We start from the raw sequence: 57671 nt of genomic DNA, 5'->3' as shown, positions 1-57671 counted from the left end.
CGTAGATTCAAATTAAAGATCGGAGTCCATGAATGATCGGGTGTCGCTTCAAAATTCCCTCTTGCCCATTGTTTCAGTGATTGGACATCGATATCTAATAACCCGGTGCTTCCTGCGATATTAATCAATCCGTTGGCGGTCGACGTTCCGGCGATCGTTCCAGTTCGTTCTAGATTCACTTCTTGAGCATCAGAAAATTCAAAGGTTGAACCTGCAGAAGCGAAGTACATCAAATTTTGAGCGTTTGAAGTACTGTCACTTTTTATATTCAAGGTAGCATCTTTGCCGATGGATACCGTCGCATTCCCATTAACATGTACAATATTTGATGGTGAGGCAGCCATTTCAGTGGCAACAATATTCAATATACTCCCACTTTCTACTAGTAGATTGCTTCCTGCCGCCATCCAAATAATATTATATAGAGCCCCATTGGCATTCGCCTTTGTTCCTTTAGAATCGATGGTAAGAACACCTTTTTCTTTTATTCTGAGCGATGAGTTCGCAGTACGTAAAGAAATTGCTGATCTTAGATTTTGTGGTACTAAGTTCAGCTTTGCACCCTCATCTATTTCAACACTGCCTCTTCGAACGAGTAAACTTGTTCCATCAGCTTCGCCAGCATTTCCTTTTGATACAGCATTTAAAGATGAATTTTTTTCCATTCTAAAGTTGTTATTGGGGTGTACTACTCCTCCTAAATCTAAATTACCTGCGCTAATTGTTTCTAATTCAACCTCAGCATCTTCAACTATCGTTAAATTTTAAGCATAGATATTCGTTTGATCTAGTGCATTGATGCGCCACGTACCAAAAGAGGAAGTATACTCTGATACTTGTTTACTACTTGATTTACCTGAGATTTTAATACTACTGTAAGGTGAATGAATCAGTTGATTTCCGTAGTTCGTAATATTATGGTAAGTGATCTGACTAGCAGTTTGATTCGTAACGTTCAAATCATTGAAAGTCAACGGTCCATAATAGTTTCCGTGGTATATCTCTAAATCTTTTAACGCGATATTCCAAGGAGTTGAAGAATTAGCCGTAATATTGTTAAAACATAAAGTGATTGCGCGAAAATCAATTTGATGGCCATTTCCTTCGACCGTTAGATTTCTAGAGATATTAGCTACATTAAGATAAACAAATGCTGTTCCACCATTAGGGTTATTCGTTCCACCTGTCGTAATATCCGTTAGATTGAGTCGAGGATTATCTGGTGTTTGGAAATCAGAAATAACATTAATCGTTGTTATTGACGGATCTACAAATGCACGGATGAACTCTTCCCAATTCGCCACATCTTGGACACTTGCTTCTTTTGTTGACCGAGCGCTTTCTGTTACTTGTTCTGGATCATTTTGCGAAGTATCTGTGGGTGATGATTTTTCATCACTTGATACACTCGCTTCTTCTTCGACTGTTGATTCTTCGGTCTTCGCTATTTCTTTTTCTTCCGAGGAAGTGACTCCTTGTTCACTTGTTTCTTGGCTCTCCTCTGCTTGAATGTTAAGCGTTATTTTTGATTCTCCGACAGCTATCTCATATGCTCCTGCTTTTTCTACAACTAGTGGAATGGAAAAGGTCATTTGTGGAGAATTCGTCCGTACTTGCCACTGGTTTCCTTCTATATTAGTGAACTTACTATCAGCAGATTGCTTGTCTTCTACGATACTGACTCCCTCTGGGAGATTCAACACAAACTCGGAAACATCTTGACTGGAACGTACGACTAATTGAAACTGTTTATTTGCTATAGGTGGCTCTTGATTTTCTTCGAATGAAAAAATAGGCGCCTTTGTTTCTGTTGTACTGGTCAGTGGATTTATCAATTCTGATTCTCTCGATAGTTCCACAGAATTCTCAATGGCAGACACAGGAATACTCGTTGAAATCACTGGGAAAAAGAGCGAAGGAAAACAAAGAAGACTAACACTTGCCATGACCAAGACCTTTTTAATTTTCATCTCGCTGGTCCTCCTTATTTTTAGCTCTTTGCTTCTTAATAAGTAACCAAACAATAATCAACAACAAGAAAAGAATCAGGATGACCGCGGCAACGAGCCACCAATTGATACTCGTATCAATCGTGACATCTTGCTGATTCAATGCTCGGGCTTCATCTGCTTCAATAGTAAATTTCCGTTCCCATTGCCATTCCTCTTCTCCTGAACGTGCCGTCATTTTCAACAGATACTCGCCACTTCGAAAGCGATCGCCTTCTAAAGAGATTGGAAAGTTGAAATTAGAATTAGGTGCCATTTGCATCTGTTCTTGCTTGGCTCGATAGAGAATATCGTTCTCCCCCTCTTTTTGCACCGTTGCTTCTACTTCTAAGTGATTGACAAAGGTAGGTGTAAAGTTCTGTAAGTTCGCACTGATCACATTGCGATAGTTGAGTTGATCGGCAAAGACATCCAATAAATCTAAATCAGGCTTTACGGCAGAGCGGTCATTACTTGCCACCACTCCTACGACATAGGCAAATTCATTTTTAATCGCCACACCTTCTCCACTTGTTTCTGTTTCCTGTGGCTCTTCGCTCACCTCTGCGATTCTTAAGCCACCCGCTAAAAATCCTGAAAATGCTTCTTTAGGCATATTTAGCGTGACTTTGACAGTCTTCGTTTCGTTTCCGGCCAATTCAATAGGCGTCGGGGGTTCAATTAAGTCTGCTAAAGAATAGGGTAATGTTGGGTCTGCCTTTTCGGCATCTTTACCATATTCCACCACTCCTTGGACATTAGTAAATGCCGTATGAGCCGTGATTTCAATCGTCTTTGCTTGATCATTGGCATTTTGAATTTTCAGTGTCAATTCCTCTGTACTTCCAGGTTCACTGTTAAGGTCGAAGTAACGGCCACTTCCTTCTACTTGACTGTCTGGAAACTCTGGTGTGACATAAAAACTTAAATTTTCTTCTGCAGAAACAAGAATTGGAGAGTACAAAAACGATAACATAATAAGTAATCCCCCCCCCCCATTGAAACCTCCTCTTTATTTGATATGTCGTACTTTTTATCATCAAACACACTCCTTCGATGTTTCATTCAAAAAAGCAGCGCTACACATTATGTAACGCTACTTTAGTCATGTGCGACTTACGCCCTAATCCATCATTAGATACATAAATCTATTAGGCTCCTACATCGCTACCTGGTGTAGTCGTTAATTCCCATGTCAATGTTGAGGTATAAGTGGTCGCGTCTTTGGCTGACGCGCCAGGTACAGATAATTGAATGGCATTGTTTGTCACAGGCGCACTTGCATTTGCCTCAACTTGGGCATCTAAGTCTGCTTGATTTCCCCAAACAACAGATGAGCGTCCCGCTCCTTTGTTTGATTCAGCGGTCATAACTGAAACAGCACCACTATTAGGCACCAATTCCAAATTATTTGCATGTGCAGCTGGAGCTAACTCTTGATTATTCCCCGTGTATTGAATTTGTGGATCCTTTAAAGTAACTTTGGCTCCTCGCAAGATAGCATTTTGCGTATTTTCCGCTTGAAAGTCACTTAGACTGACTTTCAAATCCCAACCTGCATTGCTTCCTCTAGTATCAGAAACTTGTGCAAAACTGACATAAGGAACTTTATTCTCATCACCAGTCGTTCCGGTCTTCTGTTGTCTTTCTGCAATCATATTGTACGTTTGATCTTGATTTGAAATCACTTGTGAACCAAAATTCATTGTCGCAGCCTTTACAATTGACAAAGGACCCGTGGTTCCGGGTACTTCTGGTCCAATCTCTACATCTGGTTCTTCTACTGGTGGAACAACGATTTCTGGTTCGTCTGTACTAGGTGTAAACTCGATATTTCCGTTGGTCGTCACTTGACGAGTCTCGTCGGCAAACGCAGAAACCGCTCCTCCGGCGAAAATAGTAGTTGATAATGCTGCAATGGTTGCTAATCTAACGAATTTCATATATTTAAATCCTACTTTCTTTGATTGTTTTTTTCTTTTTGTTTTTTCCAAAACCAAAAGCCAAGTATGACTACGATGATCAGAATGCCCAATATTTTCCAAGCACTCATCTGACTCTCGTTCGTTTGAGGGAATTTTTTATGTTCACTCTTTCGCACTTCTGATGGTGATTGAACAATTTCTTTGGGAAAGCTTGGTTTTACCTCAACTTCTGGTGCTGGCTCTGGTATTCCTGGTGTTTCATATACCCCAGTAAAACCAATTGTTCCTTCAGTTTCCACCGAGTGTACTTCTGTCCCATGAACAACTAGTGGTGCATAAACTTGAATCAATACTATACCTATACTTACTATGCATCTTTTTAAGTGTTTCATACCCCTCCTCCTATATTCTTAGATGTCTCAAAAATCTTCGTTTTAAGGACAGCACAAAAAAAGACATCTGATACCATAAGATGTCTTGAAAAAGTGATTAGATTAGGTTTCCTATTTATAATGATAAATAACGAATTTAAATTACTAAAAACGAAGGTTTTTGAGAAATAAAAGTTAAGCCAATACCTATTATACATGGCTTATACTTACATCATACTATACCAGAAATATTTTTCAAAATAAAGTGATATATTTCTTTGGTCACTTAAAAAATACTGGGGCCATAAGAACTAACTCAATTCAGAAAGATTCCTCTCTAGTTTTAAATAGCGATAAAAAGTTGATTGTTTAATCCCAGTTTTTTTACAAACTTCTGAGACAGATAATCCTTTTGTAAGGTGTAATGAGAGTGATTCTTGAAGAACGTCTTGATCTACCTTTGGCCGGCCACCAACCTTACCTCTTGCACGTGCAGAGTTTAATCCTTCAAGGGTCCTTTCAACAATAATATCTCGTTCAAATTGACTAAAAGCTTGGAAAACAGTGATCATTAATTTTCCCTGAGGAGTTTGAGTATCAAAATTTTCTTTTATACTGATTATTTTAACTCCTTTTTTTTCAAAAAAATAAACAAGGTTAATTAAATCTTTTGTGCTACGACCAAACCGTGAGAAGCTCTCAATAACTATTTGATCACCGGAATTTACACGTTTTTTTAGTTTATTTAGTTCAGGACGACTTGCACGGACACCACTAATTTTTTCAGTATAGATTTTTTCACAGCGATAAGTTTCTAATAAATCTAATTGCCGCGAAAGATCTTGCTGTTTAGTTGAAACCCGGGCATAGCCGTAAATTTTTCTAGTCATATAATTCCTCCAATAAGTTTTCTAATAAAAAACTCATAATTACCAATAATATATTTATAGAATAGATATGAGTAGAGACTATTATACAATGACTGAACTATAAAAATTACTAATGTAATAAAAAAAGCATCCAACGAGTCGCTTATGATTACCATAACTTTCTAAATTCCCATGAATATTTTTCCTTGATCTAGGGCTTAGTTTGCCAAAATCAATTCAGAACAAAAAATAATCAATCGAAGTTTATTTCTGCTTCGATTGATTAATGGCGAAATTCTTTTAATTGAACTCACTAATATTTCTTGTGTTTTTTTGATTTTACTATCTTGCATTTTAGATTATATGTTCCTTTCATTCCTTAATTTAACGCGATTAGTAATGCACACCTATATTCATAGATTCCTTCACTTGTCCATATATTGAATTTCAGCATGACGTACTTTATCATAGTGAAATTTCTAATTTCCTACAGATATCTCTTAAATTAGATCTTTGCGTCTAACTTAAGAGACTCACTACATTTTTATTTATTATTTTTCACTGATTTTGATTGATTTTGTCTTCCAAATTCTAATTCCTTTATCAATTTCAGCAATCAGTAACACGCATATTCCTGCAAGAATTGTTCCCCCCCATTCTAAAGGCGTCAGTCCTTCTGTATAAAAAGCTACTTGCATGAACGGAACGTACGTAAGAACCACTTGGAACGCCAACATAATCCCAATAATAATAAACGCCATCGGATTTGAAAAAAAATCTTTTGAGAAAGCTGATTTGGCAGTTCTAATATTAAATAAATAGAAAATTTTACACATGACAATGATATTCACCATCATTGTACTGGCTGTTGCTTGATTAGCTCCTTCGCTAATTAGCCATTCATAAGAAAATAAACTAATTAACGCGATTATCACTGATACGTATGCCATCTGAAAAATATCATGGCGGTTTAGTAATGAACCACCTGTTTTTCTTGGTTTTCTATTCATAATTCCTGATTCTGCAGGTTCAAATATGAACGCAAATTGAATCGTAATAGCCGAAACCATATTTATCCATAATAACTGGGTTGGTTGTAAAGGTAGTTCTCTTTGCATCATAATAGTAAATGCAATAATTAAACCCTCTGCAAAAGATGTGGGTAATAAAAATAAAATACTCTTTTTGATATTGTCATAAATTCTACGACCCTCTAGAATAGCAACAGACATTGTTGAAAAATTATCATTTGTCAAAATCATATCTGCGGAGTCTTTCGCAACATCTGTTCCTTTAACACCCATTGCTACACCAATATCAGCTCTTTTTAAAGCAGACGCATCATTCACTCCGTCTCCTGTCATCGCAGTTACTTTTCCGTTTTTCTGAAGTGCCTCCACTATTTCTAATTTATTCTTTGGTGTAGTACGAGCAAAAACTTGATGATTTAAAACAATATTTTCCAATTGTTCAGGTGATAATTCATCGATTTCCGTACCTGTAATAACATTAATTTCTGATGCTAATCCTAATTTTTCAGCAATGGTTTTAGCTGTTAATGGATGATCACCAGTAATCATTTTTACATCAACACCTGCTTTTCTCATGTCTGCTAATGAACCAATGACTTCTTCACGAGGTGGATCTATAATTCCTGCTAAACCGATAAGATGAATTCCCTCAAGCAATAAATCATGTGTTACTTCATCTATACTAGATGGAACTTTCTTATACCCAACTGCGACTACTCGTTTGCCTTGTTCAGACAAGTCTTGGACAAGATGGTTCCATTTTTCTAATGGAAAATCCTCTTCTATCGATTGAGACATAGGAAATAATTTATCTGGAGAACCTTTGATGAAGAGAAGATGCTCTCCTTTTTTATTTTCTACTAATTTTGCTATATAACGGTAATCAGAATCAAAGGGCAACATGTCAAGTTCTTTGAAATCAGGATGTTGATTGTACGGGAATATTTTGTGATATAGGGTTAAAAACGCTCCGTCTGTTGGTTCTCCGTTAATCCCCCAAATACCATTATTATGAGTTAATACAGTATCGTTAGCCTCGAATCCGGCTTCCAAAAATAATTTCAAACGTGGTGTTAGTTCCGCTGGTGATCCATTCTCCATAATATTACCTTCAGGTTCATATCCATTTCCGGATACTTGAAAATAGCTCTCATCGATTAAAATATCTGTCACAGTCATTTCATTTTTAGTTAATGTTCCTGTTTTGTCGGTAGCAATTACATCTACAGATCCAAGTGTTTCTACTGCAGGCAAAGTCTTAACTATCGTATGTTTGTTTTTTGCCATATCACTAACACCATTCGCTAAAACTACAGATGTCGTAGCTGGTAAACCTTCTGGAATAGATCCTACGATCATTGTAACTACTGCTAAAGATAAAACTGATAATGAATATGTTTTAAAAAACAGGCTGAATACAAATAGAAAGATAGCTACGCCCATTATCACATAGGTAATTCCTTTGCCTAATCTATCAATTTCTTGCATCAAAGGAGTTTTTCTTTCACTTACATCATTCACTTCCCTTGAAATTTTACCTATCTCCGTATTGTCGCCAGTTGCAATCACCACACCTAAACCACTTCCATTGGTTACTAAGGTTGAAGCATATGCTATATTAAAACGCTCAGCTAATGGTGTTTTTCCATTCAATAAAGCTTCTGATATTTTTTCAACCGAATCTGCTTCACCAGTCAAGGCAGACTCTTGAATTCTTAGGTTGTCAGTATTAACAATTCTTAAATCTGCTGGTATGTTATCGCCAGCTTCTAAGAAAACAACATCTCCAATGACTAGTTCCTCAGCGGGGATATCTATTCTTTTCCCGCCTCTGTAAACTGTTGTGTCAGAAGACAGCATTTCCTTAATTCTTTCTAATGCATCTGATGCATTAGACTCTTGATAATATCCTATCAATGCATTAATAACAACAACTATCCCGATGATTACACCATCTGAATAGTGCCCCATAAAGAAAGTCAATAATGCTGAAAAAATTAATATATATATAATCATATTGTTAAACTGCCTGATTAATAACTTCCATTTAGGTGTTTTTTTATTTTTTAATTTATTTGGACCGTTTTCTTTTAATCTCTGGGAGGCATTTACTTTATCTAGTCCTTGTTCTAAATCATCTAGCCCATATTTTTTTTTAATTTCAGATATTGTTAATAGATAGTCAAAATTATACATTTAATACTCCTCATATTCATAGAATTTTTTATACACAAATAGGCACCTTACCATTTCAACATGGCAACGCGCTAATATAAAACTATTCTTTTAAATAATAAGGAACTATAAGAAATACCGTCGAATCGCTTTCGTCCGAACTATCTGACAATATTATCACACCTCCGAAATTCATTTTGAATAACAATGCTATCAAAGAGATTTCAAATTGTCAAATTTGCATGACATTCTAAATAAGAAGGTTGCTATTTTATCTCTGGAGTAATTTTTTTTTAAAAAGGCGGAATTATATAATAACGGCATAAAGGACAATATTATAATTTATAGAATTAACTGGACTTACTTAGATTTCCAAATAAAATAAACTAACTGTTATATACAATACATATAACTAAGAGGGAATCCATTTTTCTAAAGAATATTGAGCATTTTCTTGGCATTTTTATACCACATTTTGAACAAATTCGACTTGATGAAAACCATGTATCTATCTTGATAATTTTATATCCATATCAGTCAGTTTTATAATGTAATTTACTCACAAAACTATTTATGTTCTCGTAAAATATAGTTCTTAGTTTATAAGTATGTATCATAGCTTTTTCGATTTAGTTCTTCATTATAGATAGTAGTTATTGAGTATTCGCTTTCCTAAAAAAGAAAAAGAGCCGAAGCTCTTCTCCTAACTTATTAATTATCGGGTACAATACTTAATTCCCAGGTTAAAGTCGTTTGGTAAGTGGTCGCTTTCGGAGCAGCTATTGGTGGCACTTCAAGAACGACACTTTCCCCAGCATTTTTTCTATCCCCAAACCGATAGATCCAAGTTTCTGCACCTTGACCATCTTTGGCTGTCAATAATTTTGTCTTGACTCCAGGAAGTAATATGACTCTGTCAGTCTCATTTAATTCAGGTTCCCCTGTCTCTTGGATAGATGCCAACTGTTGATTGGTCAACTGTAAACTAGCTCCCTTTAATTTATGATCATTTGGATCTGAGAACTGTCCGTTTTGGGTCACTGACAATACCCAACCGTTACGTGTGTCTCCTGGCCGTCGATCACTTATTTGAACATAATTTGGTCGTTCTTCCTTCTCATCGATGATCCCGTCCTCATTCAATAATCGTTGTGGTTGAGCATAGTAGTTCTGCGTTCTTGTAGAAATACCTTGTTGGCCAAAGGTAAACCTAGAGACAAAATCTATACTTAATTTCCCCTGATTTTCAGAAAGAACTGGTGGATTTTCTGGTTCTACTTTTATTCCAGGGCTCAATGGATCAACAGGTGAGACTTTACTTGCTAGCTCAACAATATAAGTTTTAGCACTTGGAAAAACTGCATCATGATATTTATAATCCTCTATTTGAGGGTTTCTATTTCCATTATCATTATTAGTTTCTGGTCTTTTAAAAACACTAGTTATAGTACTATAACTATCGATTATGCCCCCCTGATTATCTTCCATCAAAACTTGCACTTTGTCACTTTCATTTAGTTTAGTGTTTAGTTCGAAAGAAAAACTACCATCATTTCCTACTTTCTGTGTCGCTATATGCTGATTATTAATATACAACAACGCATTATTTCCAGGAATGTTTATATGATTTGGAAATGCCTGAATGGAAGTGGTCTCAGTGGTTAACTCTATAAAGTGGCCAAAATCAACTAACTCTGGTGGAGTTACATTCATAACCGTTATTGGACGGATCTTTTCCAATTCTTCTTGTGATAGGGATATCCCTCCCTCTTTCATTCCTCTACTTATTGATACAAACTCAATAATCGTACCTTCTTTGAGGAGATTTCCAAATTCAAAAGATACTCTTCCAGCTTTTCCGGGAGTATTATTTTCTTTTTCTTCCCATGTTTGAATCGGTGATTCGTTCCCCACCGTAGAAGCCGTATAATTATTAGAATTATTGTCTGGATCCGTTACTTTTATTTCGACAGTAATTTCATCCGTACCAGCTTCCCTTATATCATCTAATCCTTCTTTATAAGAAAACTCAGCTATAAATGATTTATCTGCATTGGTTGGTTGCCTAACTCCGTCTAAAATAGGAGCTGAATTATTAGCAGATATTCTGGATACTCTTCCAGATAGTCCAGGTAAAGAGTCTGTTAGGTTCAGATTATTACTCGAAGATGCGGAAACAAAATCTCTTCCTTCATAAGCGACATCAATTTTTTCAAAGAAACCTATTTTGGGATTATCATCAAACTTACTTCCTGTGGCCCATGCGGAAAAAAAAGTATCTGTTATATTTAAGCTAGATCCATTTTTAGTTCCGAAAATATCACCTCCATCTTTCCTGACGTTTTTAAAATCAAAATAGTACGGGGAGTGTACATTGAATTCCATAGTGTCTTGGGCTACGAAAACCCCCCATTCACGAGTATTAATTGAAGAGCCTTCAGCATAAAAAATAGTATCCGCTTTTTGATTAAATTTTAGATTTCCACCGTCAGAATACAAAGCTGCTGCATAATCATTCGTTAAACGTAATTGTGACCTAGCTCTATCTGCGCTATTATTATCGATACTAAAATTATTCTCTCCATTCCCAAGATAAATAGTAGAATAATTTGATGAAACAGAGCCACTATTAGGACGATTGGTATAATGCCTATTATTTAAGTGGAGATTTCCACCACTTGTAATAATAATATTATTGTTAGAACCACTCATAGATAGTGCTCGAGTATTAGTACCAGGATTATCAAACTCTACGTGCTTGCTAGCAATAGATGAATTATTTCTTATATAAACATCATTTGACCCCGTAGTAATGTCAATCAAAGAATTGTTTCTTCTCGCAGAACTCTCAATATCTATTTTCGAAAAATTATCTACTGTAAGCTGCGCATTAGTCGTGCTCATTCCAATAGAAGTACCATATAAATTCTTACTGATAATTTCAGAATTATTCTCCACTTTTAAATCGGCAGACTCCCCATTCATAAAAATACTTCTAGGCCCACCCGATAAAACATCAATGGATATTTTAGAATTTTTTGAGACCTCTAATATTGGTGAGGCTCCAGCTATTCGGATGGAGTTATTATTGTCAATTGCTGCAGTGTTTGAGGTACTCTGTGCTCTAATCGATAGGTTTGAGTTATCAGTTACCTTTAATGATGGATTAGCATTCCCATTTCCGATTAAGATATTTTCATGTATGCCGTTTCCTCCATCTATAGACATTTGACTGTTATTAGTCAATTCTAAAAAAGAATTTTGCCCATTCAATGTTACTCCATTGGCTGACCTCATATTTTTGATGTTGATTTCACTATCAGATGAAAGGAATTTGGGTTTGTTACCCACGATTTCTACTCCATAACCAGTTGCCCCACTAAAATCTATAAGGCTAGATTGCGCATTAACTACAGCATTGTGTCCAGATAGAGATATACCTGCACCCTCTGTAGTATTAAGCTTTAGATTTGATTTATTAGCATTTAGCGTGCTACTTTCTCCATTGAGATTGAGTGCTCGACCGGATATTGTATTTATATCTAAGTGACTGTCATTTAAATTAATTTCCGCATTTGTACCGTTTAAATATAGCCCGCGGCGTGCATTAGAAGTTACGGAAACTTTGAGCTCTGACCCACTGGTAATATTTATTTTTGGTTCTACTCCTCTTAAATGAATAGCATTATTTAAAGTGTCTGTCGGAGATCGAGTAGCACTGGATGTTGTAACGGACAACTTTGAGCCACCTGTAACGGAAAGCTCTGGACGCGCATTATTGTCTCCTATTGCAATGTTTTCTAACGTCCCAGTTCCACCACCATTGATGGACATCTCACTTTTATTTCTCAAAGAAAGTAACGCATCTGTTCCTTGTAAAATCATTGCTTGAGAGGGATCAGTATCCGTCATTTCAATGCTACTCTCATTCATTAGTATCTGTGGAACTATTCCTTCTAGGTAGACACCTCGACCTGTAGTAGCTGTCAGAAAAAATTGTGCCTGATTTAATGACAACTGTGGATTATCGCCAATTAAGTTTAGTCGTTGCCCTGTAGTACTTGTAAAACTCCCGGTCCCACCCTCATAATCAACTTTAGGTGAGTCTCCAGCCAAGGCAAGTGTCGCTCCTGTTGTTGAGCGAATGTCACTATTACTTTTAGTGGCCGAAAACAATGGCTCACTACCTATCAGACTAATTGCTGCGTGTGTAGCAGAGGTCACAGATAATTCTGAATCAACAACTATTATTTTAGGATTATTTCCAGATAGATATAGGCCTCTTTTAGCAGCCGTGCTTGTAACCGTCAGCTTACTAGCTGAATTAATAGAAATTTTAGGATTTGCACCGCTGAGTATAATAGCATTATTTGTTGTATTGCTCGGAGTTGTTGGAGTCCCAAACGTACTTATAGATAACTTTCCATTTGTTTGTAAAGCTATTTCGGATTGTTCTCCTCTTAAATCGATCGTATTTGCCGTCCCACTAGTTGTCATAATCGTAATTGCTGAGCCAGCTTCTACTACAATTTTTGGCGTTGATACTAGGGCTGAAGAAAAGAAGATAGTCATATTACCTCGGCTAATTGTCACCTGTGCTTGATTTACAGCTTTGACTTCTTTTGCTTCAATAAAAGCCGCAGAAGAAATTATCCGCGTAAAATTGGAGTTCCCACCTGTAAAAATAATCGTTCCTTCTGGCATAGAAGAAAGTCGCATCGTATTTGCGTTGATTTCTGCTACATCTTCTATTTCTAATACCCAATTGCGACTAACTTGTGTTGTTGCATTGACTAAAGGAGTAGCGCCAGTCTTTGTAATTGTTGCGTCCTCTATCCGAAAGGTCGTTGGTTCACTCACTTCTGCTAATTGAAAATAAAAACTATTGTTACCAAAAGTCAGCGTATGACCGTTTCCTTGTATCTTGATTGGTCGACCGATCGTCATGATATTTGCTGTAGTTTCAGTTAAATTTGCTTGAACAGAGATAATACCGACTTCAGGATTTGCAACTGCTTCTCTAAATGCGACCATTGTTGCGACTTCTGCCGTATTTCCTTCAAAGACTTTCTTTTCGAATTTTTTGTTCTTAGAAGGAATTGATTCTTCATTCGATTCTTCGGTTGCTACAGGCGCTTCTTTTTCTTCTGATTGTTTCGTTGTATTCGTCTCTTCATTTGCTTCATCAGACGAATCCTGATTCATTTCTGATTGATCTTCAGCCTCCGGTTCTTCCTTTTTCGATATTTCAAGGGTCGCAGTTGCTTTTTCGACCGACACCTCATAGTTGCCTTCAGATTCAAATACCACAGGAAGTACAAACGTTTGTTGTGCACGCTCTGCTTGAATCACCCATGTACGTGATTGTTCTTCTTGTTCGACGATAACCCCAACTTGTAACTGGTCTTTTACCAGCTTGGCTTCCTTCGGTAGGGTAATCCTTGCCTCTGACACCTCTTGATCTGAATAAAAGATCACTTTCAATGGTGCTTCAACCGTTCCCTGCATGCGAGAACGAGGAAAGGAAAAGCGAGGTTCGCTTTTTTCTTCCGCTTCTAGATAGTTTTTCATGGCTGGAAGTTCCAACTGTTCTTCTTCCTGTACTTGCACTTCTTCTCTCTTCTCCGTAGTTTCTGCATAGACGATGCCTACTGGTAGGAGGAATGCATGCAGAACTAGAATCACCGCCCCTAAAATGAGCATCCCTTTTTTCATGAGCTTTTTCATGGAATCCTCCTCCCTACCCTTCTTTTTCGCTTTCGCGTGCTCTTTTCTTCTGTCTGATCAGGTAAAACACCAATCTAAGCATTAAAATAAGCAAAATAATCGCGCCGATTATCCACCAATTGATACTTGAATCAATCATTACGTCTTCTCGATTTAACTTGCGGGCTTCATCGGCTTCAATCGTAAACTCACGCGTCCATGACCATTCATTTTCTCCAGAAGCAGCTGTTAATACTAAGACATAGCTACCACTTCGAAAACGTTTCCCTTCTAAGGGGATTGGGAAGTTGAAATTAGAATTGGGTGCCATCTGCATCATTTTTTTCTCGCCCTTATACAGAACATCGTTCTCCCCTGCTCGTTTCACGGTGGCTTCCACCGCTAATTGATTGACAAAGGTGGGCGTGAAGTTTTGTAAGGTGGCACTGATCACATTGCGGTAATTCAATTGATCCGCAAACACGTCTAACAGTTCCAACTCCGGTTGCACCGAGTTTCTGTTATTACTGACGACCACACCAACCACATAGGCAAATTCATTCTCAATGGCCACGCCTTCCCCTGTGGTTTCATCGGCTTCTTCTGTTTCCTCTTTTAGTTCGGCAATGCGTAAGCCTCCGGCCAAAAAGCCGTCAAAGGCTTCTTCTGGCATCTGTAAGGGAAGCTCAACCATCTTCTTTTCATTTCCAGCTAATTCAATGACACCGGAAGGCGTTATCAGCTCATCTAAGGAATAGGTTAAGGTTGGATCCGCTTCTTTGGCATTTTTGCCGTATTCGACGTTTCCTAACACGTTGGTATACGCTGTGTGCGGGGTCACCTGAACCCTTATGGGTTCTGCACTCGTGTTCCCAATCTCCAAGCGCAAGGTTTCTTTTTGATTCGCGGCTAGATTCAAATCGTAATAGCCTTTGTCCTCATCTACTTGGCTATCTGGAAAAAGTGGTATGGCATAAATATTTAGCGCCGTTTCTTCTGCTTGAACTGACGTTGGAAAGAAAAAGAAGAGAATAGCGAGTACCCACAGGTGTCTATCGTTCTTTTTTGTAGGTTTCATTCTATGAATCCTTTCTTAAAAGGTAACGTTACAAGGTGCTGTGATGCTGTTGGTTTTTCATTTGTTAAACAAATTTTTTTTTTAGACTTCTATACTCTCAGGATCTGGATTATCTGGGGTTGTAGTTAATTCCCATGTCAGTGTGGAGCGATACGTCACGGCATCTTTCGCGGTTGAACCTGGAATAAATAGTTTAATCGCATCATTTTCTACTATGTCCGCCCCCGCTGTGACTTGTTGTGCAATGACAGCATGGTTCCCCCAAACAACGGAAGTTGATCCTGCACCTTTTTTAGCAGCCGCTGTCATCACTGGCACAGCCTTTTCCCCAGGTAAAAGCTCCAGGCCAGTAGCATGTACCTCAGGTTTTTGTTCAGGGTCTTCAACGCTATAAATTAGTTCTGGATTAAATAAGGTGATTTTCGCGCCTTTAAGTATGGAATTTTGTGTATCCTTTGGTCCCTCAAATTCAGATAAGCTAACTGTTAGTTTCCATCCTTTATTCGTACCACGTGTGTCTTGGACTTGTGCCAAGCTCACATAAGGCACTTTATTTTCTTCGCCCGTTGTTCCTGCCTTTTGTTGTCTTTCAGCAATCATGTTATAATTTTTATCAGTAGTTGAGATAATTTGTGAGCCAAAGTTCATCGTTGGAACTGTCGCGATTGTTAACGGTCCTTTGTTTTGACCACCCGGTCCTGTAATAGGTGGAATTTCTACATCTGGTCCTTCGGGTAGTTTATCCACTTCCGTATCATCATTCCCTGGAGTGAATGTGATTTGCCCATTGGTTGTCGTTTTACGGACTTCGCTTGTTTCTTCCGATTCTCCATCAGCAAAAGCTTGAACGCCCCCAACTAAAATGGTCGTAGATAATGCAGCAATACTTACTAATCGATTAAATTTCATATGTGATTTCCTCTTTCAATTTTTATTTTGGGTTTTCTTAGTTTTATTTTTACACCGATAATAACAACTAGAATAATGATTAACCAACCTATTAAAATCAGTGAGTGATTTTGCATAACAGTGTTTGTTTGTGGCAGCTTACCACCTGTTTGGGTGATTAAAACCGGTGGTGGATCTGGTGTACCAATGGGCTCGTAATTTCCTGAGAATTGAATTGATCCTTCAGACACAGTCGACTGAACCGAGGCGGCTTCTACACTATATGGCACGTATAGTAGTAACAATATACTGTTGTTAACAAGCTTTTTTTCATTTTTCATTTCCCTCCCCCTTTTACAAACCGATATATAACCCATCATATTTTGGTTGTATGTTTACAGAACGGTTTTTAGATATATCCTCTCTGCAACTGATACTTTATCTAAAATTTTCATTAATTAAAATCCATTATTTTCGTAATATAAGGAAGTTAAAAAAATATCTATAAAGATTTCTCTCACATCTGAGTATTTTAAAAATTGTAAATACGTTCAAATAAAATCGAGAAATAATTTTTTATTTATAATTGTCTTAGCACATCATAATAGTGATAAGTTTATTCACAAAGAGTACTACAATGTCTTCTTTTTAATCATAAGTTACTGCTAAATCAGCATATGTTAGACTTTTTTAGTAAACTATTGTGTAATTTATTTATAAAGCAAGTTTAGAAAATATTCTGCTCTTATAATTATGCTTTAAGTTTGAACTTCCAATTTTATAATTATCTTATTTAAAGGTTACTTCTTCTTTTAAAATTATTTCTATTTCTACGACTGGATTCATAATTTCCTGAGAATGCGGCATTCTCCTTATTTTCCATATTATTGAAATAATGTAGAAATATCTTTCTATTTTTCCAAAGAAAAAATTTAGTATAAATGCTGATTTAGTTGATTAGTTATACGTGTCCAATCATTCTCACTTGGAATCGTATTTACTAACAAATAATCTTTTTTAAATAAATACTCCCAGAGATAGGGACGATAATTCGTCACAACTAAATCAATTTCCTCAGCATCAATTCGATCTGACGTCAATTCTTGCAAGGGAAGTAATTGAATCCGATGAATGTGTCCTATACGTTGCTTGGCCTGTTGGTAAAGCGTTTGGACCACAATAGAATTACCTGCTAATAAAAATAAAACAGATTTTTTAGGATAATAAGTTCCAAGTAACAGATTAGTGAACAAAGTAAATTCGACAACGACATCATCAAAGAACTGATCACCTAATCCAAGCACCTTTTGATGCTGGCGTAAAAATTGACGGTTTGTTTGATAGGCTTCTGAGTGGTTCACAATAGCTTGATCTCTTTCTTCTGCTAATTGCTTATTCCAAATAGGATGAAGTGTGTAGGTGAGGCTTTTTGAAGCCAAAAATGAAGATAATAAATCGATGAGAAGCTTACGATCCCAGCCTTCAAACTGAGAATTCGAAAAATACTTCCATGCGACTGATTTTATTGAAGGCCATTGATTAAATAGGCTGTAAAAATGTCGTTCTTGTTCAATCTGATTAATCGTGCGCTGTGTCACAAGTATTAAATAAAGCCAGATAAACTCATCCTTAGGTATATTTACATTAAATGCGTTAGCTAATACATCTCGAAGAGAATACAGCAAGATAAAATCCTTTTCTTTTGTAATCCTTTGCTTTTTTTTTAAAATAAGGGTCACGAGTTTTCCTTGTTGGACTCGGTTTATCATAAGATATACCAAAAAATAAAATTCTGTAGCAGATACCCCAGTCCCAACTTCATAATCGCCTAAATAATCGGATAAATTTTCCAGAATTAACGAGTGTATAATTTTGGGTGGCTGTATCGTATGCGTTGTGTATTCGCCCAAGTAGTAAAAATCATAAAAAAATTTCCTGATATTCTCTTCATCTCCAACTAACGTGACAGGGTTCAAACTAAGTTTTAAATCATAGGCTTTTAGAGGCTTTTCAGCGCGAAGTAAAAAACGTCGGAATGAACTTTCCCCGTAGTTATATTCAAGAGCTAATTCTTGAAAAGGTTTTAATTCGCCTCTAAAAATCTGACCAATCACAGCAAAAAGTATCTCTGGTTTTACCAAATCTGCCTTTTGGTCCATATAGCAGTCATGGTTAACCTCTTCAAATCTATATCCCGTTTGTTTAGCAGATAAGATAATATGTTCTCCAAAATACTCTCTAATGCTGTTAATATCTTTTCCTAGCGTCCGTTGTGATACAGAAAGTCTTTCCGATAATGCAACAAGCGTAAAATTAGGTTCTTTTTCAATATTATTTAAAATTTGCATCCATCTAATACTCATAGAATTTACCATAAAATCTAATTGGAGTTGACGCATCGATTCCGTTCCTCCTTTTGTTAATTATATATCTTATCTTTGATTACAATATGCCATGATACTTATGCTAAGCATTGGGAGATTGCCTTCTGTATCTCTTCCTTTCTGGGGAACTGAGATAGTTGTAAGACTCTTTCCTTCTTATCTATTTCCGTGAGATTACTCACTTCAAGAAAATGTTGATAAGAAGTCTTATCAAATGCAGATATGTTCACGACTAACCAGCCAGCTTGTAGTAATTCTGATTCTACTTCCTTTTTTATCCATCTCTTTAGTGCATTGGATCCTGTCAATCGATAGGTAACGTAGAGAGATTTATAATAGAACTCTTTTTGATGAATAACCTTACTTTTATTACAGGGCAATAGTTGAAAAAAAAGATACATTAATGATAAGTAGGTGCTAAGGAACTGAGAAGCAAGTTCTTCATCTGTTCGTATGAACATATAAGAAGAGATATTTGACAGAGAAAATTCTCTCAGAAACCTCTTTTGTAGCATTGGATTAAGAAACTGTTCCTCCTTTAAAGATAAAAGAAATAATGCTGCTTTTTCTTGATTTGGCAACGAAATTGTTACTTGAGAATCGAATGCTCGTACCAGTATCTTTAGGAGCGGAGTTTCCTCGTTATTTTTTAGCTCGTATCGCTGTGTTATTCTTAATTGTGCAATAACTATCCATTGGTTCATTCGTTGTTCATCTATCTGCCATGCTCCTTTTTTTACTCTTGTTTGTATCTTACGTAACTGTTTATTATTTTCTATAGCTACCTCTGGATAGGTCGGCAACGAAAAATAAAAATCATAGAGTAGCTGACGAATCATCACTTCTTCCCCCACAAAAAAGTTATTCTTAGCATCTAACTTAACTTTGTACTGCTTAGTTAAAAAAGATTGGAGTTGGTGCTTCATCCGACCAAAACTGGAACTTGACACGTTTAGCTCTTTTACCCACTGGGCATTAGATAGTTTTTTTCCATTGGCTATGCAGTCAAAAAAGAAAAAAAATTGTTCTTCGGCTAATAAAGCACATTTTTTCTGTTCATAAGTTTTGGGATCTTGTAAAGAAAAATGATAACCAGTTTCATCTCCAATCCAAAGAATCGAGCAATCAAAATATGCTTTTAATTCTTGGACATCATTTAAAATTGTTCGCCGTGTATAATTGGTTTGATTTACAAGCGTATTCAGCGTTGTATGTTCATCTTGTTCTAATAGACTCAATAAATTAAACCATCTCCGAATCTTTTTTTTACTAATCAATTGCTCAAACAAAGTTTTCATTGATAGATATTCTCCTTTCGTAAAATAGGAAAAGGTCTCTTTTTACAGTTTTTATTGTTCGTTTACTTGTACTACACTGAGACACCGTGTGAAAGTCGTTTAATAATTTATAGATTTAGTTCCAAAAGCTTAAGATACTTCAAAAAATTGGCTTTTCCTGCAGTATTCTCAATATCAAAGAAATACTGACTCCTTACATATTCTTACTAGTAATAAGGTCCATCATTTCTTTAGAAATCAATGATATACTTTTAGTTTCTTCACTATCTATACGTAGTTTTTTTATTTGTACGTTCAACAATAATCGTTAATTTTTCCTGAAACTTTTGTTAAGCGTCGAGGCTGTGAATGATAAGTTTTATCTCTCACTGTAAATGACAGAATCCACCTCCAATTGTCAAAATAACTCGCAGCTTCAATAGGCACTTCACTTCGTTCAAAAACTGCTGTTCTCAGAACTTATAATAGAGCAGTTGAACTTACTCCCAGTTTTACTAACATTAGTATTTTTAGTATTAGCATTGTATGTTTAGTTACTGAACCAAGCGTGAAAATATTTGATTCGAAATTAATCTCGGATCTATTTCCTGTATAATTAAATCTCTGATAAGAGTTTTTATTGAAGAATATAATATAAAGTTGTTCTGCATACTTATTTCGTCTACTGAACTATTATTTAAATCATCAATAAACTTAACTGAATCTGTGACTTGATCTACATTCTTAAATATATCTATATCTATTTTAATTTATTCTGATATTTCTTTATTATGACCTTCATCAAATCCGCTATCGTCTAAAGTTAAAACCTTTTCTTTCGTGTTCTACTCGTTATTAATCGATTATTCTCAACTATTTGACTTGCCCTCTAGTTGTTAGGCAACTTATCCCATTCACTTTTGATTATTAAGCGGCAAAGCCATTTTTTCGATATACTCAGATCTAATTATTCAAGGTTTTAAGGTGATTTCGAAATTTTTATTTTACTATCTTTTTTTAGTTTGATTAGATAAACCTTCTTATAGAAAGACTGAAATACTGGATCATGAAGAAATTAATACTATAGTTTTAGCAAATGATAATCCAGAAGATAATTCCTCTTTCTAAGTATATTCATTGATCTTTTTAAAAAAATTTCCATTGAAATACCAAACTAGAAACTTCAAAGTATTGATAATCCCCTATTAAAATCGTTACTGCGACACTACGATATATTATTCTTAAATTTGTTTAATTTTTATTTATTATCATGTGTAACACCTATAAGTAAGCGCTTCCTATTTATTCAAGAATAAATAAAACGACAATAGTTTGTTTACAGTAAGACCTTGTAATATCAAATAATAGAAATTATCTAGATTGTTATAGAAAAAAGAATTGATTAATATGACTCTACTGGTTAAATTTAATAATAAAGATTCATGCATAATAATGCACATCGATAAGCAATCGTTATCTAAATTTCAAGACTCATTTCACTCCTTATCTTTTTAATATTCAAAAAAATATTTTTTAAAGATGTTTTTATTTATATTATCCGAAATATACTTCAAATAAAAATCATTATTTGCACCTTCTATTGAACCTGTGAAAATTATTTCATTATTTAAAATTTGTAAACTGGTATCATACTATCTATTTAACATAATATAATTTAAAAAATATCTACTATTCTGTGTTTATGTTAATTCTATATAAAGATTAAAAAACACTTGTTTTCTATACTCTTTGCCTCGATATTTACATACTAACTGAAAAGATACTGAATTACTGTCACTTAGATATATAATCTATACTACCTATCAATAGCTGGAAATTTTTTGCAAAATTAGAAATAAATCAAATAAATTTGTGAACTATTACCCTTAATTAGTGCAATAATTTTTTATTTGAAACCTTAAATATTCTTAAAATAGCGATAGCCTATTAATCAAAAAAATTCTACTAAACAGCACATCACTACAGACTAAATAACGATTTGTGTGTCATCCAATTTAAGTACAATACAATTTATCAAGTATAATAAGATTTGGGTGCTGAGTGCTCCAAATTGTAATAGAAAAAGCTGTTAAGAATCTATACAACTATCTCACTAAACATAAAGAGACTTGATATTGTTTTACCTAGAATTTTTAGTGCATCAATCAAATAATTAGAAAATGTTCAAATTGGTTCCCTTATAAAATTAGTAAAGAAATAAAACGATATACAAATAAAATAATTGATTAGTTATCAACTTCCATGTACTCAAAAATAATATAATATAAAAATATCCATATTTACGATATAACTATCATTTTTATAAGCTATACTTATTTTTAAATTAGAACAAATTTTTTCCGGTCCGCATAAATCATTACAGATTGTTTTCATACTTTCTAAATACATGTATCAAATACACAATTTTTTCTTAAAAAATTATTTTCTTTAATAAGTACAAAAGGGAATTAATATTGTTTATCAAACGTCTATAGTGATTATTAAAGGAAAAAGTGAATACTAGAATCAAAGTCCTAGAATTAGCACCTTAAGTCTCTAGTATTTACTTGACTCACAAGTGAATTTTTGATAAATATGTAAAGTACTTTTATTATATTACAAATTATAGTAGTAAAAATTATTATAATATACAGTCACATTTAATCTCTAAAAAAAATATATTATGTTCTTTTTCAAGTATTTCTTTAATTATAATTTTTTAGCATTGAACTTTAGCTTATGAATTAAACCGGATAAATTTCTTCCAAGCTTTTTATTGGAGGGGGGATTTAAAGTGCAAAAGCTCTACAATAAAGTAGGCTGATGAATCAAAAAATAACGGTTCTATAATATCTAGTGTTGGTGGGAAAATTTTGTTTTCTACTAACACTATTTTTTTAAAAGTAAAAAAAAAAAGAGAAATTCAAATTGATTCTCGATAATTTTTTCCATTTGAACTCACTAAAACTACTTGTCGAAGAGCCTAATATTGTATGCGAAAGAGAAATCAAGGAATAGTAGAAGAATCTATACAAAAAGAATTCAAGACTGCGCGAACGTAGTCCTGACTTCTTTCAATCTATCACAACCTGATTGCACAACTGCTACTTACCAGGGACTAAATTTTCTACAAGAGTTTCTAGTACGTTGTGAGTTTTTTGATCATTTTGTTCTTACTATTTAGTGGTATGGTATAGTGTGGTTTTGTACATTCCAGTTGAGTGTGTAAAAATAAAAAATCAAAGTCCCTGGCAAATAGCAGTTGTGCAATTTGGCTATTAGCTTCGCTACCATCACAAAAATATCCAATAAATCTTGTGGCGACAGACCGTTTATCCTTTAGCGATACCATCGATCAATTTAGGCTTCTTCCACTAAAAATGACAGAAAAGCACATTCTGGAATTAGCAGTTGACTTGAATGAATACTCCCAGCCATATTTTTCAAAAAGTTGTTGTACGATAAACAATCCTAAACCAGAACCTCCAGTATCTCGACTTCTGCTAAAATCCGGTCGATAAAAAGGTTGGAAAATCTTACTTAATTCCTCCTCCGTAAGTATCTGATTCACTTCATTTTCAATCACTAATTGTTTACCATCAAAAAACAGACTGATTTCTCCCTCATGCTTCGTATATTTGAAGGCATTACTTAGTAGGTTATCTAAAATTTTATCAATATCATTTTTATTACCGATGATTTTCTCCCCTTTTAGATTGACGACTAGTTTTTTCTGTTCTGCTTCAGCAAGTATCCGGAAAGAAGTCAATTTATGTTCGATCATTTCTTTGATTGAGACTTCTTCATAGACCACATCATCTGAGGGCAAATTGTTTCTTGAGGCAAAGAGGATATTATTGATCATTTCTGTTTGTTCTTGCAAAATATTTTTGCAAACTTCTAAATATCGCTCTCTGTCTTTAAATTTTCCGACATTATAGATCATGCCATCAATCAGCCCCATCAATGAAGCAACAGGTGTTTTCAATTCATGAGAAGCGATTTGCATAAACTCTGACTTTGCTTGTTCCAATTCTTTCGTTTTAGCTACTTCAAGCTCTAACACTTCAATTGTTTGGATCAAAGAAACATATAGATGGTTGATATCTTGCGCTAAAAGTGAGATTTCATCCGTACCTTTGACATCACAACGAATATCCGCATCTAATTCGATCATTTTTTCTGTTACTTTGGATATCTCTTTGATTTTTTTTGTCGAATAAATACTATAGTAGTAAGCACCGATCCCCCCAATGATTAGTGAGACGATGATGATAAATGGATATAAATGAAGTAACACTTGACTTGCTTCTGCGACTGGTTGCATTGAGTACATACCAACTAAATAATAAGTGTGACCTTCTTTGTCAGTAATTTCTTGATAAAGACTCATTTCATCATAAAAAATGCTTATTTCTGAATACTCAACATTCTCGTCAAAGAAGGGACCAATGACTTGAGCGTTGTTATTAAGAAGCATGACATCAAGACTTTGTTCTCTTCCAAACCAGTATTGATCAACAACCTTTTGCATGGTAGCTAAGTCTTTATTCTCTATACTCTTTGCCACTTGATTGAATTCCTTGTTTATTTCGTTCAGCTTCATTCGTTCATAGTAGACTGGCATCGTAAAATATAAGACAATCAACGAAAGAATCGAAACTAGAAAAATGATGATCCCAGAAAAGAGAAAGTTTTTCAACATGATACTCATGGGGTGTCCTCAAGCTTGTAGCCTCTATTTTTGATCGTTTTTATTGATAAAAGTGGCATTTTCTTTCGGATATTTTTTAAATGATTATCTAATATTCGACTTTCCAACTGATATTCATACGACCAAGCTTGATACACTAATTGTTCTCGCGTGATGATTTTCCCTTTGTTTCTTATTAGAATCACTAAAATATCATACTCTTTTCTTGTTAAATGGATTTCTTCCTCTTGGTATTTTACAAGACCACCATCGAGATCAATGGCGTACTCCCCGATAGTGATGTGGGGATTTCCTTGATTCATCCGAAACACATTTTCGATCCGTTTGATCAAAATAAGTGGGGAAAAAGGTTTGACGACATAGTCACTGATCAAATGGGAAAAACTGAGCAACTGCGTATATTCATCATCCAAGGCAGTCAGCATGATGATCGGCACATCCGACGTTTCCCGAATTTTCTTTAAAACATCCGTCCCCCTTATCCCAGGCAACATAATGTCTAATAGGATCAAGTCAAATGTTTGATCAGCAAAAGCTTCCAATGCTTGTTCGCCACTTCTTACCGAATAAACTTCATACTTGCGTTCTTTTAAAAATTCCGTCACGATCTGATTGATCATATATTCATCTTCAACAACTAAAATTCTTTCCATATAGCTCTCTCCTTATTCAAAGCGTAATGCCTCGATAGGGTTTAATTTCGATGCTTTCATCGCCGGTAATAGACCAAATATCACACCCATCAGGGAACAAAATACTAAGCTACCGACAATGGAAATCACGGATACGATATAAGGATAATCCAGTGATAGCGTAATGGCATAGCCACTTAACAAACCAACAAGCACACCTAGTACCCCACCAATCAAAGTCAGGACGACCGCTTCTACTAAAAATTGTTTTAAAATTACTTTTCTTCTTGCGCCTAGTGCTTTCTTTATTCCGATTTCTTTCGTTCTTTCCGTGACAGAGACCAACATGATATTCATCACACCGATTCCACCCACTAATAACGAGATACTTGCTATACCAGACAAAAGAATAAAACTTGACTGGTTCATTCGTTCCAATTCTCTGGCAAATTCTTTCAAATTCATCACCCCATACTCATAATCAGATGGTGGGATCTGTTGATTGAGGATCTCTGCAGCTTTTTCTGCAGCGCCTTGTAATTGATCGGTATTATTTGTTTGGATCGTGACAAGGGGAACAATATCCAACTCATCAGATAGTTTATGCGCTTGCTGTAAAGGAACATAAGCTCTTTTCTCAAAGCTAAATAGATTACTACTATTGGGATCTAACTGAAATACACCTTGAACTTTGAATGGCACCCCATTCACTTCGACAAACTGTCCGATCCCTTCTTCATTTGGAAATAATTCGTCATACAAGGAATCTTCCAGAAAAATTGCTTGTTGTTGCTCTTTGAATGCTTGGGCAGTAAATCCTTCCCCTTTGATGAAGTTTAACTGCTCCAAATCGGCTACAGAAGAAGTGACAGCAGAAACTTTGGCGTCGGTCCCTTTGGCTTTCCTGTAGATTTTCCCTTCCTTTTGATAAGACAAACCACTTGCTAAGACCTCTGGTATCTCATTGACTTTCTTTAGTACATCCTCGTCTAAGAATGGAAAATATAACGGTTTTTTCTCTTCCTTTCCAGATAAGATTCCATCTGACATAGTGTTCTGTTGGAAAGCACTTTTTCTGTCATATTGGATATTCATCGTATTATTGTTACCACCAATCATTTCTCGTTTCATTTTTTCGGTGTTTCCTCCGATGATGCTGAAAATCGAAATAATGGCAGCAATCCCAATGATGACACCTAGCATAGTCAATACCGAACGCATTTTATGAGCAAAAATCGATTGTAAGGCAAATCTGATTTCTTCCATTCTCGATCACCTCACTTCATTTTGTTCGTCGCTGATTATTTGACCATCTCGTAAAGTGATCGTTCGCTGACATAACGCTGCGATTTCTGGCTCATGGGTAATTAGAATAATTGTTTTTCCCGCTTGATGAAATTCCTTAAAGAGATCCATGATTTGGCTACTGGTTTTTGTATCAAGTGCCCCTGTCGGCTCATCACCTAAAACAAAACTAGGGTTAGTCACTAAAGCTCTCGCAATTGCGACACGTTGCTTTTGTCCTCCTGATAATTCCATTGGTTTAAAGTCACTTCGATCCTCTAATCCTACGAGTTGCAACATATCCAAGGCACGCTTACGCCGCTCTTTTTTATTGACTTTTTTATACGTTAATGGCATTTCCACATTTTGCGAAACGGTTAATTTTGGCATGAGATTGAAATTCTGGAAAACAAAGCCGATTTTTGCATTACGAAAATCAGCTAATGAATTGTCCGCTAACGTTTTGACATCCGTTCCTTCAACGATATAATCCCCTGATGTAGCTGTATCCAGACAACCAATGATATTCATCAACGTCGACTTTCCTGACCCCGATGGCCCCATGATTGCGACCAGTTCTCCTTCATTGATTTGCAAAGAGATATCTTTAAGGACTTTTAGTTCTTTCCCGCCTTGCCAATATGACTTCTGAATGTTGTTAAGCGTCAACACTTGCACCAACCTCCATTCCCTCGACCATTCCTGTTTGAGGCAAAGCAAGCTGATCTTCAACAGTCAATCCTTCGACTATTTCTGCAAGTTCATCATCCATAGGATTTACCTTTACTTCATGCTCTTTGATCCGATCATTTTCTACTTTCCATACATAATATTTTCCATCTTTTTCCATGAGGTATCTTTGGTTGATGATCACTTTTCCTGACACAAAATCTTTCGGTAAAACATTGACATACACATTGGAACCAATCAGTGGCATTTCTTCTTTTGGATCGATCTTAACTTTATAAGGAAACTTAGATAAATTAGGATTCTCTTCTTTTTGATCCTCTTGTTTTTCATCTCCAGTTAAGTTTGCCACCTGTACAATATTTCCTTGCCAAGTTTTCTCTGGGTCTTTACGATCCATGATTTCAACTCGCTGATCGACAGCGACTTTTTCACGATCAAATTCAGTGACTTGACCATCTACATACAAGTTCGAATCATCAAGGATCTCCATAAAATTATCTTCTTTTTGACGTTCTTTTGATTGATTGACTAAGTCACGATTCAACGATTGGATTCTTCCTGAGTGATCAGCTGTCACTGTGTCTTCATTCAGTCGTTCTTTTTCACTTTCGTGAAGTAGTTGAACTTTTCGCAATTCTGTTTCGGCATTCTTCACTTCATTGTCGCTAGCAATAGCGTCTGCATGTAGACCTGTGATTTCTCCTTCTAATACTTTGATCGTACTTTGTAACTCTTCGGATTTTTCCTTCGCATAATCTTGTCTTGCTTTTCCAAGCTCTGCTACTTTTTGGTTATGTGCTGTCCATTTTTGATTTGCAGTCACTCGTGCTTGTTCTACTGCTCTCACTTTGATTTCTACGTCCATTTCAGCTTCCACAACTTTTCTCTGTTGATCCGTTTGGTATGTAAACAAAGGTTGCCCTTTTTCTACGACATCTCCTTCATTTACCAGAATATCTTTCACTGTTCCTCGTTCTGGATCAATTTTGATTTTGTTGCTATTGTTTGGCATGACTTTTCCTGCTAAAATCAAATTCGCCGCTTTCACCTCATCAATAAGGGATTTGACAGACCGGGCTTCAATATTTGTTTCTGAATTTTCTTCTTTTGTTTTCCCACTAGAAGCAACTATACTGATTGCACCAACCACTAGTAAAACGGTGATGACTGCTACTGGCAAATACCATTTTCGGTTGAATTTTTTTCTTTTTTTAGGCTTCATGTACCTACTCCTTCATTAAGATCAGTCATAAAAAGCGCTTACTACATTCTATCCAATGCTTAGTCTTCGACTGTTTCCGACACTTCGTCATCAAACTCTTGAACAATCATTCCATTATCAAAAACTTTTTCTGTTCCTTCTTTCCCATCCACGGTTACTTTTCGTTCACTTTTTACTTTTGGCATCTCTGATTCACTTGTATCTTTGGTCTCTGAACTGCATGCTGCTAAAAGACCGATAGAACATACTAATACCAGATACCCTTTATACTTTGTTCCTTTTTTCATCATAAAAAACCATCCTCTTCTATTTGTTTTAGTTATGTTTCTCTTGTTATATTTACTATCATACATTACAGACCTATTCTCTTTCTAAAGCTAATCTGTTTTTTGTGTAATTTTTTTGAACAAAAAGATAACGCTTAAATTCCACAAAAAAAAAAAAACAATCCAAGTGATCGTTGGATTGTTCAGACTACAAAACACACACACAATTTAGGAGGTTGTCTACAGCCTTAAGTATCGTAATTAAATTTACAATGCTTAAAATATATACTGGATAATTTGATCAATTTTAGCCATATCTTGTAAAGGTAAATTTTCTATTTTTTTGAGTTTTCTTTCTTTGAAATCAAGTGATTTTAATTGAGAAATAAGTACTTGCCCATTTGTATCTAAATCTTCAGGCAGAGAATAGCGCGTCGGTAGGTTCTTTATAGTAGAAGTAATTGGACAGATTACCGCAAACATTGTCTTCCGATTAAACTCATACCGAGAAACAACTAATCCTGGACGTCTCTTTTGAATTTCGTTTCCTGTTAAAGGATCAAAATCAATCCAAACAATATCTCCTTTTTTAGGAATGTAATTTTTATCTTCTGACACTATAAAATTTCTCTCCCTTCAGGAGTTAAATCTTCCCATTCATCTTTTTCATAATACTCAGATTCTTCTCCTCCACTAAATGGATCATCGATTTTAGGAACTAACGTAATTGTTCCATCATCAGAATATACAACGATATATTCTTGGTTATCTGAGGGTTTTTTACCATTATCAGACGGAAGAGTAATTACTACAGAACTTCCTTGTAATCTAGATTTTGTAATAAGCATAGATATCACTCCTTTTATGTCATGATAATACACAACACTGAGTAACGCAATGGTTTTAAAATATTTATTTAAGCATTCAGTGTACATAAAATCACCCGTTTCTGAACACTCGATTTTTTTACCTCAAATTTAAATTTTTCTATACTTTTAGTGTTCATAAACCCATATCGAAATCTATGTTCAACTAATCTATATGAATAAAGTTATGTTACAATAGACTTTAGTTGGGAGTGATTTTTTTGAAAATAGGATACGCCCGGGTGTCAACCGGATTACAAAATTTAGATTTGCAAGAAGATAGTTTAAATAAATTTGGTTGCGAGAAAATTTTTACCGATCATATGAGTGGTGCAAAAAGTAATCGACCAGGATTGGAAATGGCCATCGATTTTGTTCGTTCTGGAGATACTCTCGTAGTTTGGCGTTTGGATCGGCTGGGAAGAAATATGGAAGATCTGATTTCGATCGTCAATCGTTTGAATGAACGTGGTGTGAGTTTTCATAGTCTTCAAGAAAATATTACAATGGACAAATCTAGCTCTACGGGACAACTTATGTTTCATTTGTTTGCGGCTTTTGCCGAATTTGAGCGCAATTTGATTTTGGAAAGATCGGCTGCTGGAAGAGAAGCTGCACGTGCAAGAGGAAGGTTTGGTGGCCGTCCTGAAAAGCTAACTTCTCAGGACTTGGAATTACTGAAGACTCTAGTAGATAACGGTACGCCTATTAAGACGATTGCCGAACGTTGGAATGTTTCTCGAACAACTATTTATCGTTATCTTAGTAAAATAATGGATAAGGAAACACCTAAGTAGTTATTAGGTGTTTCCTTTTCTTAGAAATTTATACTACATTAAATACCATTGAATATTTATTATTTGCACTCAGATCATTGCCACAAAATTCCTTAAAATACGTACGGTAGTCCGTCTCCACAAGCCGCAAAATCTCTTTTATTGGCAATTTACTATAGTCGTAACAAATTATTTCTGCCATTAGTGTTAGTTTCGCATCAATCCCTATAATTTTAGGGAGATTTTCCCAAAAATTGTCTGGTGAAATCGTGCTTATCAATTGATTAAGTTCCTCGAACTGTTGCGTTAAGTACGCATTCAGTTCTTCATTTTCTCTTTTGTCATGTGACATTCTTTCTTGAAACTGACGCAGATATTCATCCTTTGTTAGAGTGGTTTCATCTTACATTCTCCTTTCCCTTTGTCTTTATTTTTATGGATCTAGCTACAGTATTTAGATTATCATTCTGGATAGCAATTTTTGGATTTATCAAAGTTTGTAAAGTTATAGCAAGAGTAGAGAAAATGGAATGCTTTTCTAATTGTCAGGAACACTACTTAATTCCCACGTCAACTTGGTCGAATAAGTAGTTGCTTCTGGATTCGCTCCTTTTGGTACATTGAGTGCCACACTTTCTTTTGCCGTTTCAGCATTCCCAAAACGATAAATCCAAGTACCTATCCCTTCATTCCCTTGTGCTTTTAATAAGATACGACGATTCCCTGGGATTAGCTCACAGGGAGCAGATTGCAGTCCAGGCGCTGTTCCGCCTTGAGCAGTAACTACTTGTTGGTTCGACAGACTTATACTAGCACCATTCAATACTTGGTTTTCTTTCCCTTTAAATTGTTCTTTTTGCGTGACTGCTAATTCCCAACCATTACGCTCAGATTCTGGGCGTCGATCACTGATCTGAACATAGTTTGGGCGTTCTTCTGTCTCTTTAACCGTCCCATTTTCATTTAGTAAGCGCTGTGGTTGTGCATAATAGGTTTGGTCATTAACCGAAATAGATTGTGAACCAAATTTAAAAGATGAAACAAAGTCAATACTCAATAGTCCTTGATCTTCAGGTAGATTTGGTTTACTTTCTGGATCAACTTCAATTTCTGGATTTAATGGATCTACAGGATCTACTGTATTTTTCATGTATCGAAAAATGACGGGTTGTTCTTCTTCAGTAAATCGACCGGAAGTATTATCTGGAATTTCTTGTAACGTATACCCTTCAATTGCTTTTTCTTCAATTTGAAATGGTTCACGTATCCCACCAGTAATGATTTCTGAAGCGATAATTTCTTGATCATTGATATCTTTGTAATGAACGACTACTGATCCTTTTTTTTGCCACTGATAGGTACCTGGATTACTGCCATCGTATTCCCGCCAAAAATTAGCTGAAGAAGAGGCAATATAGGCTTCAGGAATTGTATTTGCTTGATTCAAATAATAGACCCAACTGCCAGTATAGTTATCTGAAGAAGTAATGGTAGGCATAGTAGGAGGACTAGCCAAATGGTCAAATCGGGACTTTGTTCCTAGATGAAGCTCTGAAAGATTGGTCGTATTAGAAAACATACTGGTAGCTCCAGAGACATTTGTAGTATTCCAATTGGAAACATTTAGGGTTTCTAGATTCCTTGCACCATTGAACATCCATCCCATATCGGTAACATTCGACGTATTCCAGCTTGAAACATCTATCGCTGTTAGACTTTCGGCATTCTGGAACATTGCTTCCATATCGGTAACATTCGACGTATCCCAGTTTGAGACATTTAAGGTTTCTAGATTCCTTGCACCACTGAACATATATCTCATAAGGGTAACACTTGACGTATCCCAATTGGAAGCATCTATCACTGTTAGACTTTCGGTAGCCTGGAACATCGCTCTCATACTGGTAACATTTGACGTATCCCAGTTTGAAACATTTAAGGTTTCTAGATTACTATTAAGATTGAACATAAATGCCATATCAGTAACTTTCGATGTGTCCCAGTTTGAAAGATCTAACGTTTTTATGTTGTTCGTTCCACCAAACATATTATACATATTAGTGACATTCGAGGTGTCAAATCTCCCAGCATTATCAATACTTTCCAAATTTGCCAATGCCCAAAATAAAGCGGTGGAATTTGATGGTAATATCACTTGATCTTCTACGATAATTTGTTTGACCGAAGAGTAGGTTTTCCATGGAGCATCTCCTCTTGCGCCAGCTTCCCCACCATATAATGTGATTGTTTCAGTTCCTTCCTCATACGACCAAGGGACCGTTCCCCATAGATTCTGTTCAGGCTCATAAGTATATACAACCGTTTGTTCTTCTACTCCAAAAGTTCCAGAGGCATTTTCAGGAATCTTACTCAATTGCCAACCACTAATGTTTAGCGCTTCAGTTGTGTAAGTTTGATCAACTAAACCAGTCAGCACGCTAGAATCAGCTAATTGATTCCCTGCCTCATCTTCATGCTTTACAGTAACATTTCCACCTTGAACTGGCTCAAAGACTGCACGAATCACAGAGTTTCCAGGTTCTCTTTGGCTTACACTAAGATCTTCGCTATTTGGACTAAATATAAATATCGGACCTGAGGCGACTTCCCAGTGTAAAAATCGATAACCGGGATTGGGAAATGCTCTCATATTCCCCATATTATCTCCTACCCGGAGCCATACCACATTCGATCCTGCAGAATCAGTTCGTCTTGGGTTGCCACCGGCTGGAGGGCTTGCAATTAATTCTAAACGATATTCAGTAGCACGATTACTTACCTCTTCACTTTCATTTTTTTCTGGCTTTTCTGAATTTTCCGAAGTTGCTGTTACTTCATGATTATCAGAAGAGCTTGAATAATCATGTGTATAAGTTAGTGGATCCAATACTTCTGCTTCTTTTGTTAGTTCCACAGAATTATCGATCGCAAACACAGACATACTCGTTGCAATCACTGGAGAAAAAAGCAAAGGAAAACAAAGAAGACAAGTGCTTATCAAAACCAAGGCTTTTTTAATTTTCATCGGGCTTGACCTCCTCGTCATTTTTAGGTCTTCGTTTTTTAATAAGTAGCCAAACAATAAGTAATAACAATAGAATAATCAGGCTAATCGCTGCAACGAGCCACCAATTAAGACTCGTATCAATCGTGACATCTTGTTGATTCAATGCTCGAGCTTCATCTGTATCAATTGTAAACTTCCGTTCCCATTGCCATTCATCTTCCCCAGAACGTGCCGTCATTTTCAACAAATATTCACCACTGCGAAAACGAGCGCCTTCTAAAGAAATCGGAAAATTGAAATTAGAATTTGGTGCCATTTGCATTTGTTCTTGACTTGCTTGGTATAAAATATCCTCTTCGCCAACTCGTTGCACCGTGGCTTCAACTTCTAAGCGATTTACGAACGTCGGGGTGAAGTTTTGTAGATTCGCACTGATCACATTGCGGTAGTTGAGTTGATCGGCAAAAACATCTAACAACTCTAAATCAGGTTGCACGGCATCTTGATTGTTACTCACCACCACACCGAGGATATACGCAAACTCGTTTTGGATGGCGACTCCTTCTTCCTCGCTTGTTTCTTCAGTTATGTCTTCTTTGACTTCGGATACCCTTAAGCCACCCGCTAAGAATCCTTCAAAGGCTTCTTTTGGCATCTTCAGATCAAGTGTCACCGTTTTCGTTTCATTGCCACCAAGTTCAAGGATTTCGGGTTGTTCGATCAATTCATCCAGCGAGTGCTTGAGTGTGGGATCTGCTTTTTCCGCGTCTTGCCCGTATTCCACAACCCCCATCACGTTCGTATACGCAGTATGTGGCGTGATTTTGATTTTCTTTGCTTCTGCATTGGCGTTTTGTAGTTTCAATGTCAGTTTTTCTGTCGCATCCGGTGCAAGTGTCAACTGAAAATAGCGATTATTTCCTGACTGTTGATTGTCTGAGAACTCCGGTGTCACATAAAAATTCAAGGTTCCCTCTTCTGCCCCCACACGCATCGGTGCCACCAAACTGACCAATAACAGAAACAGTATCATTCCTGTTTGTTGGATTATATTTTTTCGATATGTACTGACTTGTTTCATTCATTTACCCCTTCCTTTAAAGAAAGTAGCGCTACAAAATTGTAACGCTACATCTTTTGTTTCTATCAACTGAAACCGTTGGTTTCGTCATGACTATACGCCAACATTTTACTCAGGTTGGTTTACATCTTCGTTATCGTCATTCTAAGGAGTAGAAGATAATTCCCAAGTCAGTGTGGATTTGTATTGTGTCGCATCTTTCGCTGTCGAACCAGGAATAAATAATCGGATGGCATTATTTGTAACTACATCAACCTTATCGTCCGCCTCTTGTGCATCTAAGTTTGCTTGATCCCCCCAAACGACGGAAGAAACACCCGCACCTTTATCTTTTTCCGCAGTCATCACGGATACAGCAGACTCATTTGGTATTAATTTTAATTCAGCTGCATGAGCCACTGGTGCATTACCAGGCGTACTTCCTCCATACTGGATTCTTGGATTCAATAATGAAATCTGTGCACCACGCAAAGTATCATTGACTGTTTCAGTCGTTGCTTTGAAATCTGTCATACGTACTTGTAGATCCCAACCCGCATTCGTCCCACGGACATCTTGTACTTGTGCAAAACTGACATAAGGGACTTTATTTGCTTCACCAGTCGTACCGGTTTTTTGTTGTTTTTCTGCGATCATATTGTAAGTTTGATCCTGATTCGAGATCACTTGTGAACCGAAATTCATCGTGGCAGCTTTCATGATCGATAAAGGTCCAGTTGTGCCTGGCACTTCAGGCTCGATCTCAACATCTGGTCCTCCTTCTGGTGGAACAACGACGAGGTCTTCCTCTTCATTTGGTGTAAATTCAATTGTTCCATCGGTTGTGACGTTACGTATTTCTTTTGATGTTTCTTCAATTGTGTCGTCTGCGAATGCTGTGAGTCCTCCGGCAAAAATGGTAGAGCTTAGCGCTGCAATAGTTGCTAATCTAACAAATTTCATCTATTTAAATCCTACTTTCTTTATTTGTTTTTTTCTTTTTGTGTCGCCAAAACCATAAGCCAAGTATTGTGCTGACAAGCAATAGACCAGACGTTGACCATATGCGCTTCTGACTCTCGTTTGTTTTCGGTAATCTTCTGGATATTGAGTGATTGACCATTGAGGGGTGTTGAGCAATTTCTTTTGGTAAATCTTGCTTGATCGCACCTTCCGGTGCTGGTTCAGGTGTTCCAGGTATTTCATATACCCCAGTAAAACCAATCGTCCCTTCGGTTTCCACCGAACGTATTTCTGTTCCATGAACAACTAACGGTGCATACACATGAATAAGTAACATACCTATACTTAGTATGTATCTATTTTTACGTTCCATATTCGTCTCCCTCAGTATTCCCAAAAATCTTCGTTTTTAAGGAGACGACAAAAAAAGACATCCGATTGCATCAGATGTCTTGAAAAAGTGATTATATTAGGTTTTCAATTAAAAAATATAAATAACGTATTTACATTATTAAAAACGAAGGTTTTTGATAATTTTTAGTAAAAATGTACTAGTATATAAGCATTTACTTTCTAAAAGGATAACATTTTATATTTTCAAAAAAAAACAATTTTTTCATATAAGAGCGAAAAATTTGTTTTCTTTTATTTTTTATCATTTCATTTAAATTCCATAAAATATTTATTTGTAGGTTCTATTGATAACAAATATTTGTTGATAAATATTAATCCTTCTAATTTCCTGATGATGTCTATCTACAGTAAATTCAATTGTACTCATACAATATCTTCCTGTAATTTACACACATTTACGCCTTATCCGTTCACTAATTCTTGATTGAATAACTAGATTTTAGACCAACTAAACTCTTTTCCGAATAGAAAAAGTCATTCTTATTGTTGAAAAAATCGATCGAAGTGATTATTTGGAAGGTGTTCTTGATCCAGATATTACTTCTCTTTAATTGGAGGATACAAATCAACGGGCAAAAAAATAGTTGAAGCTTTCTTTACTGGACTTTCTAGAGACATAAAAAAATTTTAGTAGATTTTTGATCTTTCAATCAAATACAACAAATTTAAAGCAGACTTATTTCAACCTCTTGATACATTAGTCTCGTACATTATGATTTTTTACCGAAGAATTTCTCACTGATCCTCTGGAGACGTTTGGCTCTATAAACATTGACATAGTTAAAGCTTTCTCTTTGATGTTATTAAAATTCCTATTTATTTTTTCTTTATCTTTTTCTAAGTTTTTTCTAATATCATTGACGTTTGATCGTATTACCGTTATTTCTTCCTTAGTCAATTGATTGGCTCGAACTTTCGTTCCTTCTAATTTTATAAACTTTTTAAATCTACTAAGAAGATTCTTTTTTTTATTATTATGAAGTGATGCTTCAATATTATAAGAAGCTACTCTTTTAAATTCTGGAATGCTATTAGTAAAATGTTTATTTAATATTTTACCATTTTCTATCTTTCTCATAACTTTAATGTCTTCTGGATATTTGTTTCTATCATCTTTTAAATAACAATACATTTTATATTGCTCTCTTAAATAATTACTGATATCAGTTCCATACCCCATTTTTTCTAACCGGAAACACGCAACTTCTGTAAGAATACCGTTCAAAGAATCTGTTCTACCTTGTTTATCAGTGGAAAAGATTAACTGCCCTGGAGAACTTTTTTCTGAGAGTACCCTTTTCAATGAAGCTACCACCTCTTTCATTAAACAGTTTCCTTGTATATATTGACTTGATGTAACATTGCGTCCATAATACTCGCTATTTGCTATCTTACTAAGAAAGTGTAACGGTTGATATTTTATATCAGAAGGTTTAAATCCTCTATCTGTAAACCCACTTGCAATAGCTTTAGCCATTGAATTAATGCCATCAGGAGTATTATCTATTTTATAGAAATAATTGCTTACAATATAATTTTTTTCATAATTATTGAAATTCTCATTTGATTTTTCAAGACGTTCAGGAGGAGAAGCACCAGCTTTGTCAAATATTTCCACTTGAATTTCTTCACCAACTTTTTTTATAATGCACGATACTTCATGCGCTCCAGTTTTGGTTTTAAACCCAGTTGGCACTACTAAGAAACTATCATCATTATGATTGATAAGTTGGTCAGTATAATGAGATAAAAGAGTCGCATTTTGGGAAGCATAGTAGCTTCGATCTAAAGAAGACTTTATTAAATCAATATTACGATGTTGAAGTTCTTCTGGATAAGATTCAATAGCTTGTTTTACGAGCGGAAATATTTCTTTTTGAACATCTAATTTATCTAACGTATTTCCTTTAAAATTAAAATTTTGAAGGAATAATTCACATATATCTTTACCATACCTTTTACTCTTCATATACTCAGTTCTTTTTTTATCGATTTCTGCGATTAATTTTTTTTCTTCTTTATTACTAATCATTACTTTTCCCCCTGGCGAATCTTCTTAAACACGGAAAATTTTATACTAACACTTCACTAACTTATCTAAGATCAATACAACAATTTTAACCATAGATGCATAGGAAATTTTTTTATTTATAAATGGGATAATACATTATTGATTTTGTTTCTAAATTGAGCATATATTCTACGCAAGCTTAATTACCCATATGTTTAAACTATCTATCTGTTTTCATTCAACTAAATTAGTTGGTAGTTAGCTTAGTCATTAAATAAAATAATCAGATAATCTGTGATTTTTTGTTTAATGCGCTTGGGTGCCCATTACTATACGCTCGTTCTTTCAATAAAGTATAGTATATCTAACACAGAAAAATATAATCCTTCTTTTTCATAAACACATGAAAAAATTTACATTAGTGTAGATTATGTATCATTAGGGTGTTTTTTAAATGGTTCGAGAAAGTAGGTAGAATTTTGAAAATTACTGGTATTTGAGTTTCGTCGATTGATCCAAATGAACAACGACAAATTACATAAATGAAAAAGTTCGACGCAGAAAAAATTTTCATCGAGAAACAATCTGTAGCAACAATTACCCATCTATCGATTAGGGCTGAAGTGTTTGGCCATGATTGCCGAACAGAAACGTACAGAATCAAAACGACGCCAGGCACAAGGGATAAAGATTGCGAAAGCAAATGGCGTCGCTATTTCAAAAAATTGCAAAAAACTACAATATTACTAGACAAACAGTTTATAGAATTAAAAATGAAATCAACAATAAGAATGCCTATATAAGGAAAAATAATCATTAACCAATAAAAAAACTCTTACCAAAGTAAGGGCCTACGCATTTTAGTTATTCCAATCAGGAAGTACTGTGGTGAATTTCATGCTACCTTTTTCAAAGAGTGAAGCTTGATTCAGATAGCTACTAAATTTTTGTAATTGATCACCGTTTTTTCTGAAGTAGCGGTTACTTTGTCCATGCTTAAAGTGACAACTGCCGAATTATTTAGCAGAGTTACAATGGTTCCGACGACTTGTTTCTTGTTATGTTTAAATGACACCTGTTGATCTTCTTTAAAAGCCAAGCCTTCGATCGATGATTCTATTGGTTTCCATTTTCCAAAACTCATAATAATCTCCCCTTTTTAAGTATTAAAAAAACCGTCTCAAACAATTGAGACGGTTGAACAAATCATTTATGCTGTGCAAATGTTAACGGCTTGCATGCCACGTTGACCTTCTTCAGTATCAAAGGTGACTGCTTGACCTTCATCAAGAGATTTGTAGCCATCTGCTTGAATCGCAGAAAAATGAGCAAAGACATCTTGGCCATTCTCTCCGGTGATAAAACCAAAACCTTTATCTGCATTAAACCATTTTACTGTACCATTATTCATACTATTTCCTCCTTGTGCATCACTACGTATGCGTTTTGTTGCAATAATTGTTTGATAAGCAAAAGGAGAGTATAAATGGAAGAATAGCACTCTTAATACGTTTCAAAGTATATCACTATATTCAGTATATTACACAATTGGGTGGTATACTAATTTTATAAACATTGGGTCATTTTCTGTACGCTCTAGAAATTAAAAATGAATAGGCTCTTTAAAAAATATCTTGTAAATAAATATTTTTATCACATTTTTTAAAGTTCAACATTTTCTCTAATGAATTCATAAATACTTGGTTTAAAGCGAACGGCCATATTTTCACCACTAACAGCACCAAAATGAATTCCGATTACTTCATTTTGATTATTGAACACTGGTGATCCTGAATTCCCGCCAAAAGTACTAGCATTGTAATAAATTCGATTCGTTGTTTCAGTCGTAGATACGCCTTTGCTCTCCCACATGGTAGCCCATGGTTTATCTCCTGGATAACCAATCACTCTGATAGGTGTTCCAACTGTAGTAGTGGGATTATTTATATATTTAGCTGGAGTTACAACGTCACCGATATTCTGTCCCTCTGTATTAGGTTTTAAATAAACGATAGCTAAATCTTGTCCATCTGGACTATATTTGATTTCTTCTCCATAGAATGTTCCTTTATACTCAGTATTAGAAACTCGAGCTGCATTTACTTTTATATTAGCGGGATCTCCATTATTTGCAGCATTTGCAACGTGTCTGTTAGTCAGGATAGCATTTTTCCCTACTACCACACCAGATCCTTGAGTAGCATTATTCACATAAATAAAACATACTGACTGATAAGGTTCTATTGAAGTATCTATTATTTGGGTTCTATCATTATTAGGTAGTATTGCTCTCGTATGGAAATCGATTTCTTCTGCTCGTACAATAGGACTTAAACTGATAAAGTTTATAAAAGATAGGATTAACAAAAGGTTCCACATTCTAAACTTTCTATTCTGCATAACTACTTTCTCCTTTAAAAATATTTTATAATTACTATCTTTTCCGATCAAATATACTAAGCAACTGTTTTAGTTTTTATCTCCCTTAAATAATATAGGCTTCAACTTTTAACTAATAATATCCTCCTATATTTTAAATATAAAACATTGTGAAATAAAGCACATAAAATAGAGTAATATTTCGTCTATTTTTTTGTGTAAGGATTTCGTATAGTTTTCGATAATCTATATAGCCATTGAGAATGCTTTATATTTTTCAACAAAAGGAAAATATTAGGTACTGATATTATAAAATTAAAAAAATTTGAAAAACGAGTCTTGAAAAAACAACCATTCACTTCACCCTCCTCTAAGTCAGCTTTTCCAGTTCTTGAATATAATCCACAAGCAGTCGATCCATCATACCACATTAAAAATCATGGAATGATTTGGATGCATACTACGATTGTACCCACATAGTTCTTTGAAGTAGGTGAGATAGTCACTTTCAACGATTCTAAGTATTTCTTTCACATCTAGAAAATTATCAAAGTTGAGCAAATCTGCTAATAGCCTCATCTTGGCATCGATTCCTAAGATCTCCGGAAATATTTCCCAAAAATTTTCCTGACAGATCTGACTCACTAAGGTCTCCAATTGTTGGATCTGGGTGTTTAAATAGACCTTTAGGTCTTCACTTGCTCGCTTTTCAGCCTCTTCAAAGATACTTTTAAAGCCCTCCAGATACGCTTTTTTTGTAAAAAATGTCGTCATTTTTTTCATTCCTTCTTTTAAAATGTTTCCTGATCGATCAGTGGATTCAACTGATGCTTGACTCTTGCCCAATCTTGCGCCGTAGGAATACTGCTCATAAGAATATGATCCGTGTCAAGAGCGAAATCCAAAAGATACGGTCGATAGTTCGTTACAATCAAATCAACATGCACATCATTTAAACGTTCCGGCGTCAATTCTTGAAGCTGCATAAACAACAGCTTATGATATTCTCCTAATAGTACACGTGCCTGCATTCGAATCGATTGAACTATTAAGTAGTCACCTTCTAATAAAAATAAAACTTTTTTGACCGGTTGGTAATAGTGGAACAATAAGTTCATATATGTCGTAAAACTCACCACGATATCTTCAAAATATTGGGCAGAAAAACTGAGTACTTGGGCGTGTTTTAAGAGGAATTGTTTATGGGCCTCATAAATCTGTTTATCGCTTTTCTTCACCATCCAATGGATTTCTTCTAGCTCTTTGTTCAACACCGGACCCACTGCTTCATTCATCAAACGCGAAATGAAAAAAGAGGTCATAAACTGTCCTAGAGTATTCGTATCCCACTGTTCAAAGAAAGGGTCAGAAAGGTAATCTGACACGATAAACTGAAGATCCTTCCAGTGGCTGAATCGTTGGTTAAAAGTTTGTTCTTGGTCCACACGATGAATCGTCCGTTTGGAAATAATCAATAAATGGATCCAAGCAAATTCTTCTTTTGGTAGATAAATCTCATATTCCTCTTTGATCCTTTCTTGTAAAGAATAAAGCAACTGAAAATCTTTTTCTTGATAAATGCTTGCTTTTAGCCATTCAGGTAAGGACACAAAATGGTTTTGATGGACTCGGACCATTGCGATATAAAGATGGTAATAAAAGGCTGAAATCGTGATTCCTGTACCCAATTCATACTTCCCCAATTTACCAGACAGTTCATTCAAGACCAACGTATGTAAGCTTTCTGGCGGACGGATTGTATACGGAGTCTGTTCACTGCTATAATAAAAATCAAAAAAGAACTTTCGGATATTGACTTCTTCCCCTAAAAAATTGACTGGATTAAAAGCCAATGTTAACTCATACTCAGCTAATACCGGTCGGATTCTTAAAAAAAACCTTCGTAAAGTACTCTCTGCGTAACTGTATTGGTGAGCTAAGTCAGCTATTGTAAAATCTTTTCCACAAAAAACATTTCCCACGATTTCAAATAGCACTTCGTTTTCCAACAGTTGTTCTTTTTTCTCTTGGTAGTCACTACGATTTCGTTCTTCAAAATGATACCCACTGTAATTCGAACGTAATTCGATGCTTGTACCAAAATATTTTTTGAATGTTTGAATATCTTTTATTAAGGTACGTTGTGAAATAGCTAGTTGTTCACTCAGCTCTCCAATCGTAAAACGCCGTTCTTGTTCCATCACACTTAACACCTGCATCCATCGCTTGACCTCTGCGCTGGTAATAAAAGCCATCTGAAACTCACGCAACTTTTTTCCTCCTCACTTTTTCAAATATTTATCTTTCCTGACCGTTAAATCATCTTGACTCAGAAAATACAGAGAGCACTTCAGCGATTTTCTCCTTGCTAGGTACGTAGGGAAGTTCAATCGTTGCACGAGCGTTTCTAGCTTGTGGTTGATTCACGATTTGTACATAGCGTACTAGTCCGAGCGGATTCATTTGGGCAGCTTCAACCGCCTGTAAGCCAGATTTTTTTAAAATCGTTTCAACTTCCTGTTTGATCCATCGTGTCAAAGCACGTGGGCCTACTAGCTGATAGGAAACATAAATCGTCTGGCTATATTTTTTCTTCTCGGCTAAAAAACGTTTCATGAGTACGTCTAAAGGAGACGGTTTCTCACGGCTTGCATACGGCACTTGTGCTGGTGCTTCAAGTGTAGGCAACTGGAAAAAGGCCTCCATTAAAAAGAGGAGTGTTTCGAAAAAACCATAAGTCAGACCTTCGGTCTCACGCATTGGTAACTCATACTCACTCACAGGTGAAAATGTGTGGATAAATACTTGTTGTGTCATAGGGTTCAGAAACTGGCGTTCATCTAATGAGAGGAGGAACAACGCGGCTTTTTCTGATCCTGGAAGAGCCACACTGACCTGTTGATCCAAAGCCTGGGTTAGAGTCGTCTGAACTTGTTTATATGCCACTTTTTCATGTAAGCAATGTCCCTGGTCAACCCGTTGCTTGGCTATTCGCAGCCATTGATTAAACAAAGTTTGGTCTAGGTGCCAAGGTCCTTCTCGAATCACCACTTTCTCCTGATATAGGTCCTGAATATGTTCTGAAAGAAACCTGGGATACAATGGTAAGGTGAAATAAAAATCATAAAGAAATTGGCGAATCTCCGCTTCTTCCCCCCATAGTTGATTGGTTTTAGATTCAATTTTTATCCCATAATAGTTCGTTAATAACGTTTGAAGCTGTCGTTTCATCCGTTGAAAGCTTGTACTCGAAACATCAAGATGTGCCACCCACTGTTGATTGTCTAAACACTTTCCCGCAGCCAACTGATCCACCAAGAGAAAAAGTTTCTCTTTATCCAGTAACGCTTGTTTCTCCTTATAATACCCTTTAGGGTTAAGAAAGGAAAAGTGATAGCCCTTCTCATCACCGATCAAATGGATCCTCTCACCAAAGTAGTCCTTGATCTCCTTTATGTCCTCAATAATCGTCCGTCGCCCAAAACCAGTTTGCTCAACTAAGGTGTGGGCGATAACGTGTTCCTCTTCTTCTAACGTTGCCAATAAGACCAACCAGCGTTTAGTCTTATCCGCCATGACTAAATGATCAAATAAAATGTGCATATTTTATCTCTCCTTTCTAAGAAGAAAAAGAAAAGAGCCGCAGCCCTTCTCTTTCTTGTGACTAATTGTCGGGAACTACACTTAGTTCCCAAGTGAGTGTTGTTTCATATGTGCTTGCTCTTGGATTCGCGGTTGGAGGGACTTCAAGTGCCACACTTTCGCTTGCACTTTCACCGTCACCAAACCGATAGATCCAGGTACCTGCTCCTTGGCCATCGAGCGCGGTCAAAAGTTTAGTCTTTTCTCCTGGAATTAAGGTGACACCGTCTTGATTATACAATATTGGTTCGTCGCTTCCATGAACAGACTCCAATTGTTGGTTAGTTAAAGACAAACGCGCCCCTCTTAGTTTATTTTCCTGTAGATCCGTAAATTGATTGTTTTGCGTAACTGCTAATTGCCAGCCGTGACGTCCCTCTTCTGGCCGTCGATCACTGATCTGGATATAGTTTGGTCGCTCTTCAGCCTCATTGACGGTTCCATCAGGATTTAACAAGCGTTGAGGTTGCGCATAATACCGCTTCGTTCGCGTAGAGATTGCTTGTTCGCCAAATGTGAATTGAGAAGCAAAATCAATACTTAATAAGCCTTGTTCTTCTTCCAGCTCAGGTTTATTTTCTGGATCTACTTCAATTTCTGGATTCATCGGATCTACCGGTGAAACAGGACCAAGATTCCCAACCGTTAAAATCGTCGCTGGTTCAAATGCCACATCATGAAACAGTAACTCGGTTGCCGGATTGATATTACCTCGATCATTATTTGTTTCAGGTGGAGCAACGACCTCTGCGGCCTTTGCGGATCCTGCATTATCCCGTAAAAATATTTGAATTTCATCGTCTTCTTTTAGTACGAGTTCACTTAGATCAAGCGTGAATCTGCCATCATCGTTAACAGTGACCTCCGACGTATCAAAGGATTGCCCATTATGCGTTGCGGTCACTTCAACCTCTTTATTTTCTGAAATCCCTTGGATGGTTTTACTATTTTCACCAATGATAGAAGATGAGAATTTCGCAGGTACCGGAGGGACAATTGGAAAGACTTCCACAGTGTTCGTTAGAATCTGATGGTCAAAGCCTTCGGTCAGTTCTCCACTTGTTAATTCTACATGGCTGATTCGAACTTTTGATCCCGCTTCAAGGGGGGCAGGTAAGGTAATTTCAAAAAGTCCGCCACGTGGGGCTTCTCCGTAGATACTGATACCTGGTGATTCGTCTGAATGACCGACGGTCTTAGTCGTATAGTCTTGTGTGTGTCCTGATGGAGCTTCTACTTCGACTGTCACGATCACTTCATCATCCCACGCTGGACGGCTATCATCTAGTCCTACAGGAAGACTCACGCGCCCATAGATTTTCTTATCAGCATTGGTTGGTACTCTCAGCTCATCTGCGATGGCCCAGCGCCCATTATTACTACTTAATCGACTATACGCAGTTAAACCTGTGTTGCCAAATACTTCTGTATTTAGTTGTGTGGGGTCACTTGTCTCTCTTAACGTATTAAAATTTGTTCCAGTAAACGAATAATCAATACTTCGGAAATCTAAATTTGGGTCTCCATTTAAATCAGCGCCTTTTCTCCAAACAGATAAATCACTATTTATTGCGTTTAATGTCGATCCACTACTAGCATTAAATATATTCCCACCACCGACACGAGTATTTCTAAAGTCCATAAATAACGGATTATCAAACTGAACAGTTAAATTTCCAGCATTGAAAATCCCTCCCGCATCTGTTGCTGTTCGTCCTTGGGCAATGAAAGTAGCACCATTTCGTGCTTCAATTTCTCCCGCCTGATTTTCCATATCGATCGCTGCACCGTTGTCCGCAATAATTTGAACTTTAGAACCCAAACCATCAACTACAAAAGAATTACCCCCGGTCCTAGGATAATGTACCCCTTGATTTGCCAAGCCAGAGGACGTGTCTTGATCTCTAGGGACACCATCTCCAGGATTATAGATGAAAAATTGCCCTCCGTTCCTAACTAAAATATGATTATTACCACCATACATACGAATACCTGGTGTTCTTCCTCCAGATTTACTTATGTTCATTTTTGCATTGTCTATTGTAAACTGATATCCTCCTGCACGTATAAAACGTAAGACAGCAACTGCACCGTTGGCTGATGAATCAGTGTTCCCTGCTGTTAAATTTAATTCCGATAGATTTAATAGGTTAAATTGTCCATTCGAACTAAGTAAACTTAATGCAGAGGCTCGATTCGCATGTACATTCATTTTTGCACCTTCAGTCAATCTAACTTCTGCATTAGGATTTGTAGCTCCCGCAGTTGTAGTAGCTGCACCTAAAAAAACTGCTGCATTTAACTCAGCCTCACTGACATTACTAACAATGTCCATGTTTGATTTAGAACCGCTCATTTGTAATAATGCCCGTGCACCATGTATCGTTATACTGTTGGCATCCTCAGATTTTGCATTTAACTGAGCGCCATTTTCTACAGCTAGAACTGAATCTGCTCCATCTAACCAAATATTCCTACCAGAGCTGGCTGCTTCAAAAATAGCATCAGAGTTATCAAGTAATACCATACTATTGTCCCCGTCCATATGAATATTGTGTCCGGAGCCTCCGTTCGCCTCCCACTTACTCTTTGAAATGGCTAATTTATTAGTAGCTCCAGTTGCAGAATAACCTACGCCGCTACCTCCTAACTTCAAACTTACATCACTAGACTCAACGAGTGTGGATGAATTATTCCCAGTCAACACTATGCCACGGCGATTGCCAGAAGTAACATCAATAGAAATGCTTGATTTGTCTGCTACATTTAGTTCTGGATCACTTCCTCTGAGATGGAGTGCATTATTGTTTGTGTTAGATCCGGCACCTGATCCACTAGTAGTAGTTACTCCTAATTCTGAGCCATATTCTAAGTTTATCTTAGGTCTTGCATTGTTATTACCGACTTGAATGTTTTCAGTAGTACCTGTTCCACCACCAGAAATATTGAAGGTACTATTATTTTTTAAAGAAAGTAAGGCATCTGTACCTTCCAAAATCATTCCTTGCGAGGCACCAGTATCTATCATTTCAATATCACTCTCATTTAGAAGTACTTGTGGAGTGGTACCTTGCAAATAAACCCCTCGTCCAGTCGTAGCATCCATCCTTAGATGGCTGTTATCCAATACTAGTTTAGGCAAAGCACCAATAAGATTCATCCGTTGTCCAGTAGTAGATTGAATCGTCATATTTGTACTCATAGCTCGTATAGCTGGATTTTCGCCGGAAAAATCAACACCTGTACCACTAGTAGTTTGAATGGTCATATTTGCACTTATGGTCTGTAAAGAGGAATCTTTACCGGAAAAACTAACACCTGTACCACTAGTGGTTTGAATGGTCATGTCTGCACTTGTGGTCTGTAAAGAGGAATCTTTACCGGAAAAACTAATACCTGTACCACTAGTAGTTTCTAGGGTGGTTTTACTGTTTGTAGTATAGAAGGCGACCTCGTCTCCATTAAGGTTTAAGGCCTGTCCTGTCAATGTATTTACATTTAATTGACTGTCCTTAATTGTTAGATCAGCCTTTACTCCATTTAAATACACTCCTCGTCGTGCGTTGGAAGTTACCGAAATATTAAGCTCTGATTCTTCTGATATCGTCATTTTTGGTTGCTCGCCACGCAAGTGTAGAGCATTATTAGCCGTATCAGAAGCGCTACCTATACCACTCGTGGTAGTGACCGTCACTTTAGAAGCACCAATCAGTGAGAGTTCTGGACGAGGATTGTTGGAGCCAATTTGAATATTTTCGAGTATTCCTGTACCTGCTCCATTCACTATTAAGTTACTATTCTCTTCTAACGAGAGTAATGCATCTGCTCCAACTAAAATCATTCCCTGAGAAGCACCAGTGTCTGTTATTTCAATGTTACTTTCATTTAATAAGACTTGTGGTGTCATTCCTTCTAAATACACTCCACGACCAGTTGTAGCTGAGATTGACAATTGGGTCTGATCCAATGATAACTGAGGATTGTCTCCAATCAAATTTAACCGTTGACCAGTAGTGCTTGTTAAACCACCTGTAGATCCCACATAGTTGACTATAGGTGACATACCTGCCAAGGAGAGTGTGGCTCCTGTTGTAGAACGAATGTCAGTATGACTATTCGTTACAGAAAATGATGGTTCATCCCCTGATAAATTTACTGCTGACTGTGTGGTAGAGATAACTGATAGTTCTGAGCTATCCACCATTACTTGAGGTTTATTTCCTGACAGATTCATTGCTGACTGTGTGGCTGAGTTCGCAGATAATTTCGAACCATCCACGATCACCTGTGGGTTATTTCCGGATAGATGTAACCCTCTTTTAGCAGCAGTACTTGTCGTAGTCAAATTGCTTTTATCACGAACGGTGATTTTCGGTCCTGCTCCAGTCAAAGCAATCGTATTATTCCTTATATCAGTAGGAGCAGTAGCCGTTCCTACTGTACTAATCGTTAAATACCCACCAGATTGTAGTGCAATTTCCGCATTTTCTCCTCTAAAATCAATTGTATTTGCCACACCCGAAGTCGTAGTAATTGATAAATTTGCGTCGTTTTCAATTGTTAGTTTAGGTTCAGAAACCGTCGCGGCTGCCAGAAAAATTGTGGAGTTACCTCGACTAATCGTTACCTGCGCTTGATTGATTGCTTTGACTTCTTTTGCTTCAATAAAAGTTTCTGTAGAACTTGTGCGTGTAAAATTACTCATACCACCTGTAAATTGAACCATACCTTCTGGAATTGATGCTAGACGCATCGTATTTGCATTGACTTCTGTTACATCTTCTATTTCTAAGATCCAATTGTGACTGACATCTGTTGCTGAATTGACTAAAGGTGTTGTGCCTGTTTTTGTAACTGTCGCATTTTCTATTCGGAAGGTAGTCACTTCTTCTACAGCTTCTAATTGAAAATAAAATCCATTATTTCCAAATGTCAAAGTATACCCATTCCCTTGGATAAGTAACGGACGATTCACATGCATAATATTTGCGACAGATTCTGACAAATTCGCTTGAACAGAGATAATGCTGACTTCAGGATTTGCGACTGCTTCTCTGAATGCAGCCATTGTTGAGACTTCTTCTGTATTTCCATCAAAGACTGCCTGTTTGAATGTTTCGTTCTCAGAAGGAATAGCTTCCTTTTTCGATTCTTCGGTTGCTACAGGCGCTTCTTTTTCTTCTGATTGTTTAGTCGTATTTGGATATTGCTCATGTTCTTCATTTGATTCATCAGATGAATCCTGATTCATTTCTGATTGATCTTCAGTCTCCGTTTCTTCCTTTTCCGATATTTCAAGTGTCGCAGTTACGTCTTCGACGGACACATCATAATTACCTTCAGATTTAAATACCACTGGAAGCACAAACGTTTGTTGCGCACGCTCCGCTTGAATCACCCATTCATCTGATTCTTCTTCTTGGTTGACGGTAACTCCAGCTTGTAACTGGTCTTTTACCAGCTTTGCTTCCTTCGGAAGGGTAATTCTTGCCTCTGTCACCTCTTGATCTGAAACAAATGTCACCTTCAATGGCTCTTCAACCGTTCCTTGAAGGCGAGAGCGAGGAAAGGAAAAGCGAGGATTGCCTTCCTTTTCCACTTCTAGATAGTTTTTTATGGATGGAAGTGCCAATTGTTCTTCTTCCTGCACTTGCCCCGCTTCTTTTTTATCCGTGGTTTCCGCATAGACGATGCCTACTGGCAGGAGGAATGCATGCAGAACAAGAATCATCGTCCCTAAAATGAGCGTTCCTTTTTTCATTAGCTTTCTCATGGAATCCTCCTCTCTATACTTCTTCTTCGCTTTCACGTGCTCTTTTCTTTTGCCACATCAGGTAAAGAACAAGCCCAAGCATTAAAATGAGCAAAATAATCGCACCGATCATCCACCAATTGACACCAGAATCAATCATTACGTCTTCTCGATTTAACTTGCGGGCTTCATCGGCTTCAATCGTAAATTCACGCGTCCATGACCATTCATTCTCTCCCGATGTAGCTGTTAATTCTAGGACATAGTTCCCACTTCGAAAACGGTCGCCTTCTAAAGAAATCGGGAAGTTGAAATTAGAATTTGGGGCCATCTGCATCATTTCTTTCTCAGCCTTATAGAGCACATCGTCCTCCCCTGCTCGTTTCACGGTAGCTTCCACCGCCAATTGATTGACAAAAGTGGGCGTAAAGTTTTGTAGCGTGGCACTGATCACATTTCGATAGTTCAATTGATCCGCAAACACATCTAATAGTTCCAACTCCGGTTGCACCGAGTCTCGGGTATTACTGACGACCACACCTACCACATGGGCAAATTCATTCTTGATAGCTACGCCTTCTCCTTCTGGAGCATCTCTATCTTCCTCTTCTTTTACTTCGGTGATCCTTAAACCGCCCGCTAAATACCCTTCAAAGGCGTCTTTAGACATTTGAAGAGGAATTTCTATGACCTTTGTTTCATTTCCCGCTACAGTAATGACCTCCGAAGGAGTCATCAACTCATCCAAAGAGTAGGGTAAGGTTGGATCCACTTCTTCAGCATCTTTACCATACTCGACATTCCCCAAAGTATTAGTATAAGCCGTATGCGGCGTCACCTGAACGTTGATTGGTTCTGAACTGGAATTGCCGACTTCTAGTCGCAAAGTCTCTTTTTGCCCAGGAGAGAGTAACAATTCATAGTATCCTTTACTTTCATCCACTTGACTCTCTGGAAAAAGAGGGGTAACGTACGTATTCAAACCCGCTTCTTCGGCCTGGACTGTCGGATGTGGCAAGAAAAAGAAAAGCGCTATAAGCAGCCATAGTCCTTTTTGCATCGATTGTTTGTGTATCATTTGTCATAATCCTTTCTAAAAAAGCAGCGTCACAGAAATCTGTAACGCTGCCAGTGACTAATGGAACATGGAAATAGGAATGGTTACTTCTTAAACCTCATTCTCAGGTGTTAGTTCTAATTCCCATGTCAATGTTGAGCTATACGTCACCGCATCTTTGGCGGTCGAGCCAGGAACAAACAGTTGGATCGCCGTATTTTCAACGACATCTACCCCATCTTCCACTTGTTTTGCAAGCGCATCATGATCTCCCCAAACAACGGAAGAAGTTCCGCCACCCTTTTGGTTAGCAGCCGTCATGATCGGCACGGCATCTTCATTTGGAATCAACTCTAAACCACTTGCGTGAATCGTTGGTGCCTGATCTGCATCATTCACACTGTAACGAAGAGAAGGATCAAGTAACGTGATTTGGGCACCTTTTAACACACTATTTAGGGTATCAGTTTCTGCTTGAAACTCACTTAAACTCACGCTCAGTTCCCATCCTTCATTCGTTCCGCGGGTGTCTTGAACTTGTGCCATACTGATATAAGGAATCATGTTTTCTTCGCCTGTTGTTCCGGCTTTCTGTTGCATTTCAGCAATCATATTGTAATGTTCATCCGCAGTTGAGATCACTTTCGTCCCAAAGTTCATTGTTGGAACTGTTGCAATAGTTAGTGGTCCTGTACCAGGAATTGGTGGAATCGTCACCTCTGGACCTTCCGGATCAGGTTCTACTACTGTGTCTTCAATATTTGGAGTGAAGGTGACCTGACCGGTCGTTGTTGTTTTACGTACTTCTTTTGAATCTTGGTCTGTATCTTCAGCAAAGACTTGTACTCCTCCTGCGAAAATCGTTGTTGATAATGCGGCTACAGTTGCTAAACGAATAAATTTCATGCTTAAATTCCTACTTTCATTTAATTGTTTTTTGTGTTGCTTTTCTTCTTTTGTACCCTAAGACTAATAAAACGCCACCCACTAAGAAACTGCCGATCCATAGTCCAAGTGAGCTACCAATCATATTGGTTTTCGGCAAAGTGCCTCCTGGCTTTTGTGGGCTGGTGCTGGGAGGTGGATCTGGTGCTCCGATCGGATCATAAGTTCCTGAAAATCCAATAGATCCTTCTGACTCGACGGATTGGACCTGTGTACCATACACATGTAACGGAAATTGTAGCGCTATGATTAGGGCCAGCAGACCAATCATACGACCGACTATTTTTCGCATCTTCCCTCCTCCTTTAAGATCTATCTCAAAAACTATCGTTTTTGGAATAACGAATACTTATATGTATCAAGTTATCGAAACCCCAATTTAACAACATTACTTTAGACATCTGATAAGTCCGGATGTCTATTTTTGCTGTACTCCCAAAAACGATGGTTTTTAATAATTTTTAGCGTACAAAAAAGGCTTATCTTTCAACCTTCTTTATATTCATTATCTTATAATAATTTATTCAATATTAAAAATCACAATTTTCACCTCGTCATGCATATTTAGAAAGTAAATCCTGAAAAAGAAATAAAATCACGAATTCATCAGAATGAATGGGAGAGAATAATTAGCGCGCAAAAAAAGAGAAGATAAGGAACAAAAATCTTTAAGTTTTTGTTCCTTACCTTTTATTTTTCCTGCTCAACTTCGATGTCATTTTCTAATTTAAGTGTTCAACAGCTAAACAGAAAGACCACCAGGGTATACTCTGTTGGACTCTAGGAAAATATCTTACTGAACCTAATTAAGTTAACTGCTAAAGGAACAATAAAAAAGAAGCAATAACTTTTAGTTTTTGAACACTCTACAAAATCTTTTTCCTAACGATTGGGACGGTCCCCCATTGATCCATCATAAAACATTGAAAATCATGGAATGTTTCGGTTCCATACTGTGATCATACCCGCACAGTTCTTTGAAATAGGTGCGATAATCCGTTTCAACCATTCGAATGATTTCCTCATTTGAAAAATCTTCAAAGACAAGCAATTCCGAGACAATTCCCAGCTTCGCATCGATCCCTAAGATCTCTGGCCAGGCTTGCCAAAAATTATCTTGAGAGAGTTGTGCAATGAGGGTCTCCAATCGGTCCGTTTGCGTGTGTAAATAGTCCTTTAGGACTGGGCTTTCTCGTTTTTCTGCTGCTTCAAAAATTTTATGAAAGCCCTGTAAATAGGCCTCCTTTGTCGTAAATCCTGTCATCCTTCTTTTCCTTCTTTCTTTTACAAAACGATCCGATCGATCAATGGATTCAACTGATGTTTGACCCGTGCCCAATCTTGATCGGTGGGGATACTGTTCATCAGAACATACTCCGTTTTAAGCACATAATCTAAAAGGTACGGGCGGTAGTTTGTCACAATCAAATCAATCTGTTCGTCATTCAAGCGTTCTTGCGTCAACTCCTGCAGTGGAATAAAGAGTAAGTGATTATGCGCGCTCAAAAGTTCTCGGGCTTGTAGCCGGATTGATTGAACCACTAAATAATCACCTTCTAATAAAAACAAAACCTGTTTGACAGGTTGGTAATAACGAAACAACATGTCCATGTATAACGTAAAACTGACCGCCACATCTTCAATGGTAGCTGCGGAAAAGGGGAGAACCTGGGCATGCGTTTGTAAGAAGTAGTCATTGATCTCATAAATTTGCCCATAGGTTTCTTTAACCATCTGACGAACTTCCACTAATTCTTTATTTAAAACTGGACTTAGCGCTTCATTCATCAGACGTGAGACCAAAAACGACGTCATAAATCCCCCTAACGTGTCGGTAGCCCATTGGTCAAAGAAGGGATCCGACAGATAATCTGATACCACTTGTTCGAGGCCGTCCCACTGGTTGAATCGTTGACTGAATGTGCGTTCTTGATCCACACGATGGATCGTTCGCTTAGAAATGACCGATAGATGGACCCAAGCGAATTCTTCCTTTGGCAGATAGATCTCATATTCCTCATGGATCCTCGCTTGTAAAGAATAAAGTAGCTGAAAATCTTTTTCCTGATAATCGACGTTCTTTAACCCCTCAGGCAATGAAATAAACTGGTGTTGTTTGACGCGAACCATCGTGATATACAGATGGTAATAAAAAGCAGAAACGGTCGTCCCTGTCCCCAACTCATAACTCCCCAGTTTGCCAGATAGTTCGTTTAGAATCAATGGATGCAGCCCTTCGGGGGGACGGATCGTAAAGGGTGTCTGTTCACTGCTGTAATAAAAATCAAAAAAGAACTTGCGGATATTGATTTCTTCCCCTACAACATTCACGGGGGTAAGGGTCAATGATAGGCCGTATTCAGCCAAGATCGGTTCAATTTTTACTAAAAATCGACGCAGTGTACTTTCTGCGTAATTGTATTGGTGTGCCAAATCAGCCAGTGCGACAGGTTCTCCGTAAAAAATCGTCCCAACAATCTCAAGGAGAACTTCGTTCTCTAACAGCTGTTCTTTCTTTTCTTGGTACCCTACTCGGTCACGTTCGTCAAAATGAAAACCGTTATACAGTGAAAGCAATTCAATGGTCTTCCCAAAGTAACTTTTGATTGCTTGAATATCTTTGACCATCGTTCGTTGGGAGATCATCAAGCGTTCACTCAACGCCACGATCGTAAAATGGTGTTCTCGTTCAATAATAGTCAAGATTCGCATCCATCGTCGAACCTCGGCATTTGTAATAAAAGCAATTTGTAATTCGCGCATCCCTATCTCCTCACTTTTTCCACTCGTTTTTTTTTAATACTTGTTAAGAATAACCAGACAATACCCGCTGAATCACTTCTTTGGTAGGAAATGTTGGCAATTGAATCTCCCCGGTAGAATTCAATTGTTGTGCTTGATTCGTTACTCGGATCTGTCGAAGGACTCCTAGGTGGTTCGCCAAAGGGGCATCGATAAAATGGAGGCCTCTTTCGTTCCCCGTTGCTTCCACTTCTGTTTTGATCCAATGCTTTAACGCTGAAGGACCCGTCAAGTCATAAGAAACAGCGATGGTATTACTGTATCGCTTTTTCTGGGCAGAAAACTGTCTCATGAACGTAGCTAACAACACGTCCTTCTTTCGGCTTTCCTGTATCTCTTCTTCAAGAGGTGGCAGTTGGAAGAACCTCTCCATCAAACAAAGCAAGGTATCAAACAGCTGATAGGCCAGCCCTTCGGGCTCACGTACTAGCCTGTATGGCTCCTTTGTTGGTGAAAAGGTTTGGATAAAGGCTCGTTGAGTCGAAGGGGTCAGAAATTGGTTTTCATCTAGGGAAAGCAAAAACAATGCCGCTTTTTCTGGATCTGGAAGTGCAAGGTTCACTTGTTGATCCAACGCCTGAACAAGTGCCGTTTGTAGGTCTCTGTGTATGCCTTGATCCGGTAAAAAATAGCCTTGGTCGATCCGAAGTTGAATCAGTTTCAGCCATTGATTGAACAGCGTGGGGTCCAAATGCCAAGGACCTTCTTTAAAAGTTGCTTTTCCCTGATGTAGGGATCGAATGTGTTCCTGAAGAACTGTAGGGTATAAGGGCAAAGTGAAATAAAAATCATAGAGAAACTGGCGGATCCCCGCTTCTTTCCCACTCAATTGATTGGTTTTAGATCTAAGTTTTATTCCATAGTGTTTGGTTAACACCGTTTGAAACTGCCGCTTCATCCGCTGAAATCCTGTATTAGAAATCCCGAGGGAAGCGACCCACTGCTGATTGTCCAAACACTTTCCGGAAGCTAACTGATCCACAAAAAGAAAAAGCTTCTCTTCATCCAGTAGTGCTTGTTTCATCCTATAATACCCCTTTGGGTCAAGAAACGAAAAATGATAGCCCTTCCCATCCCCAATCAATTGGATCGAGTCACTAAAATAGACCTTGATCGCCTTCAGATCCTCTAGAATCGTTCGTCGGCCAAAGCCGGTTTGTTCGATCAGATTCTGGGCTATGACGTGTTCTTCTTCTTCTAAGGTTGCCAACAAAATCAGCCAACGTTTGGTCTTGGTAGTAAAGATCAACTGATGAAATAAAGTCTGCATCTTTTTTCTTTCCTTTCTACGAAGAAAAAGAAAAGAGCCGCGGCCCTTTTCTTTTTCGGCTAATTGTCGGGGACAGCACTTAATTCCCAGGTGAGGGTCGTTTGATAGGTTGTTGTTCTTGGATCCGCCGTTGGCGGCACTTCAAGGGCAACACTTTCTCCTGCACTTTCTCGATCACCAAAACGATAGACCCACGTGCCTGAGCCTTGGCCGTCTTGTGCGCGCACAAGGGGCGTCTTTTCTTCTGGGATCAAGACCACGCCGTCTTGATTTTGTAGCATCGGTTCGCTGGATTCTTGGACAGACGCAAATTGTTGGTTATTAAGCAACAATCGCGCCCCTCTAAGTGGATTATTTTGAGAATCCATAAACTGACTATTTTGTGTAACTGCTAATTGCCAGCCGTGGCGCTCTTCTTCTGGACGACGATCACTGACTTGGATATAATTTGGTCGTTCTTCGGCGTCATTGACGGTGCCGTCCAGATTCAACAAGCGTTGCGGTTGGGCATAATAGCACTTGGTCTGTGCAGAAATGCCTTGGGTTCCAAACGAAAAATGTGACGCAAAATCAATACTGAGTGCTCCTTGGTCTTCAGGAAGTTCTGGGGGATTTTCCGGATCCACTTCTTGGTCAGGTGCCAATGGATCGACTGGTAACACAGGATCTAGAGTATCTTTAGTATATACATAAGTAACAGTCTGGGCCTCTTCGGTAAATTGTCCTGATGCATTTGTGGGTATTTCCGTTAAAGAATATCCTTCAATTTCCTTGGCCTTCGTCTCATATTCTTCATCAATCAGCCCGCTGATAATTTCTGGTTCTGCCAGTTCCTTTAGAGCATTATCGACATATTCAACCGTTATGTCTCCCCCTTGTTTCTTTTGATAGACTGCTTGTACAACTGTATCAGTAGTCCCCATTGTAAAAGTAGTCGTTGCATTTGTGGGGTTTAAAATACGGCTTCCGGTTCCGGATACTATTTCCCAACGAAGAAAGTCAAATCTCTCCGCTGGATTCGCATGAATCATGGTTGTCTCCCCTTGAATAATCGTTGTTGTTTCTGCCATAGGCATTCCCCCAACAGTAGGACTCGCTTCTAAGGAAAGTACATAGGAAGGGCGCGGGGGAGCGACCCAAGAAATCCCAGATCCATTAAATATAAGTGTGCTATACCATGATTCTCTGAACAGTTGGGTGTAACGTTCTTCAAAGTCATTTGGATCCGATTCACTAGTTAGTACTTGTGAGCCATTCACCCCAGTGAGAGTGGCATTGACAGAATGCCAAGATGACTTAGGCGTAGAAGAATTCATTGCCATTGTCAGTCTATTTGCATTTATTATAATCCTGCTGGAAGAGTCAGATTCAATAGGTTTTATACCATTATTGGCAACACCATCCCTAGATGATATATAGCTTCTTCTATCTGGTGCTGGAGTTATAGTTAGTGTTCCACTACGAACCAAAGATATCGCAGGACCAACCCAAGGTGAAGACAAGTCAAAGTATCCTCTTAGATTAATATATTGAGCATGAATAATAGATGCATTGTTATTATATGCTGCAAGCATATTATTTATATCAACTAGACCGCTACCATTATGTTTAATAATAGGATCATTGCTGTCTCCCCCCAATAAAGAAAAATCACTTACTTCTAAAGTAGCTGCTCCACTCAGCTCTAAATTATTGTTAGAGCCAGACATATTGAGTACTACACGAGCTTGAGTTGCGGGTCTGCCTATAATATTCACCGAGGTGTTTCTGGTGTTTAATGAACTTCCTAAAATCGAGCCAGAAAAGGAAATTGACTCAGTAAGTACTATTGAGGAAGTATTTCGGTCATTCCATGCACTTCTAAATTGAGACCAATTTCTAATTGGAGCTGACCTTGTCTGAGGATCAACAGAGGCTTTCAAAATCCGATTTGTTTCTGTTTGAATTAGTTCTTCGGGTATCGATAGGTTCTTCTCAGCTGCAATGACTGGTTGAACTGCAACGGGAATATCACTCATCACTTCTGCATCTTGACTTTCAAGTGGCGGCTCTTTGAAATCAGTATTTTCTTGATCCTTTATATCAGAAGATTTCTGGTCCTCTGATTTTAGAGTGCTTTCCTCTACTTCTAAATAGAAATGATCCGCGTCATGATCGACAGTCAAGAAGTAGTTTCCCGCTGTCTCAAACACCACAGGAAGAGTAAATTCTGTTTGTTGTCCTTTGG

42 protein-coding genes and 1 pseudogene (2 of these 43 cut by a window edge) are annotated in these 57671 nt (G+C 37.2%); 2 read left to right on the top strand and 41 right to left on the bottom strand.

Annotated features, from left to right (window positions below; translation table 11 throughout):
* The 21 genes from IGJ00_RS15800 to mazE all read right to left on the bottom strand — a co-directional run.
* Positions 1–665, bottom strand: the 5' portion of a protein-coding gene (locus IGJ00_RS15800) for a WxL domain-containing protein (RefSeq protein ID WP_438844650.1). The gene continues 1033 nt to the left of window position 1, outside the view; 665 of the gene's 1698 nt are visible here — the first part of the coding sequence; the start codon lies at positions 663–665; its stop codon lies off the left edge, out of view.
* A gap of 99 nt (positions 666–764) precedes the next feature.
* Positions 765–1970 carry a pectate lyase-like adhesive domain-containing protein gene (locus tag IGJ00_RS15795; RefSeq protein WP_438844649.1) on the bottom strand — a complete coding sequence of 402 codons (1206 nt, stop codon included), beginning with the start codon at positions 1968–1970 and terminating at the stop codon, positions 765–767.
* Entirely contained in the window at positions 1960–2964 is a 1005-nt protein-coding gene (locus IGJ00_RS15790; protein WP_438844648.1) for a DUF916 and DUF3324 domain-containing protein, read from the bottom strand. The genes IGJ00_RS15795 and IGJ00_RS15790 overlap by 11 nt, the downstream gene beginning before the upstream one ends.
* Before the next feature lie 175 nt (positions 2965–3139).
* On the bottom strand, positions 3140–3931 hold the full coding sequence (locus tag IGJ00_RS15785) for a WxL domain-containing protein (protein ID WP_438844647.1): 792 nt from the start codon (positions 3929–3931) through the stop codon (positions 3140–3142).
* Between the two features lie 11 nt (positions 3932–3942).
* On the bottom strand, positions 3943–4305 hold the full coding sequence (locus IGJ00_RS15780) for an LPXTG cell wall anchor domain-containing protein (RefSeq protein WP_438844646.1): 363 nt from the start codon (positions 4303–4305) through the stop codon (positions 3943–3945).
* Between the two features lie 290 nt (positions 4306–4595).
* Complete coding sequence (locus tag IGJ00_RS15775; protein ID WP_438844645.1) at positions 4596–5174, bottom strand: recombinase family protein; 579 nt, start codon at positions 5172–5174, stop codon at positions 4596–4598.
* Between the two features lie 530 nt (positions 5175–5704).
* Positions 5705–8380, bottom strand: a complete 2676-nt coding sequence (locus tag IGJ00_RS15770) for an HAD-IC family P-type ATPase (protein WP_438844644.1) — start codon at positions 8378–8380, stop codon at positions 5705–5707.
* Between the two features lie 690 nt (positions 8381–9070).
* Complete coding sequence (locus IGJ00_RS15765) at positions 9071–14086, bottom strand: WxL domain-containing protein (protein WP_438844643.1); 5016 nt, start codon at positions 14084–14086, stop codon at positions 9071–9073.
* A gap of 13 nt (positions 14087–14099) precedes the next feature.
* A complete protein-coding gene (locus tag IGJ00_RS15760) occupies positions 14100–15143 on the bottom strand; it encodes a DUF916 and DUF3324 domain-containing protein (RefSeq protein ID WP_438844642.1) in 1044 nt (347 codons plus the stop codon).
* A gap of 81 nt (positions 15144–15224) precedes the next feature.
* Positions 15225–16052: a WxL domain-containing protein gene (locus tag IGJ00_RS15755; protein ID WP_438844641.1), complete on the bottom strand. Its 828-nt coding sequence runs from the start codon at positions 16050–16052 to the stop codon at positions 15225–15227.
* Entirely contained in the window at positions 16049–16372 is a 324-nt protein-coding gene (locus IGJ00_RS15750; protein WP_438844640.1) for an LPXTG cell wall anchor domain-containing protein, read from the bottom strand. The genes IGJ00_RS15755 and IGJ00_RS15750 overlap by 4 nt, the downstream gene beginning before the upstream one ends.
* A 591-nt stretch (positions 16373–16963) precedes the next feature.
* Positions 16964–18430: a helix-turn-helix domain-containing protein gene (locus tag IGJ00_RS15745; RefSeq protein WP_438844639.1), complete on the bottom strand. Its 1467-nt coding sequence runs from the start codon at positions 18428–18430 to the stop codon at positions 16964–16966.
* Positions 18431–18492: 62 nt separating this feature from the next.
* The gene (locus IGJ00_RS15740; protein WP_438844638.1) at positions 18493–19713 is read right to left on the bottom strand and encodes a helix-turn-helix domain-containing protein; all 1221 of its coding nucleotides are present in this window, start codon (positions 19711–19713) and stop codon (positions 18493–18495) included.
* Between the two features lie 3334 nt (positions 19714–23047).
* Positions 23048–24406 (bottom strand): sensor histidine kinase, encoded by a 1359-nt coding sequence (locus tag IGJ00_RS15735; RefSeq protein WP_438844637.1) that lies wholly within the window; start codon positions 24404–24406, stop codon positions 23048–23050.
* On the bottom strand, positions 24403–25059 hold the full coding sequence (locus tag IGJ00_RS15730; protein WP_438844636.1) for a response regulator transcription factor: 657 nt from the start codon (positions 25057–25059) through the stop codon (positions 24403–24405). The genes IGJ00_RS15735 and IGJ00_RS15730 overlap by 4 nt, the downstream gene beginning before the upstream one ends.
* Before the next feature lie 12 nt (positions 25060–25071).
* Positions 25072–26304 (bottom strand): ABC transporter permease, encoded by a 1233-nt coding sequence (locus tag IGJ00_RS15725; RefSeq protein ID WP_438712942.1) that lies wholly within the window; start codon positions 26302–26304, stop codon positions 25072–25074.
* 6 nt (positions 26305–26310) lie between these two features.
* The gene (locus IGJ00_RS15720; protein WP_019723145.1) at positions 26311–26994 is read right to left on the bottom strand and encodes an ABC transporter ATP-binding protein; all 684 of its coding nucleotides are present in this window, start codon (positions 26992–26994) and stop codon (positions 26311–26313) included.
* Positions 26981–28234, bottom strand: a complete 1254-nt coding sequence (locus IGJ00_RS15715; RefSeq protein ID WP_438844635.1) for an efflux RND transporter periplasmic adaptor subunit — start codon at positions 28232–28234, stop codon at positions 26981–26983. Before IGJ00_RS15715 ends, IGJ00_RS15720 begins: the two co-directional genes overlap by 14 nt.
* Before the next feature lie 59 nt (positions 28235–28293).
* Positions 28294–28524, bottom strand: coding sequence for a hypothetical protein (locus tag IGJ00_RS15710; RefSeq protein ID WP_438844634.1), 231 nt, complete (start codon positions 28522–28524; stop codon positions 28294–28296).
* 252 nt (positions 28525–28776) lie between these two features.
* Positions 28777–29118 (bottom strand): type II toxin-antitoxin system PemK/MazF family toxin, encoded by a 342-nt coding sequence (locus IGJ00_RS15705; RefSeq protein WP_438844633.1) that lies wholly within the window; start codon positions 29116–29118, stop codon positions 28777–28779.
* Positions 29118–29348, bottom strand: a complete 231-nt coding sequence (gene mazE / locus IGJ00_RS15700; RefSeq protein ID WP_195514590.1) for a type II toxin-antitoxin system PemI/MazE family antitoxin — start codon at positions 29346–29348, stop codon at positions 29118–29120. The genes IGJ00_RS15705 and mazE overlap by 1 nt, the downstream gene beginning before the upstream one ends.
* Before the next feature lie 239 nt (positions 29349–29587).
* On the opposite strand from mazE, the gene IGJ00_RS15695 reads away from it, so the two are divergent.
* Positions 29588–30163 (top strand): recombinase family protein, encoded by a 576-nt coding sequence (locus IGJ00_RS15695; RefSeq protein ID WP_438844632.1) that lies wholly within the window; start codon positions 29588–29590, stop codon positions 30161–30163.
* Positions 30164–30191: 28 nt separating this feature from the next.
* On the opposite strand, the gene IGJ00_RS15690 is transcribed toward IGJ00_RS15695, so the two are convergent.
* The 6 genes from IGJ00_RS15690 to IGJ00_RS15665 all read right to left on the bottom strand — a co-directional run bounded on the left by IGJ00_RS15690 (position 30192) and on the right by IGJ00_RS15665 (position 37618).
* Entirely contained in the window at positions 30192–30515 is a 324-nt protein-coding gene (locus tag IGJ00_RS15690; RefSeq protein ID WP_438844655.1) for a DUF7006 family protein, read from the bottom strand.
* A 165-nt stretch (positions 30516–30680) separates the two neighbouring features.
* Positions 30681–33167, bottom strand: a complete 2487-nt coding sequence (locus tag IGJ00_RS15685; RefSeq protein ID WP_438844631.1) for a WxL domain-containing protein — start codon at positions 33165–33167, stop codon at positions 30681–30683.
* Positions 33157–34230 (bottom strand): DUF916 and DUF3324 domain-containing protein, encoded by a 1074-nt coding sequence (locus IGJ00_RS15680; protein ID WP_438844630.1) that lies wholly within the window; start codon positions 34228–34230, stop codon positions 33157–33159. The genes IGJ00_RS15685 and IGJ00_RS15680 overlap by 11 nt, the downstream gene beginning before the upstream one ends.
* A 144-nt stretch (positions 34231–34374) precedes the next feature.
* A complete protein-coding gene (locus tag IGJ00_RS15675) occupies positions 34375–35172 on the bottom strand; it encodes a WxL domain-containing protein (protein ID WP_438844629.1) in 798 nt (265 codons plus the stop codon).
* A 4-nt stretch (positions 35173–35176) separates the two neighbouring features.
* Positions 35177–35545: an LPXTG cell wall anchor domain-containing protein gene (locus IGJ00_RS15670; RefSeq protein ID WP_438844628.1), complete on the bottom strand. Its 369-nt coding sequence runs from the start codon at positions 35543–35545 to the stop codon at positions 35177–35179.
* Positions 35546–36283: 738 nt separating this feature from the next.
* Complete coding sequence (locus tag IGJ00_RS15665) at positions 36284–37618, bottom strand: hypothetical protein (protein ID WP_438844627.1); 1335 nt, start codon at positions 37616–37618, stop codon at positions 36284–36286.
* A 521-nt stretch (positions 37619–38139) separates the two neighbouring features.
* On the opposite strand from IGJ00_RS15665, the pseudogene IGJ00_RS15660 reads away from it, so the two are divergent.
* Positions 38140–38417: pseudogene (locus tag IGJ00_RS15660) on the top strand (helix-turn-helix domain-containing protein).
* A 108-nt stretch (positions 38418–38525) separates the two neighbouring features.
* Here IGJ00_RS15660 and IGJ00_RS15655 read toward each other — a convergent pair.
* From IGJ00_RS15655 to IGJ00_RS15590, 14 genes are all read right to left on the bottom strand, one after another.
* Positions 38526–38741, bottom strand: coding sequence for a DUF2187 family protein (locus tag IGJ00_RS15655; protein WP_438844626.1), 216 nt, complete (start codon positions 38739–38741; stop codon positions 38526–38528).
* A gap of 66 nt (positions 38742–38807) precedes the next feature.
* On the bottom strand, positions 38808–39008 hold the full coding sequence (locus IGJ00_RS15650) for a cold-shock protein (RefSeq protein ID WP_071868074.1): 201 nt from the start codon (positions 39006–39008) through the stop codon (positions 38808–38810).
* Positions 39009–39259: 251 nt separating this feature from the next.
* Positions 39260–39997, bottom strand: coding sequence for a trypsin-like serine peptidase (locus IGJ00_RS15645; RefSeq protein ID WP_438844625.1), 738 nt, complete (start codon positions 39995–39997; stop codon positions 39260–39262).
* Between the two features lie 399 nt (positions 39998–40396).
* Positions 40397–40750 carry a DUF7006 family protein gene (locus IGJ00_RS15640; protein ID WP_438844624.1) on the bottom strand — a complete coding sequence of 118 codons (354 nt, stop codon included), beginning with the start codon at positions 40748–40750 and terminating at the stop codon, positions 40397–40399.
* A gap of 17 nt (positions 40751–40767) precedes the next feature.
* Positions 40768–42246, bottom strand: a complete 1479-nt coding sequence (locus tag IGJ00_RS15635) for a helix-turn-helix domain-containing protein (RefSeq protein WP_115357200.1) — start codon at positions 42244–42246, stop codon at positions 40768–40770.
* Positions 42247–42295: 49 nt separating this feature from the next.
* A complete protein-coding gene (locus tag IGJ00_RS15630; RefSeq protein ID WP_115357199.1) occupies positions 42296–43579 on the bottom strand; it encodes a helix-turn-helix domain-containing protein in 1284 nt (427 codons plus the stop codon).
* A 61-nt stretch (positions 43580–43640) separates the two neighbouring features.
* On the bottom strand, positions 43641–49391 hold the full coding sequence (locus IGJ00_RS15625) for a WxL domain-containing protein (protein ID WP_438844623.1): 5751 nt from the start codon (positions 49389–49391) through the stop codon (positions 43641–43643).
* 13 nt (positions 49392–49404) lie between these two features.
* Complete coding sequence (locus tag IGJ00_RS15620; protein ID WP_438844622.1) at positions 49405–50448, bottom strand: DUF916 and DUF3324 domain-containing protein; 1044 nt, start codon at positions 50446–50448, stop codon at positions 49405–49407.
* A 90-nt stretch (positions 50449–50538) separates the two neighbouring features.
* Positions 50539–51333: a WxL domain-containing protein gene (locus IGJ00_RS15615; RefSeq protein WP_438844621.1), complete on the bottom strand. Its 795-nt coding sequence runs from the start codon at positions 51331–51333 to the stop codon at positions 50539–50541.
* Positions 51334–51349: 16 nt separating this feature from the next.
* Positions 51350–51664: an LPXTG cell wall anchor domain-containing protein gene (locus IGJ00_RS15610; protein ID WP_438844620.1), complete on the bottom strand. Its 315-nt coding sequence runs from the start codon at positions 51662–51664 to the stop codon at positions 51350–51352.
* Between the two features lie 621 nt (positions 51665–52285).
* Complete coding sequence (locus IGJ00_RS15605) at positions 52286–52636, bottom strand: DUF7006 family protein (protein WP_438844619.1); 351 nt, start codon at positions 52634–52636, stop codon at positions 52286–52288.
* Between the two features lie 20 nt (positions 52637–52656).
* Entirely contained in the window at positions 52657–54135 is a 1479-nt protein-coding gene (locus IGJ00_RS15600; RefSeq protein ID WP_438844618.1) for a helix-turn-helix domain-containing protein, read from the bottom strand.
* Positions 54136–54178: 43 nt separating this feature from the next.
* Positions 54179–55444: a helix-turn-helix domain-containing protein gene (locus IGJ00_RS15595; RefSeq protein ID WP_438844617.1), complete on the bottom strand. Its 1266-nt coding sequence runs from the start codon at positions 55442–55444 to the stop codon at positions 54179–54181.
* Positions 55445–55503: 59 nt separating this feature from the next.
* On the bottom strand, positions 55504–57671 hold the 3' portion of the coding sequence (locus IGJ00_RS15590) for a WxL domain-containing protein (protein ID WP_438844616.1). The gene runs 394 nt beyond the window's last position; the window shows 2168 of its 2562 coding nt (coding positions 395–2562); the start codon falls outside the window, past its right edge; it ends in the stop codon at positions 55504–55506.

This window comes from Enterococcus sp. AZ062, from assembly GCF_051715065.1.
In the GTDB taxonomy this organism is placed as follows: domain Bacteria; phylum Bacillota; class Bacilli; order Lactobacillales; family Enterococcaceae; genus Enterococcus_B; species Enterococcus_B mundtii.
Note: the sequence above shows the minus strand (reverse complement) of the source record. Positions and strands in the feature narration are given on the sequence as shown.

Coding starts and splice junctions, on each gene's coding strand:
- IGJ00_RS15795 (WP_438844649.1), bottom strand. CDS start 1,970: ATGAAAATTAAAAAGGTCTTGGTCATGGCAAGTGTTAGTCTTCTTTGT.
- IGJ00_RS15790 (WP_438844648.1), bottom strand. CDS start 2,964: ATGTTATCGTTTTTGTACTCTCCAATTCTTGTTTCTGCAGAAGAAAAT.
- IGJ00_RS15785 (WP_438844647.1), bottom strand. CDS start 3,931: ATGAAATTCGTTAGATTAGCAACCATTGCAGCATTATCAACTACTATT.
- IGJ00_RS15780 (WP_438844646.1), bottom strand. CDS start 4,305: ATGAAACACTTAAAAAGATGCATAGTAAGTATAGGTATAGTATTGATT.
- IGJ00_RS15775 (WP_438844645.1), bottom strand. CDS start 5,174: ATGACTAGAAAAATTTACGGCTATGCCCGGGTTTCAACTAAACAGCAA.
- IGJ00_RS15770 (WP_438844644.1), bottom strand. CDS start 8,380: ATGTATAATTTTGACTATCTATTAACAATATCTGAAATTAAAAAAAAA.
- IGJ00_RS15765 (WP_438844643.1), bottom strand. CDS start 14,086: ATGAAAAAGCTCATGAAAAAAGGGATGCTCATTTTAGGGGCGGTGATT.
- IGJ00_RS15760 (WP_438844642.1), bottom strand. CDS start 15,143: ATGAAACCTACAAAAAAGAACGATAGACACCTGTGGGTACTCGCTATT.
- IGJ00_RS15755 (WP_438844641.1), bottom strand. CDS start 16,052: ATGAAATTTAATCGATTAGTAAGTATTGCTGCATTATCTACGACCATT.
- IGJ00_RS15750 (WP_438844640.1), bottom strand. CDS start 16,372: ATGAAAAATGAAAAAAAGCTTGTTAACAACAGTATATTGTTACTACTA.
- IGJ00_RS15745 (WP_438844639.1), bottom strand. CDS start 18,430: ATGCGTCAACTCCAATTAGATTTTATGGTAAATTCTATGAGTATTAGA.
- IGJ00_RS15740 (WP_438844638.1), bottom strand. CDS start 19,713: ATGAAAACTTTGTTTGAGCAATTGATTAGTAAAAAAAAGATTCGGAGA.
- IGJ00_RS15735 (WP_438844637.1), bottom strand. CDS start 24,406: ATGAGTATCATGTTGAAAAACTTTCTCTTTTCTGGGATCATCATTTTT.
- IGJ00_RS15730 (WP_438844636.1), bottom strand. CDS start 25,059: ATGGAAAGAATTTTAGTTGTTGAAGATGAATATATGATCAATCAGATC.
- IGJ00_RS15725 (WP_438712942.1), bottom strand. CDS start 26,304: ATGGAAGAAATCAGATTTGCCTTACAATCGATTTTTGCTCATAAAATG.
- IGJ00_RS15715 (WP_438844635.1), bottom strand. CDS start 28,234: ATGAAGCCTAAAAAAAGAAAAAAATTCAACCGAAAATGGTATTTGCCA.
- IGJ00_RS15710 (WP_438844634.1), bottom strand. CDS start 28,524: ATGATGAAAAAAGGAACAAAGTATAAAGGGTATCTGGTATTAGTATGT.
- mazE (WP_195514590.1), bottom strand. CDS start 29,348: ATGCTTATTACAAAATCTAGATTACAAGGAAGTTCTGTAGTAATTACT.
- IGJ00_RS15685 (WP_438844631.1), bottom strand. CDS start 33,167: ATGAAAATTAAAAAAGCCTTGGTTTTGATAAGCACTTGTCTTCTTTGT.
- IGJ00_RS15680 (WP_438844630.1), bottom strand. CDS start 34,230: ATGAAACAAGTCAGTACATATCGAAAAAATATAATCCAACAAACAGGA.
- IGJ00_RS15675 (WP_438844629.1), bottom strand. CDS start 35,172: ATGAAATTTGTTAGATTAGCAACTATTGCAGCGCTAAGCTCTACCATT.
- IGJ00_RS15670 (WP_438844628.1), bottom strand. CDS start 35,545: ATGGAACGTAAAAATAGATACATACTAAGTATAGGTATGTTACTTATT.
- IGJ00_RS15665 (WP_438844627.1), bottom strand. CDS start 37,618: ATGATTAGTAATAAAGAAGAAAAAAAATTAATCGCAGAAATCGATAAA.
- IGJ00_RS15655 (WP_438844626.1), bottom strand. CDS start 38,741: ATGAGTTTTGGAAAATGGAAACCAATAGAATCATCGATCGAAGGCTTG.
- IGJ00_RS15650 (WP_071868074.1), bottom strand. CDS start 39,008: ATGAATAATGGTACAGTAAAATGGTTTAATGCAGATAAAGGTTTTGGT.
- IGJ00_RS15645 (WP_438844625.1), bottom strand. CDS start 39,997: ATGCAGAATAGAAAGTTTAGAATGTGGAACCTTTTGTTAATCCTATCT.
- IGJ00_RS15640 (WP_438844624.1), bottom strand. CDS start 40,750: ATGACGACATTTTTTACAAAAAAAGCGTATCTGGAGGGCTTTAAAAGT.
- IGJ00_RS15630 (WP_115357199.1), bottom strand. CDS start 43,579: ATGCACATTTTATTTGATCATTTAGTCATGGCGGATAAGACTAAACGC.
- IGJ00_RS15625 (WP_438844623.1), bottom strand. CDS start 49,391: ATGAGAAAGCTAATGAAAAAAGGAACGCTCATTTTAGGGACGATGATT.
- IGJ00_RS15620 (WP_438844622.1), bottom strand. CDS start 50,448: ATGATACACAAACAATCGATGCAAAAAGGACTATGGCTGCTTATAGCG.
- IGJ00_RS15615 (WP_438844621.1), bottom strand. CDS start 51,333: ATGAAATTTATTCGTTTAGCAACTGTAGCCGCATTATCAACAACGATT.
- IGJ00_RS15610 (WP_438844620.1), bottom strand. CDS start 51,664: ATGCGAAAAATAGTCGGTCGTATGATTGGTCTGCTGGCCCTAATCATA.
- IGJ00_RS15605 (WP_438844619.1), bottom strand. CDS start 52,636: ATGACAGGATTTACGACAAAGGAGGCCTATTTACAGGGCTTTCATAAA.
- IGJ00_RS15600 (WP_438844618.1), bottom strand. CDS start 54,135: ATGCGCGAATTACAAATTGCTTTTATTACAAATGCCGAGGTTCGACGA.
- IGJ00_RS15595 (WP_438844617.1), bottom strand. CDS start 55,444: ATGCAGACTTTATTTCATCAGTTGATCTTTACTACCAAGACCAAACGT.